This window comes from Phenylobacterium sp. (assembly GCF_046463815.1).
Taxonomy (GTDB): Bacteria; Pseudomonadota; Alphaproteobacteria; order Caulobacterales; family Caulobacteraceae; genus Phenylobacterium.
Genome location: NZ_JBKBRO010000016.1, coordinates 1 through 54,645 on the forward strand (window position 1 = coordinate 1; position 54,645 = coordinate 54,645).

A 54,645-nucleotide genomic window follows, 5' to 3' on the forward strand; every position below is an offset into this window, starting at 1 on the left:
GCTTCAGCCGCGAGAACTGCTCGTCGCTCAGCCAGAATTCCGTCATTCCCGCTCTCCTCTGAGAGCTTGAAGCACTGTTCGGCCAAGTCCGGAATCCCGCTTATGGGTCCAGACCCTAGCCTATTCTGCGGCGGCGCTGAGCAGGGCGACGGGCTCCGTCGCCTGAGCCTCGGGCAGGGTCAGGCTGCGGCCTTCGAAGTGGGCGCCGGCCTCGATGGCCAGTTCGGCGTGGCTGATGTCGCCGTCCACCCGGGCCGTGGCGCTGAGGCGAACCTGGCGCGCCGTCACGGCGCCGGACACTTGGCCGCGGATCTCCACGCTATCCGCCCGGATGGCGCCGACGACCGATCCGGTGGGGCCGATGGTCAGGCGCTCGACGTCGACGTCGCCGTTGACCGCGCCGTCGAGATGGAGGTCGCCCGCCGCCTTGATGTCGCCGCGGATCGTCACGCCGGGGGCGATGAGCGATGCGACCGTGGGTTTGCGGGTTTGGCTGCCTTGCGCGTCAGCCGCCTTCGTCGCCTTGGAAAACATACTCGCCGGCCTTGAGGAAGCGGCCCGGGTTCTGGGCCCGACCGTTCACCCATACCTCATAGTGGAGGTGCGTCCCAGTGGAACGGCCGGTGGAGCCCATAGCGCCGATCCTTTGCCCAATCGCTATGCGCTGGCCGCGCTGGACGCCGATGGAGGCCAGGTGAGCGTAACGGGTCTTCAAGCCCCGCCCATGGTCGATCTCGATGGTGTTGCCGTAGCCGGACCGCACGCCGGTGAAGGAGACCACGCCAGGCCCGGTCGCGTGGATCGGCGTCGCGCGGCCTCCGGCGAAGTCGAGGCCGGAGTGGAAGGCCGGCCGGCGGGTGAAGGGGTCGAACCGCACGCCGAAGCCGCTGCTGCGGTTCGCACCGGTGGTGGGCTGGCCCAGCGGCAGGGACTCGGCGGCGTCGGCCAGGGCGCGGGCCTCCGAGAGGTCGCGCGCGGCGCGCTGGATGCGCACGGCGAAGTCCTCGTCGACGTCCAGAACGGCGGCCAGGGCCCGGGGGTCCTTGGATTCGATCAGCGGCCCTCCCAGCGCCCCGCTCTTCGGCACGAAGGCCGAGGGGGTGAGGCCGGCCATGCGGAACGCCAGCCGGAGCCGGTCGGCGCGGCTCTTGGCGAAGGAATCGGCGGCGTCCAGGAGCTGCTCCTGGCCGAGGCGGACCATCTCCACCCGCCGCACGGGATTTGCGGAGTCGCCGGCCAGCGCCTTGTTGATGGCCGGGGTCAGGGCCTCGGCGGCGCCGGGCGCGCCCTTGACGTCGGTGAGGAGGAGGGCGAGCGCCGCGTGGCGCTTCTCGATGTTGGCGGCGAGGTCGGCGTTGGCGCCCGACGTGGCGTTCAGGCGGGCGAGCGCGCTGTCCAGGCGGGCCTGGCGGTCGGCCACATAGCGTTCGGACTGGGCCTTGAGTTGGGCGATCTCGCGGTCCGTGGCCGAGGCGGAGAGCAGGTTCACCAGCATGGCCGCGGTGCAGACGCCCATCCAGAGTGCGCCGCCCGCCACCACGCCGGCCATGGCCATCTGTTTCGAAGGGGTGAGGACGAAGGCCTTCATGACCCCGCCGGAACGCAGGTAGAGATGGCGTTCCGGAAACAGTTCTTCCAGCGAACGACGAAGCCGCGCCAAGCGTGTCATGCGTATCGCCAAGCCCCCGCTCCCAAGCGACAGGAGGGGATATGCGAACACTTTTCCGGGGCAGGCAAGACGCTTTGATCGTATTTTAACCAAAAGCGTTGCGCCGCCGCAGGCTGCGCCTCGAATCGTCTTCCGTCCAGGCGTCCCCGAGCAAACGTTCCCAGGTGAGGCCGTCCGGACACAGTGGCTTAGAGGGCCTTTGCGGCCTCCAGCACCTGCTGGGCGTGGCCGGGAACCTTCACCTTGCGCCAGATCCTCGCGATCCGTCCGTCGCGGATCAGGAAGGTGGAGCGGTCGATGCCCATGTACTTGCGGCCGTAGAGGCTCTTCTCGACCCAGGAGCCGTAGCGCTCGATCACCTGGCCCTCGGGATCGGAGCCCAGCTTCACGGCGAGTTCGTACTTGGCGGCGAACTTCTCGTGCGACTTCACGCTGTCCTTGGAGACGCCGATCACGGTGACGCCGGCCTTGGCGAATTCGGGGGCGAGGGCGGTGAAGTCCTGGGCCTCCCGGGTGCAGCCGCTGGTGTCGTCCTTCGGATAGAAATAGAGCACCAGCGCCCTGCCGGCGAAGTCGGCCAGGCGGACAGGACCGGCGGCGGTTTCCAGTTCGAAGTCGGGCGCCGGGGCGCCTTCGGCGATCTGCGTCATGTTCCGTCTCCTCGTCAGACCGGCTTCACCAGCACGATCTTCTTCTTCCCGGCGGCCAGCTTCACCACGCCGTCCGCGAGGTCGGCGCTGGTGATCATGCGGGCCCCGTCGGTCTCCTGAGCGTCGTTGACCCTCAGGCCGCCTCCCCGGGCCAGGCGCCGGGCCTCCCCGCGCGAGGAGGCGAGGCCCGCGTCCGCGGCCAGGGCCGCGAGCGCAATCCCGGCCTCCAGCTCGGCCCTAGGGACCTCATGGGTCGGCAAGTCGCCCGAGAGGCGGCCTTCCTCGAAGGCGGCGCGCGCGGCGGCCTCGGCGGCCTTGGCGGCCTCGTCCCCGTGCAGCATCCGGGTGGCCTCGTTCGCCAGCACCTTCTTGGCCTCGTTGATCTCTGCGCCGGGCAGCTTCTCCAGGCGGGCGATCTCGTCGAGCGGGAGGTCGGTGAACAGCCGCAGGAACCTGCCGACGTCGGCGTCCTCGGTATTCCGCCAGAACTGCCAGTAGTCGTAGGGGCTGAGGAGGTCGGCGTTCAGCCACACCGCGCCCTGGGCCGTCTTGCCCATCTTGGCGCCCGAGGCGGTGGCGAGCAGCGGCGTGGTCAGGGCGAAGGCGGCCTTGTGGTCCATCCGCCGGACCAGTTCCACGCCATTGATGATGTTCCCCCACTGGTCCGAGCCGCCCATCTGGAGCTGCACGCCCAGGGTCCGGTTCAGGTGCAGGAAGTCCACGGCCTGCATCAGCATGTAGTTGAACTCGAGGAAGGTCAGCGGCTGCTCCCGCTCCAGGCGCAGGCGCACGGAGTCGAAGGTCAGCATGCGGTTGACCGTGAAGTGCGGTCCGTACTCGCGCAGGAACTCGACGTAGCCCAGCTTCGACAGCCAGTCGTCGTTGTTGACCATCACCGCGTCGGTGGGGCCATCGCCGAAGGTCAGGAACTTCTCGAACACCGTCCGGATGCCGGCGATGTTGGCCGCGATGTCGGCGTCGGTGAGCATCTTGCGGCTCTCGTCCTTGCCGCTGGGGTCCCCGACCTTGGTCGTGCCCCCGCCCATGAGCACGACCGGCTTGTGGCCGGCCTGCTGGAGCCGGCGCAGCATCATGATCTGGATCAGGCTGCCGACGTGCAGGGACGAGGCCGTCGCATCGAAGCCGATGTAGGCCTTCACCACGCCGCTGGCGGCGGCCTCGTCCAGTTCCTGCGGGTGGCTGATCTGGTGGATGTAGCCCCGCGCCTGGAGGGTCTTGAGGAACTCGGACTTGAACGGCGCTTCGGACATCGGGGGACTCTCAGGCTGCGGACGGGCGGGCTCTAGCACGGGCGCGCGGGGCGTTGCGAGGGACATGGGGGCGAGGGCTCCTTCGAGGTGAGGAGGCCGGCGCATCATCTGTCTTCTCGGAGAGGGCGCCGGCCGGGTGGGCAGGCGCGAGGGATCGGTCGCCTGCGTCTAGGGCAGGCGGTAATAGCGGCCGGTGCGGGTGGCGCGTTCGATCATGCGGCTAGCTAGCGGTCCCCGGACATGGCAGTCAAGCCGCATGCGCGTGCTGGGATTCATGACCGGAACCTCCCTCGACGCCGTCGACATGGCGGTGCTGGAGACCGACGGCGAGGCGATCTCGGCCTTCGGGCCGGCCGGCGAGCGCAAGCTGACCGAGGCCACGCGCGACCTCCTGCTGGAGGCCACGCGGCAGGCCCTGAAGTGGGCGAGGGGAACGCCCGAGCCGGCCATCTTCGCCGAGGCCGCGCGGGTCGTGGCCGAGGAGCACTTCGCCGCCGCCGAGGAATTCCTGGCGAAGGAGGGCCTCTCCTGGTCCGAGTTCGACCTCCTGGGGATGCATGGCCAGACTGTCCTGCACGAACGGCCAAAGGAGGGCGTGGTGGGGCGCACGCGCCAGCTCGGAGACGGCGCCCTGCTGGCCAGGCTCACCGGTCGGCCGGTGGCCTTCGACTTCCGCACCGCCGACGTGGCCGCCGGCGGGGAGGGCGCGCCGCTGGCGCCCATCTACCACCTGGCCCGCGCCCGGGCCTCGGGGCTGGAGCCTCCGGTGGCGATCCTGAACGTCGGCGGCGTGGCCAACGTCACCTTCTGGTCCGGGCCGGGCGACTTCGCGGCCTTCGACACCGGTCCCGGCAACGGCATGATCGACCTGCTCGTCCAGGAGCGCGGCGCTGGGCGCTATGACGCCGGCGGCCGCTACGCCAGCGTGGGCCGGGTGGACGAGGCCGTGGTCCGGGCGTTGCTGGCCCACCCCTATTTCGAGGCGCCGGCGCCCAAGTCGCTGGACCGCTACGACTTCTCGCTCGATCCGGTGGAGGAGTTGCAGCTCGAGGACGCCTGCGCGACCCTGGTGGCCTTCACCGCCGAGGCCGTGCGCCTGGGTTTCGAGCTCATGGGCCAGACGCCCAGCGAGGTGGTGGTCACCGGAGGCGGCCGGCACAATCCCGAGATCATGAAGGCGCTCGCCGCCCGCCTGCCGGCGCCGGTGAAGACCGCCGAGGACCACGGCTGGCGCGGCGATTCCATCGAGGCCGAGGCCTTCGCCTATCTGGCGGCCCGCTGCGCGCGCGGCCTGCCGATCTCGTTTCCGAAGACCACCGGCGTGGCGATCCCCATGACCGGCGGCCGCATCGTTCAACCGGAGTAGGGAGTTTGGGGATGAAGGGGCATTGGATCGCCGGCGCGGCGCTCGCGCTGGTCCTGGGGACGGCCGCGCCCGCCGCGGCGCAGACGGCTGAAGGAGCGTTCGACCAGGCGGTGTTCACCGCTGCGGCGAGGGTCCAGCCCAAGGTGGTCGCGTGGCGGCGCGACATCCACGAGCACCCCGAACTCGGCAACCGCGAGGTCCGCACCTCGAAGCTGGTGGCCGAGCACCTCAAGAAGCTGGGCATCGAGGTCCGGCCGCTGGCCAAGACCGGCCTCGTGGGCGTGCTAAAGGGCGGCAAGCCCGGCGGCGTGGTGGCCCTTCGCGCCGACATGGACGGTCTGCCCGTGGCCGAGCAGACGGGCGTGCCCTTCGCCTCAAAGGTGACCACGGAGTACAATGGCCAGAAGGTGGGCGTGATGCATGCCTGCGGCCATGACGCCCACGTGGCGATCCTGATGGGCGCGGCCGAGGTGCTGGCCTCGATGCGCGATCAGATCCCGGGAACGGTCGTCTTCCTGTTCCAGCCTGCCGAGGAAGGCCCGCCGATCGGCGAGGAGGGCGGGGCGCCGCTGATGGTCAAGGAAGGCGCGCTCGACAATCCCAAGGTGGACGCCGTCTTCGGCCTGCATGTGGTGCCGGGAGAGCCGGGCTCGCTCTTCTGGCGGCCGGGCCCGATGATGGCCGCGTCCGACCGCTACGAGATCAAGCTGAAGGGCAAGCAGACCCACGGCGCCAATCCCTGGAACGGCATCGACATCGCCTCGATGCAGGCCGAGATCGTGCTGGCCTTCAACCAGATCGCCGCGCGCCAGATCAACGTCACCCGGACCCCGACCATCTTGACGGTGGCCACGGTGCACGGCGGGGTTCGCTACAACATCATCCCGGACGACTTCGCGCTGGCGGGAACGCTCAGGACCTTCGACCCCGAGCTGCGCAAGGACATCATGGCTCGCGCCGAGAAGGCGGTGGAGAGCATCTCGGCCCGCTACGGCGGCAGCGGCAAGATCGAATGGGGCACGCCCAACCCCGTGACCACCAACGATCCGGCGCTCACGGCCCAGATGAAGCCGACGCTCGCCCGCGCCGCCAAGGGCAAGGTCAAGGACGACATAGACTTCATCACCGGCGCCGAGGACTTCTCATACTACCAGCAGAAGGTCCCCGGACTGTTCTACGACCTGGGCATCGGCTTCCCGCCCGGCGTGAACCACTCGCCGATGTTCAACGTCGTGGACGAGGGTGCGATGGAGGTCGGCGTCCGCGCCCAGGCGCTCACCGCCCTCGACTACCTGGCGAACGCGAAGAAATAGGGTGTCTTCGGGGCTTCTCCCGCATCGGGAGGGCCCCTTCCCTCCACGTCACGCTTGCCGTTCAAACGATCGTTCGTCACCCTGAACGTCGATAACGGACGGGAGGACGGCATGGCGGGCGACGCGGCGACGGTTCAGGACCTGGGCTTCGATCCCGATGCGCTGGCCCGGAAGTACCAGGAGGAGCGCGACCGGCGCCTCCGGGGCGACGGCAACGAGCAGTACGTCGAGATCAAGGGGGCCTTCGCCCACTACCTGGACGATCCCTACGTCGCGCCCGGTTTCTCCCGCGCACCCCTGACCGACGAGGTCGAGGTGATCGTGATCGGCGGCGGCTTCGGCGGCCTGCTGGCCGGCGCCCGGCTGCGCGAGGCGGGGATCGACGACATCCGCATCATCGAGAAGGGCGGCGACTTCGGCGGCACCTGGTACTGGAACCGCTATCCGGGCGCGGCCTGCGACATCGAGAGCTACATCTACCTGCCGCTGCTCGAAGAGGTCGGCTACATGCCGTCCGCGAAGTACGCCCAGGCGCCCGAGATCCTGGAGCATTCCCGCGCCATCGGCCGCAAGTTCCGGCTCTACGACAACGCCTGCTTCCAGACCGAGGTGACGGACCTGTCCTGGGACGAGGACGCCGCCCGCTGGATCGTGAAGACCAACCGGGGTGACGCCATGAGGGCCCGGTTCGTGGTCATGGCCAACGGGCCGTTGCACAGGCCAAAGCTGCCCGGCATCCCGGGCATCGAGGGCTTCAAGGGCCATTCCTTCCACACCAGCCGCTGGGACTACGAGTACACCGGCGGGGACGCCTCGGGCGGCCTCGTGGGCCTGAAGGACAAGCGGGTGGGCATCATCGGCACGGGGGCGACCGCCGTGCAGTGCGTGCCGCACCTGGGCCAGTGGGCCAAGGAACTCTACGTCTTCCAGCGCACCCCCTCGTCCATCGACGTGCGCAACGACCGGCCGACCGATCCGGACTGGGCGAGGAGCCTCCAGCCCGGCTGGCAGCAGGCCCGGATGGACAACTTCAACATCCTGGTTTCGGGCGGCTTCGCCGACGAGGACCTGGTGAACGACGGCTGGACCGACATCATCGGCAACATCCTGCTGCTGGCCCGCAAGAAGGCCATGGCCGGCGAGCCGGTCGAGAACCCCGCCGAACTGATGCAACTCGCCGACTTCAAGAAGATGGAACAGGTCCGGGCCCGCGTGGACGCCGTCGTGAAGGACAAGGCCACGGCCGAGGCGCTGAAGCCCTGGTACAACCAGTTCTGCAAGCGGCCGTGCTTCCACGACGAATACCTGGCCACGTTCAACCGGCCGAACGTCACCCTGGTGGACACGAAGGGACGCGGCGTCGAGCGGATCACCGAGCGCGCCATCGTGGCCAATGGCCGGGAGTACGAGATCGACTGCCTGGTCTATGCGACCGGCTTCGAGGTCGGCACCGACTATGCCCGTCGCGCGGGTTACGAGCTGCGCGGCCGGGGCGGTCTCACGCTCACTGAGAAGTGGCGCGACGGCGCCTCGACCTTGCACGGCGTCCTGAGCCGGGGCTTCCCCAACTGCTTCATAGTCTCGAACGTGCAGTCGGGCTTCAGCGCCAACTTCCCCCACATGATCAACGAGCAGGTGAAGCACATCGCCTACATCGTCCGCGGGGCGAAGGACCGCCAGGCCCGCATCGTGGAGCCGGCCCAGGAGGCCGAGGACGCCTGGGTCGAAACCATCGTGAAGCTGTCGACGATGCGCGAGCAGTTCCTCAGGGAATGCACGCCCGGCTACTACAACAACGAAGGCAAGGTCGAGCTGATGAGCAAGAAGAACAGCTCGTACGGCGCGGGCCCCGTCGCCTTCACCAAGGTGCTGGAGGCCTGGCGCGGCGAGGGCGATCTGAAGGGCCTGGAGCTGACGGCCTGAAAATTGCGGCCCTGAGCGCCGGATCGATCTGAGTAGGAGTTGAGATGACCGAGAAGACCCTTCGCCCAGAAACCCTGGCCGTGCATGCCGGATGGCGGGCGGATCCCACCACCGGCTCGGTCGCCGTGCCGATCCACCAGACGACCTCCTACCAGTTCCGCGACGCCGAGCACGCCGCGTCGCTGTTCGCCCTCCAGGAGATGGGCAACATCTACACGCGGATCATGAACCCCACGACCGACGTGCTGGAGCAGCGGGTGGCGGCCCTGGAGGGCGGGGTGGGGGCCCTAGCGGTGGCCTCGGGCCAGGCGGCCTCGGCGTTCTCGCTGCAGAACCTGGCGCGGGCCGGCGACAACGTGGTCAGCTCGACGGCGCTCTACGGCGGCACCTGGAACCTGTTCGCCAACACCCTGAAGGACCAGGGGATCGAGGTGCGGTTCGTCGATCCCGCCGATCCGGAGAACTTCCGCCGCGCCACCGACGCGCGCACCCGGGCCTACTACGGCGAGACCCTGCCGAACCCGAAGCTGGAGGTCTTCCCGATCGCCGAGGTGGCGGCCATCGGCCGCGAGTTCGGCGTGCCCCTGATCATGGACAACACGGCCGCGCCGCTGCTCTGCCGGCCGCTGGAGCACGGCGCCGCCATCGTCGTCTATTCGGCGACCAAGTACCTGGGCGGCCACGGCACCTCGATCGGCGGCCTGATCGTGGACGGCGGCAATTTCGACTGGGAAGCGAATCCCGAGCGCCAGCCGCTGCTGAACACGCCCGACCCGTCCTACCACGGCGCGGTCTGGACCCAGGCGGTGAAGCCGCTGGGGCCCATCGCCTATATCCTGCGGGCCCGGGTGATCCTGCTGCGCGACCTGGGCGCGGCGCTGTCGCCCTTCAATGCGTTCCAGCTCATCCAGGGCGTGGAGACGGTGGCCCTGCGGATCGAGCGCCATTGCGCCAACGCCCAGGCGGTGGCCGACCATCTTGCCAGGCGCAAGGGCGTGACCCGCGTCATCCACCCCTCGCAGCAGTCGGGCGAGGCCCGGGCGCGGGCCGACAGGTATCTCAAGGGCGGATACGGCGGCCTCCTGGGCTTCGAGCTGGAGGGCGGCGTGGAAGCGGGCCGGAAATTCATCGACGCGTTAAAGCTATTTTACCACGTGGCCAACATCGGCGACGCCCGCAGCCTGGCGATCCATCCGGCGTCCACGACCCACTCGCAGCTCAGCCCCGAGGAACAGGCCGCCACCGGCGTCTCGCCCGGCTATGTTCGGCTCTCCATCGGCATCGAGCACATCGACGACATCCTGGCCGATCTCGATCAGGCCCTGGACGCGGCGCTGGCTTAAGGGCGCCTGCACGCGACCTGCATGGGATGCGCGTGGCCTCTGCACCGCGCATCCCTTCCCGGCGCGCCGCCCGGCCCGTCATGGTGGGCGACAGGGTGGCGGCCGTGTTGCTGCTCTCGCGCTCGCCCCGGGCGCTGTTCCGGGCGCTTTACGAGGGTCGGGGCAAGCTGCGGATCGCCGGCGGCGGGATACCGGAGACGCCGGCGAGGTCTGGTCCTGGCGGCTGACCACGCCGCAAGGCGCAATCCTGGGCGGGCTTGCCCCAGATCCCATGACCGCCAGGAGGTCAGCCGTCCTCGCGGCCTTCGCCGCCACGGCCCTGGAGCGGACGTATCCGCGGCGGTTCTAGTCCGTCAGCGTGACGTAGAGCTCGCTCTCGATCACCCACTGGCCGGTGACCTTGCGCCAGGCGGCGAGATAGGTCCCGCCCATGTCGCCGGTTTTCCAGCGGGCGGTCCAGCGACCGTGCTCGGCGGCGCGGGCGCCGGCCGCGTCCAATTTCACCGTGTCGGCTTCGCGGACGTAGGTGATGAAATCGGCGTCGGCGAACTGGCCGGCGAAGGCCTGGATGACCGCCTCGACGCCCAGGATCAGCCCGCCGTCACCGACGATCAGCTTCACGTCGGGGGCGAAGAACGGCCGCAGGCGCGCCGCGTCATGGGCGGCGATCATCTTGTTGGTCAGGCGCCGCCGCGCGCGGATGGCGTCCTGCGGCGTCGTCACGCCGGGTTGGCGGCCAGCCGCTTGTCGAGATAGGCGCCGACGTGGCTTTCCACGTCGGGCAGGTTCTCCATCCAGAAATGGCTTGCGCCGTCGATCACCTCGTAGTCGATGACGATGCCCTTTTGAGTGCGCAGCTTGGACACCACGCGCTCGACCTCGACCGGGGGCACCACGGTGTCCGCGCCGCCATGCAGGATCAGGCCCGAAGCCGGGCAGGGGGCCAGGAACGAGAAGTCGTACGCGTTGGTGGGCGGCGAGACCGAGATGAAGCCGTCCGTCTCGGGGCGCCGCATCAGGAGCTGCATGCCGACCCAGGCGCCGAAGGAATAACCCGCCACCCAGCACTGGGAGGCGGCCGGGTTGGTCGCCTGGAGCCAGTCGAGGGCGGTCGCCGCGTCGGCCAGCTCGCCGATGCCGCCGTCGAACTCGCCCTGGCTGCGGCCCACGCCGCGGAAGTTGAAGCGCAGCACCGAGAAGCCGCGCTTCATGAAGATGTGGAAGAGCTGCACCGCCACGGGGTTGTTCATCTGGCCGCCCGCCTTGGGGTGCGGGTGCAGGATGAGGGCGACCGGGGCGGTCTCGCTCTTGCCCTGCGTGTAACGGCCTTCGATCCGCCCGGCCGCGCCGGTCAGAACCACCTCTGGCATCTAGACCCCTCTTATCGGTCCTGAATACTTGACTGCTGCACTAGGTCTTCCTAAGTCGCGACCATCCGGATGCGGTTGGTCCGCCGAGGGCCCGCGCGAAGCGCCGGCTTGTAGCACAGGCCGCTCCGGATGCGCGCGAAAACTGCATTGAGCCCAAAGCCATGCGTCTCTCCACGAAAGGCCGCTACGCCGTCATGGCCATGGCCGACCTCGCCCGGCGCGAGGGCGAGGCCGCCCGCGCCGTGGCGCTGGCCGACATCGCCGCCCGCCAGGAGATATCGCTGTCCTACCTGGAACAGCTCTTCGCGCGCCTGCGCCGCAAGGGCCTGGTGAAGAGCGCCAGGGGTCCCGGCGGCGGCTATCGCCTCGCCCGCACCGCGGGTGAGACCAGCATCGCCGAGATCGTCCACGCGGTGGACGAGCCCCTGCGGGCCACCCGCTGCTCGGCGGCGGGGAAGGGCTGCATGACCAGGGGCGAGCGGTGCCTCACCCATGACCTGTGGGCCGACCTGGGCCAGCAGATCGAAACCTATCTTTCCTCCGTCACCCTGGCGGACGTGATCGGCGGGCGCCTGCGCGCCGCGCGGCAGGCGGCATGAGCAAGAGCATCTATCTCGACTGGAACGCCACCGCGGTGGTTCGCCCCGAGGCGGCCCAGGCGGTCATGCGGGCCCTGGAACTGGGCGGCAATCCGTCATCCGTGCACGCGGCCGGCCGCGCCGCGCGCGCGGTAATGGAGGACGCCCGCGAGGCGGTGGCAGCCCTGATCGGGGCTGCGGCGGCCAATGTGGTCTTCACCAGCGGCGGCGCCGAGGCCAACAACCTCGCCATCGACAGCGCCGTGGCGACCGGCTCGCGGCGCCTGATCGTCTCGGCCATCGAGCACCCCACCATCCTCGAGGCGGCCAGGGCTTCGTCGGCCGAGGTGGAATACCTGCCGGTGGACCGGCGCGGCGTCGCCGACCTGGACTGGCTGCGCGAGCGGCTGGCCCGCTGGGACGCCGCCGACGGTCGGCCCTTCGTGGCCCTGATGCTGGCCAACAACGAGACCGGCGTGGTGCAGCCGGTGCGCGAGGCCGCCGACATCGTCCACGCCGCGGGCGGCTGGCTGCACGTCGACGCCATCCAGGCGGTGGGCAAGATTCCGGTGGGGATGGACGCCCAGGGCGCCGACACCCTGACCCTTTCCGGCCACAAGCTGGGCGCGCCCCAGGGCGTGGGCGTCCTGGCCTTCGGACCGGGCGCGACGCTGGTGCGCCGCCAGCACGGCGGGGGCCACGAGCGCGGCCGCCGAGCGGGCACCGAGAACGTCCCGGGCATCGCGGGCCTGGGCGCCGCCGCGCGCCTGGCCGCCGAACACCTGGCCGACGCCGGGGCCCAGGCGGCCTGGCGGGACGCCGCCGCCGAGCGGCTGAAGGCGGCGGGCGCCGTGGTCATGGGCGACGGCGCGCCGCGCCTGCCCAACACCCTGCAGGTGGCCGCGCCGGGCTTCCCGGGCGACCTGCAGGTCGTGGCCCTGGACCTGGCCGGCGTCATGGTCAGCGCGGGCTCGGCCTGTTCGTCGGGCAAGATGAAGGCCAGCCACGTGCTCACCGCCATGGACCAGGGCGAGCTCGCCGGCTGCGCGATCCGGGTCAGCGGGGGCTGGGGCACCACCGAGGCCGATTGGAACAGGTTCGCCGACGCCTGGCTGGAGGCCCATCAGCGGCATGCGGCGCGGCGCGCGCCGGCGGCCGCGGGAGCGGAAGCGTAATGGCCGCCGTCAAGCAGACCGTCGAGCAAGTCCAGAGCCTCGAGAAGTACAAGCACGGCTTCGTCACGGACATCGACCAGGAGTTCGCGCCGAAGGGCCTGAACGAGGACGTCATCCGCTTCATCTCGGCCAAGAAGGGCGAGCCCGAGTGGATGCTGGAGTGGCGGCTGGAGGCCTACCGCCGCTGGCTGGTGCTGGAGGAGCCGACCTGGGCCAAGGTCAGCTTCCCCCGCATCGACTACCAGGACGCCCACTACTACGCCGCGCCGAAGAAGAAGGCGGGGCCCAAGAGCCTCGACGAAGTCGATCCCGAACTCCTGGAGACCTACAAGAAGCTGGGCATCCCGCTGAAGGAGCAGGAGGTCCTGGCCGGCGTCGAGGGCGCGCCGCGCTACGCCGTGGACGCTGTGTTCGACAGCGTGAGCGTGGTCACAACCTTCAAGAAGGAGCTGGCCGCCGCGGGGGTCATCTTCTGCTCGATGAGCGAGGCCATCCGCGAGCATCCCGACCTGGTGAGGAAGTACCTGGGCTCGGTGGTGCCAGTCAGCGACAACTACTTCGCCTGCCTCAATTCGGCGGTCTTCTCGGACGGCAGCTTCGTCTATGTGCCGCCGGGGGTGCGCTGCCCCATGGAGCTGTCGACCTACTTCCGCATCAATGCGGCGGAGTCCGGCCAGTTCGAGCGCACCCTGATCATCGCGGACGCGGGCGCCTACGTCTCGTACCTGGAGGGCTGCACGGCCCCCATGCGCGACGAGAACCAGCTCCACGCCGCCGTGGTCGAGCTGGTCGCCATGGACGACGCCGAGATCAAGTACTCCACCGTCCAGAACTGGTACCCGGGCGATCCCGAGACCGGGAAGGGCGGCATCTACAACTTCGTGACCAAGCGGGCCGACTGCCGCGGCGACCGCGCCAAGGTGAGCTGGACCCAGGTCGAGACCGGCTCGTCCATCACCTGGAAGTACCCGTCCTGCGTCCTGCGCGGGGAGGGCAGCGTGGGCGAGTTCTACTCCATCGCCATCACCAACGGCCGCCAGCAGGCCGACACCGGCACCAAGATGATCCACCTGGGCCCCAACACCCGCTCGCGGATCATCTCCAAGGGCATCAGCGCCGGGAAGAGTTCCAACACCTACCGGGGCCTGGTCTCGGCGCACCCGAAGGCCAAGGGCGCGCGCAACTTCACCCAGTGCGACTCCTTGCTCATCGGCAAGTCCTGCGCGGCCCACACCGTGCCCTACATCGAGGCCCGCAACGGCCAGGCGGTGTTCGAGCACGAGGCCACCACCACGCGGCTCTCCGAGGACCAGCTCTTCTACGCCATGCAGCGCGGCCTGTCCCAGGAGGAGGCGGTCCAGCTCCTGGTGAACGGCTTCGTGAAGGACGTGCTGCAGGAGCTCCCGATGGAGTTCGCCGTGGAGGCCCAGAAGCTGGTGGCGATTAGCCTGGAAGGAAGTGTCGGCTGATGTTGTCCGTGAAGAACCTGCACGCCGCCGTCGACGGCAAGGAGATTCTCAAAGGGCTCTCCCTGGATGTCCCGGCCGGCGAGGTGCACGCCATCATGGGGCCGAACGGGGCGGGCAAGTCGACGCTGTCCTACGTGCTGACCGGCCGCGAGGGCTATGAGGTCACGGAAGGGGCGGCCACCCTGGACGGCGAGGACCTGCTGGCGCTGGCGCCCGACGAGCGCGCCGCCAAGGGCGTCTTCCTGTCGTTCCAGTACCCGCTGGAGATCCCTGGCGTTCCGGCGCTGACCTTCATCCGCACGGCCCTGAACGCCCAACGCAAGGCGCGCGGCGAGCCCGAGGTCGCCGCGCCTGAGTTCCTGAAGCTCGCCAAGGCCAAGGCGGCGGAGTTGAAGATCGACTTCGACATGTTGAAGCGGGCGCTCAACGTCGGCTTCTCCGGTGGTGAGAAGAAGCGGATGGAAATCCTTCAAATGGCGATGCTTTCGCCTCGCTTCCTCATCTTGGACGAAACGGATTCCGGCCTCGACATCGACGCCCTGCGCATCGTGGCCGACGGCGTGAACGCCCTGCGTTCGCCGGACCGGGCCATGCTGGTGATCACGCACTACCAGCGCCTGCTGGACTACATCAAACCCGACCGCGTCCATGTGCTGTCGGCCGGCCGGATCGTCGCCTCGGGCGGCCCCGAGCTGGCGCTGGAGCTGGAGCGCGAAGGCTACGACAAGTACGCGAGGGCCGCTTGAGCGTCGCCGCCGCCATCCGCGCCCGCGACCCCGCGGAGCTGCCCGGCAAGCGCGACGAGGACTGGCGCTGGACCGACCTGCGCGGCCTGGTCCGCGAGGTCCCGCCGCCGTCGGAACCGCTCGATCCCGCTGCAACGGCATCCGGGCCGTTCGACGCTCTGGCGGACGAGGTGGTGGCCGTGGCCAATGGCGGCGATACCCGGATCGGCGTGAACGCCGGCGGGAGCCGCACGGTGGCGCTGCGGATCGTGTCGCGCGGCGCCGGTTCGCACGCCGCGCGCGTGGCCGTGGCCGTGGGTCTCGGCGGGCGGCTCACGCTGCTGGAAAGCTATGAAGGCGAGGGGGCCTACCTCGCCCACGCGGAGCTCACGTTCGAGATCGCCGAAGGCGCGGTCGTCGAGCGGATCGTGCTGGCCGGCGATGACGCCGAGGGCGTGTCGGTCAGCCAGGCCGAGGTTCGGCTGGAGCCCGGCGCCGACTTCGCCCAGACTGTGCTGACCGGCGGCGCGCGCCGCCAGCGCCTGGAAACCATCGTCCACCATCCCGGCGGCCACGCCGAACTGCGGCTCGACGGCGCCTACCTGCTGGACGGCAAGCGCCACGCCGATCTGACGACGGTCGTCACCCACGAGGCCGTGGACGGCATCACCCGGCAGCTGACCAAGGGCGTCGTCCGCGACCAGGCCCGCGGCGTCTTCCAGGGGCGGATCGTGGTGGCGCAGGGCGCCGACCGCACCGACGCCCGGATGGGCCACCACGCCCTGATCCTGTCGGACCGGGCCGAGGTCGACGCCAAGCCGGAGCTGCTGATCCACGCCGACGACGTCTCGTGCGCCCATGGCAATACGATCGGCGCCCTGGACGAGGACGCCCTGTTCTACGCCCGCCAGCGCGGCATTCCTGAGCCCGAGGCCCGGGCCATGCTGACCGAGGCCTTCGTGGGCGAGGTCGTCGAGCGCATCGGCCACGAGGCGGCGCGCGAGCAGGCGGCCGCCTGGGTCTCAGAACGGCTGAGGGGCGCGTGATGGCTTTCGATGTCGAGGCGATCCGCGCCGAGTTCCCGATCCTCCAGCGCCAGGTGCACGGCAAGCCGCTGGTCTACCTGGACAGCGCCGCCTCGGCTCAGAAGCCGCGGGCGGTCATCGAGGCCATGACGCGGGCGATGGAGCACTCCTACGCCAACGTCCACCGGGGCCTGCACACCCTGGCCAACGAGACCACCGACGCCTACGAGGCCGCGCGCCGGAAGGTGGCGGCGTTCATCGGGGCGGACGAGGGCGAGATCGTCTTCACCAAGGGCGGCACTGAGGCGGTAAACCTGGTGGCCGCCGGCCTGGGCGCCGGCCTGGAGCCCGGCGACGAGGTGGTGATCTCCGAGATGGAGCATCACGCCAACATCGTCCCCTGGCACTTCCTGCGCGAGCGACAGGGGGTGGTCCTGAAGTGGGTGCGGGTCACCGACGACGGCGCGCTGGACCTCGACCACTTCCAGAGCCTGCTGGGGCCGCGCACCAAGGTCGTGGCCCTGTCGCACATGTCGAACGTGCTGGGCACCATCAACCCGGCCAAGGATCTGGCCCGCATGGCCCATGAGGCCGGCGCCCGGGTGCTGTTCGACGGCTGCCAGGCCATCGTCCACAAGCCGGTGGACGTGAAGGACGTCGACGCCGACTTCTACGTCTTCTCGGGCCACAAGCTCTACGGCCCCACCGGCATCGGCATCCTGTACGGCAAGGCCGAGCTCCTGCGCGCGTTGCCGCCGTACCAGGGCGGGGGTGAGATGATCGCCACCGTCTCGATGGACGAGATCACCTACGCCGACCCGCCGCACCGCTTCGAGGCGGGCACGCCGCCGATCCTGGAGGCCATCGGCCTGGGCGCGGCCATCGACTGGCTGTCGGGCATGGACCGCCTGGCGGCCGCCGAGCACGAGCACCGGCTCTACCGTCGGGTCCGCGATGGGCTCTCGGGCGCCAACTGGCTGAAGGTGATCGGCGAGGCGGAAGGGAAGGGGGCGATCCTCTCCTTCACCGTCGACGGGGCCCACGCCCACGACGTGGCCCAGATCCTGGACCGCTACAGCGTGGCGGTCCGCGCCGGAACGCACTGCGCCGAGCCGCTCATGCGGCGTTTCGGCGTGACGTCGAGCGCCCGGGCCTCGTTCGCCCTATATAACACCGAGCACGAGGCGGACGCCTTCGTGGACGCCCTGACCAAGACCCAGGCCTTCTTCGCGTAGAGACCCATGGACGACGGATCCACCATCGAGACCCCACCCGTGGCGCCGCTCTCCCAGGCGGAGCTCGACCAGCTCACCGATCAGCTGATCGAGAAGCTGAAGACGGTCTACGACCCGGAAATCCCGGTGGACATCTATGAGCTGGGCCTCATCTACAAGGTCGACATCTCGGACGAAAAGGACGTGGCGGTCGAAATGACCCTGACCGCGCCGGGTTGCCCCGTCGCCGGCGAGATGCCGGGCTGGGTCCAGGACGCGATCATGGAGATTCCCGGCATCCGTTCGGCCACGGTCGAGCTGGTGTTCGATCCGCCGTGGGACCCCTCGCGCATGAGCGACGAGGCCAAGCTCCAGCTCAACATGTTCTGATGGCGAACCTGGAAGTCACCCCCCAGCCGCGCCAGCGGCGTCCGCGTCCCAAGGTGGTCACGCTCACCGACCGCGCCGCCGAGCGCGTGCGCGAGATCCTGGCCAAAGGCGAGAAGCCCTACGTGGGCCTGCGGGTGGGCGTGAAGAACGGCGGCTGCGCCGGTCAGGAGTACGTCCTGGAGTATGCCGAGGCCGCCGATCCCCTCGACGAGGTGGTGGAGGACAAGGGCGTCACCATCCTCGTGGAGCCCAAGGCGGTGCTGTTCCTGATCGGCTCCGAGATCGACTACGAAGTGAACAGGCTCTCGGCGAAGTTCGTGTTCCACAATCCGAACGAGACCGACGCCTGCGGCTGCGGCGAGAGCGTCACGATCCAGCCGGCCAAGCTGGATTAGGTCCGCCGACCCGCGTTATGCTCCCCCGAGACACGGGGTGCACGACATGACCGACGATGTCGAACTGCGCCGGCTGGCCACCCGCCGCGCCGACATGAAGCTTGGCTTCCGCAGCCACCTGCTGGCCTACGCGATCGTCAACGCAGGCCTCTTCCTGATCAACTTCCTGACCTCGCCCGGCCACTGGTGGTTCTACTGGCCGATGATGGGCTGGGGCATAGGCCTCGCCGCCCACGCCGCCGTGGTCTACCTCGACGGGGAGGGGGCCCGGGACCGGTTGATCGAAGCCGAGCTGGAGAAGCTGCGCCAGAAGCGCTGACTCAGCGCCCCGTGAACTTGGCCGGGCGCTTCTGGATGAAGGCCATGACGCCTTCGCGCGCATCCTCGGTGCGGCCGGCGTCGCCCTGCGAATAGGCCTCCGCTTCGAGCTGCAGGTGCCAGGGCGCATCCAGGGCGTCCCACACCAGGTTGCGGGTCATGCCCAGCGAGGCCGGCCCCTCGGCCAGGGCCTTCGCATAGGCCATGGCGGCCGGCAGCACCTCGGCGTCGGGCACGCACTTGTTGATCAGGCCCCATTCCGCCGCCGTCTTGGCCGGCAGCTTCTCGCCCAGCAGCATCAGCTCCATGGCGCGCGCCTTGCCCACAAGACGCGGCAGCAGCCAGGTTGCGCCGCCGTCCGGCACCAGGCCGATGCGGCGGAAGGCCAGCAGGAAGTAGGCGCTCTCGGCGGCCACGGCGAGGTCGCAGGCCAGCGCCAGCGAGACGCCGACGCCGGCCGCCACGCCGTTCACGGCGGCGACCAGCGGCTTCTTCGAGCGGCGGAGCTGGGTGACGAAGGGGTTGTAGACCTTGAGGAGGGCCTGGTTCGGGCCCTTTCCGGAATCCGACGTGCGGCCACCCGAAAGGTTGGCGCCGGAGCAGAAGCCGCGGCCTTCGCCGGTGAGCACGATGGCGCGGACGGTGTCGTCGTCCTCCAGAGCCTGGAAGGCCGCCACGAGGTCGGCCATCAGCTCCATGCCGGCGGCGTTCAGGGTCGAGGGGTCCGAAAGCGTGAGGACGCCCACGCCGTTCTCGATCGACGTCTTCACCTTGCTGGCGGCTTGAGCCCCGTCCATCGCATCCTCCCGCGAACCGTTTCGGCCGATTGAACGGAGGATACCCCGGCGTCAGCCAAGGGAAAATGTCAGCCCGAAAGCCTTACGCCGCCGCCGCGATCGGGTCGGCGCAGGAGGTGCGATTGCGGCCGCCGCGCTTGGAGGCGTATAGCGCGCTGTCGGCTCGCTCGATCAGGCTGGCCGGGGCCTCGCCCGGCTTCCGTTCGGCGATCCCCGCCGAGATGGTGATGGCGCCCAGGTCTTCGTTGGTCGAGCGGCGCTTGAGGATGCGGGACGAAACCTCCTCGCGGACGGCCTCCAGCACAGCCAGGGCGCTGCGCGCGCTTTCGCCGGGGAAGATGATCGCGAATTCCTCGCCGCCGTAGCGGGCGGAGAAGCGGGGATTGCCGCTGGCGCGGCCGATCACGCTCGCCACGTAGCGGATCACCTGATCGCCCGTCTGGTGGCCCCAGGTGTCGTTGAAGCTCTTGAAATGGTCGATGTCGATCACCGCCAGGGTGACGGTCTCGCCGGCCTGCTCGGCCTGGGCGCTGGCGCGCTCCAGGGCCTCGTCGAAGGCCTTGCGGTTGGCCAGGCCCGAAAGGGCGTCGGTCATGGCGTCGCGGCGGACCTGCTCCAGGTGTTCGCGCAGGCGCCCGAGCTCGGCGGTGGTGTCGTGGAGCTGGGTTTCCAGCGCGTGGTTCTCCTCGCGCACCTTGCGGGTGGCGACCGTGAGCGTCTCGACCATGGTCTTGATGGCGGCCGCGTCGTCGCCGTCCAGGGACTCGCTGGCGCTGGCCAGTTGCTGGCCATAGGCCTCGCTGGTCTCGCGGGCGGATTCGATGGCGCGCGACACGCTGTCCAGTTCCTTGGAAAGGGTCTGGCCGGCTTCGAGGATCTCGCCGTTCAGCTTGGCCTTGGGCAGGAACTGGGCCGCCAGATGCTCGCCGACCTCATCGGTGAACGGCTCGCCGGACTCGATGATCGTGTCGATCTCGGCGGCCAGGGCCGAGCCCTTGGCGGCGACGTAGTGGACCCAGAGCTCGAAGTTCAGGGCCGTCGGCCAGACCTGGTGGGCCTCCATGGCCTGGATCGCCTTCCGGGCCAGTTCGTAGGCCTTCGGGCCCCTCAGCGAAGTTTCGACATCCGCAGACATGGTCGCGCCTTCAACTCCCGGCCGGCGGCGCGCTCACGCGCGGCAAGCCATGGCGGAGCTTAGGGGCGACCCCCAAACGCCCGGTTAAGACGGGCCGGCGGGCGCCGACCCATTCAGCCGTCGGTTGAGCGCGGGGGCGGACGTTGCAGGAAGGCGGGGACATCCGAGCCGAAGCCCACCACCCGGTCGCCGTCTTCGCGCTCGCGCCGGCGTCCGCCGCGCTCTGCGCGCTCGGAACGTTCGCTGCGTTCCGGCCGATCGGTGCGTTCCGGACGTTCCGCGCGCTCGGGCCGCTCGGCGCGGACGGGTTCGGGAGCGCGTTCGCGGCGGGGCCGGGCAGGCGCTTCGGCGGCCTCCGGGGTTTCCGTCGCGGCCTCGTCACGCGGCGCGCGCTCCCCGCGCGGCCGCCGGTCGCGCTCGCGTCCGCCCCGTTCGCGTCCGCCGCGCTCACGGCCGCGGCCGGGGCGGGGTTCGTCCTTGATGTTGGCCCAGTCGAGGTCGAGGGTGACCTCCTCGGGCGTCTTGCCGATCAGCTTCAGGACCTTGTCGAGGTTCTTGGAGTCGGCGGGCGTGACGATCATGAACGCCTCGCCGGTCCGTCCCGCGCGGCCGGTCCGGCCGATGCGGTGGACGTAGTCGTCGGCGTGGTGCGGGACGTCGAAGTTGAAGACGTGGCTGACGGCCGGGATGTCGAGGCCGCGCGCGGCCACGTCCGAGGCGACCAGCAGCTTGAGCGCGCCGTTGCGGAAGCTTTCCAGGGTCCGCATGCGCGTGGCCTGGTCGAGGTCCCCATGGATCGCGGCGGCGTCGAAGCCGTGCTTCTTCAGCGACTTGGCGACGACATCCACCTCGGACTTCCGATTGCAGAAGACGATTCCGTTGTTCACCTCGGCGCGGCCGATCAACTCGCGCAGCGCCGTGCGCTTGGCCTTGGGATCGGTCGTCGGGATACGGACGAGGTGCTGGGTGATGGTCTCGGCGGTGGTGGCCGGACGCGAGACCTCGATGCGCAGGGGATCGTTCAGGAACTGCTTGGTGAGCCGGGTGATCTCGGGCGGCATGGTCGCCGAGAAGAACAGCGTCTGCTTCTTGGCCGGGGTCAGCTTGAAGATGCGTTCGAGGTCGGGGATGAAGCCCATGTCCAGCATGCGGTCGGCTTCGTCGACGACCATGATCTGCACGCCAGTCATCAGCAGCTTGCCGCGTTCGAAATGGTCGAGCAGGCGGCCAGGCGTGGCGATCAGCACGTCCACGCCGCGGTCCAGCTTCTGTTCCTGGTCCTTGAACGACACGCCGCCGATCAGCAGGGCCCATGAGAGCTTCTGGTCCTTGGCGTACTTCTCGAACGAGGCGGCGACCTGGTCGGCCAGCTCCCGGGTCGGCGCGATGACGAGCGCGCGCGGCATCCGCGCCTTGGCCCGGCCGGCGGCCAGCCGGTCGACCATGGGCAGGGTGAAGGCGGCGGTCTTGCCGGTGCCGGTCTGGGCGATGCCCAGCACGTCGCGACCCTGCAGGGCCACGGGAATGGCCTGCGCCTGGATGGGGGTCGCGGTGGTGTAGCCGGTGTCGGCGACGGCCTTCAGGGTCGCGGGCGAGAGGCCAAGATCGGAGAATTCGGTCATCAGTTACCGGTGGGGCGGCGGCCGCCCGGAGACTAGGCTGGCGCAACGCGGCGGCGCGTGCGGACATCGCCGCGCGCGCGGAACATACGGCGGGCCTCGCTCAAGTCAACGCGCGCGGGGCAATGCGCTTCCTCACCGAGCCCGCTGCGCGGTCGACGATCAGACGTCGAGGTCGGCGGCGGCGAACTCGGCGTTCTCCTGGATGAAGCGGAAGCGCAGTTCCGGCTTGCGGCCCATCAGCGCTTCCACCAGGTCCTCCACGGTCTCCTCCGCCCGGGGCAGGATGACGCGGGCCAGGGTCCGCGTCTTGGGGTCCATGGTGGTTTCCTTGAGCTGGGACGGCATCATCTCGCCCAGGCCCTTGAAACGGCTGATCTCGGGCTTCTTGCCCTTGAAGACGGTGGCCAGCAGCTCATCGCGATGGACGTCATCCTTGGCGTAGACCGCCTTGCCGCCATGGCTGAGGCGATAGAGCGGCGGCAGCGCCAGGTAGAGGCGGCCCGAGCGGATCAGGTCCGGCATGGTCCGGAAGAAGAACGTGATCAGCAGGCTCGCGATGTGGGCGCCGTCCACGTCGGCGTCCGTCATGATGATGATCCGCTCGTAGCGGAGGTCTTCCTCCCTGAACTTCGAGCCCGGCTGGACGCCCAGGGCGAGCAGCAGGTCCGACAGCTCCTTGTTGCCGCCGAACTTGTCGGTCGAGGCCGAGGCGACGTTCAGGATCTTGCCGCGCAGCGGCAGGATCGCCTGGTTCTTGCGGTCGCGGGCCTGTTTCGCCGAGCCGCCGGCCGAGTCCCCCTCGACCAGGAACAGCTCGGCCCCGTCGATGGCGTTGCCGGCGCAGTCGGCGAGCTTGCCGGGCAGGCGCAGCTTCCGCGTGGCGGAGGCGCGGGCGACCTCCTTGTCCTTCCGCCGCTTCAGGCGCTCCTCGGCGCGCTCGACGACGAACTGGAGCAGGGCGCCTGCCGCCTTGGGCTGGGCGGTCAGCCAGTGGTCGAACGGGTCAGCCAGGGCCTTCTCCACCAGCCGCTGGGCCTCGGTGGAGGAGAGCTTCTCCTTGGTCTGCCCCTGGAACTCGGGGTCGCGGATGAACACGCTGACCAGGGCGCCGGCCTGGGCCAGCACGTCGTCGGCGGTGATGATCCCGCCGCGCTTCTCGCCCACCAGCTCGGCGTACTGCTTAAGGCCGCGGGTCAGCGCCGCGCGCAGGCCGCTCTCGTGCGTGCCGCCCTCCGGCGTGGGCACGGTGTTGCAGTAGGACTGCATGAAGCTGTCGGCCTCGCCGAAGCCCGCGGGCGTCCAGGCGATGGCCCATTCCACCTTGCCGGCCTCGCCCGGTCGCTCGTAGCGGCCGGTGAAGGGCTCGGGCGTGACCGTCTCCAGGCCCTTGATCCGCTCGGCCAGGAAATCGGCCAGGCCGTTGGGGAAACGGAACACCGCCTCGGCCGGGGTCTGGTCCTGGATGCGCGCCGGATCGCATTTCCAGCGGATCTCGACGCCGCCGAACAGATAGGCCTTGGAGCGCGCCATCCGGTAGAGCCGGGCCGGCTTGAACGCCGCGCCGTCGCCGAAGATCACCGGGTCGGGCAGGAAACTGATGGCCGTGCCCTTCTTTCGGGTGGGCCCGATCTTCTCGATGCCGCCCAGGGGCTTGCCGCGCGTGAAGGCCTGACGCCACTCGAAGCCGTCCTTGAAGACGGTGACCTCGACGCGCTCGGAGAGGGCGTTGACGACCGAGACGCCGACGCCGTGCAGGCCGCCCGAGGTCTCGTAGGCCTTGCCGGAGAACTTCCCGCCCGAATGCAGGACGGTCATGATGACCTCCAGCGCGGACTTGCCCGGATGTTTCGGGTGCGGGTCGACGGGGATGCCGCGGCCATCGTCGCGGACCGTCAGGACGCCCTCGGCGTCGAGGCTGACCTCGATCAGCTTGGCGTGGCCGGCCACCGCCTCGTCCATGGCGTTGTCGAGGACTTCGGCGAACAGGTGGTGCAGCGCCCGCTCGTCGGTGCCGCCGATGTACATGCCCGGCCGCTTGCGGACCGGCTCCAGCCCCTCCAGGACCTCGATGTCGGCCGCCGAATAGCCCGTGGTCTTCGCGCCCACGACGGCGGGATCGGGACGCGGCTCGTGGCTCTCGGCCAGCGGCGCGGCTGGCGCGGGGTTCAGCGCGTCGTCGAAAAGGGAAGCCTGGGCGGTGGAGTTGGAGGACATGGGCCCCAGTTTGCGGCGATTCTGGATCGGCTTCGTATGCCGGGGAGGGTCGCCGGATCAACGCGGCGGCCCTGCGGCGTGGAGACGCCTCCCGCTAGCTCACTTCTTCGGCGCGAAGATGGCCGACAGCCGGTCCGGCGTCCCCTCGATCCGTTCCAGGCGCGGGTAGCGCAGGCCGCCCCGGTAGTCGATCGCCACCGTGCGGAAGTGATCGCCGTCCTTGACGATCAGGCTGAGCGGCGCGCCGGACTTGGCGGCGGTGATCGCCTCCTTCAGGCGGCCCGTCTCATAGGCGACGCCGTTCACCGCCAGGATCTGGTCGCCCACGGTGAGGCCGGCTTTGAAGGCGGGGCCGTCCCACAGCACCGAGGTGATCTTCGCCTCGCGGTTCAGGGTGAGGCCCAGGGAGTAGGTCAGGTCCACCATCTTCCGGGACGCCTCGACATCCTTGAAGTAGTCCGTGGGCGTATCCGTGTAGACGAGGCGGTAGCCGCCGCGGGCCAGGCCATCCAGCGGGAAGGCAGGCGAGACCTGCCTGAGCTTGGAGTCCAGGAACGTCGCCCAGTCGTGGGGCTGCACCTTGTTCAGCGTCTCCACCACCTCCTCGAAGGTGTAGGTCAGGGGCTGCTTCCACTCGCCGTCGTTCACGCCGAAGAACGCCCGGGCGAAATCGTCGAGCGACTTCTTTCCGCCGGACTTCTCCCGGATGAGGGTGTCGACGTCGAGCCAGACGAGCTGGCCTTCCGAATAGTAGTCCTCGCTGCGCTGCCAGCTCGTCCAGGGGATCGGACGGCGGCCCGCGATGATGGGGTCGTTGGTGGTGTCCTCGACCGAGCGCCACTGGCGGCCGGGCCGCCCTTCGGAATAGGTGGCGGCCGTCATGGCCAGCGCGTCGAGCGTCTGCTGCTTGGTGACCAGGCCCGACCGCGCCCCCAGCACATAACCCCAGTACTGGTCCTGGCCCTCGTAGACCCAGAGCAGGCTGTCGCGCATGGGCTCGTTCAGGGTCGGCCGCCACAGGTCGGCGGGGCGGCGGTACTTGCCATCCCACGAGTGGCTGTATTCGTGGGGCAGGAGGTTGCGGGCCGGTGCGTTCTTGGACCACTCGGTGAAGTATTCCGGGTCGGTGCCGTTCTCGCTGGAGCGATGATGCTCCAGGCCGATGCCTCCCATCCGCTCGGTCAGGGCCAGCAGGAAGTCGTAGTGGTCGTAGTGCCGCGCGCCGTAGAGCTTGTCGGCCTGGCGGACCAGTTCGCGGTGCTTCTCGATCTGCTCGTCGGTGGCGGCCAGCAGCTCGGGACGGTCGGCCACGATGTTGAGGCGCACGGGCGACTTGCCGCTGGTGTCGAGATCGTAGCGCTTGAAGTGCTTGCCGGCGAACAGGGGCGAATCGACGAAGGTGTCGAAGTCGACGCGCTTGAAGCGCACCAGGCCATCCTGTTCCGAGGCGGCTTCGAGGGCCGTGCCATAGCCCCAGCCCGCCGGCAGGCGGACCGAGGCGTCCACGGGGATGCGGCGCATGTAGTAGCCGGCCGGGTACATGGCCAGCGAGATGAACTGGGCGTTCAGCATCTCGGGCGTGATCAGGACGCGGCCCTGGTCGGGGGCGGTGGGCGAGACGTGCTGGAACTCGATCTCCAGCGTCTTGGCGCCAGCCGGCGGGGTGACGCGGAAGGCGAAGACCTCGACGGGATCGCGCTTCCAGGCCACCGGCTGCCCGTCGGCCCGGATGGTCAGGCCCGCGATGTTGTAGAGCGGGTTGCGCGGCGAGTGCCCGCCCGGCACCCATTGCGGGAAGAGCACGACCATCTCGCCCGGCTTGGTCACCGGGATGGTCTGGCGCACCCGGAAGATGCGGCGGTCGAGGTCGGTGGCGTCGATGTCCACCGTGAGCACGCCGGGATAGGCGATGTCCTGGGGCGCCTCCACCGGCGTCGGCAGCGGCAGGGGCTGCGGACCGGGGGAAGGCTGAGCGAAGGCGGGGAGAGCGGCGGCGCCGGCGAGGAGGGCGGCCGCGAGGCTGAGGGTCGAGAAGCGCATGGCCTGTTGTAGAGCCGCTCGTCGGCAGACCGCAAACCCCATGCGGCGTAACGCGGTCGAAGAACAACGCTATTCAAGTGGCGTCGCCTGGACTATGGAGGACAACTCAAACGAGAAACTGGGGGTTATTCCATGATGAAGCGATTGACTCTGGGCCTCGTGGCGGCCGGCGCGCTCGCGCTCGCCGCCTGCCAACAGAACGAAGCGAAGACCGAGGCGCCGCCTGAAGCCGCCACGCCGGCGGCCACTCCGGCGGGGGCCGCGACGGGCGAGGCCTGCGAGGGCTTGCCTGGCGCCCAGTGCGCCTCGCCGGGCGACTTCTGCAAGAAGCCCGCTGGCCAGTGCGAGGTGGCCGACGCCCAGGGGACCTGCACCAAGGTCCCGGAGGTCTGCCCCAAGATCTACCAGCCCGTCTGCGGCTGCGACGGCAAGACCTATGGCAACGCCTGCGAGGCCGAGGCGGCCCGGGTGAGCATCGCCTCCGAAGGCGCGTGCAAGACCGGGTGAGGTTTAGCGGATCGCTCAGGCGATCCTGGGAGCCGCGCCTCGGCCGGCGAGGGATGCGGCACGATGGAAAAAGGGCCGCGGATCGCTCCGCGGCCCTTCCGTGATCTCTCAGGAAATTCCGACTAGCACTTGTAGTACATGTCGAATTCCACCGGGTGCGGGTGGAGCTGGAGGCGCATGACCTCCTCCATCTTCAGTTCGATGTAGGCGTCGATGAAGTCGTCGTCCATGACGCCGCCCTTCTTGAGGAAAGCCCGGTCCTTGTCGAGATTCTCGAGGGCCTCGCGCAGGCTGCCGCAGACTTCCGGAACCTTCTTCTGCTCGCGGGGCGGCAGGTCGTAGAGGTTCTTGTCCATCGCCGGACCCGGATCGATCTTGTTCTCGATCCCGTCGAGGCCGGCCATCAGCAGGGCCACGAAGGTCAGGTAGGGGTTGCCCATCGGATCGGGGAAGCGCGCCTCGATGCGCTTGGCCTTGGGGCTGTCCACGTGCGGGATGCGGATCGACGCCGAGCGGTTGCGGGCCGAATAGGCCAGCTTCACCGGGGCTTCGTAGCCGGGCACCAGGCGCTTGTACGAGTTCGTCGTGGAGTTCGAGAACGCGTTGATCGCCTTGGCGTGCTTGATGATGCCGCCGATGTACCACAGGCACATGTCCGACAGGCCGGCGTACTTGTCGCCCGCGAACAGCGGCTTGCCGCCCTTCCAGATCGACTGGTGGACATGCATGCCCGAGCCGTTGTCGCCGAACATCGGCTTGGCCATGAAGGTGGCCGTCTTGCCGTAGGCATGGGCGACGTTGTGGATGACGTACTTATAGAGCTGCATCCGGTCGGCCATGGTGATCAGCTCGGCGAACTTCAGGCCCAGCTCGTGCTGCGCCGGCGCCACCTCGTGGTGGTGCTTCTCGGGCTGCATGCCCAGCTCGCCCATGACCGCCAGCATCTCGCCGCGCAGGTCCTGGCCGCTGTCCACCGGGTTCACCGGGAAATAGCCCCCCTTCGGGCCGGGCCGGTGGCCCATGTTGCCTTCGGGATAGACCTTGCCCGTGTTCACCGGCAGTTCGGTGGAGTCGTACGAGTAGCCGGTGTCGTGCGCGGCGGTGTTCCAGCGCACGTCGTCGAAGATGAAGAACTCGGCCTCGGGGCCGAAGAACACCGTGTCGCCGATGCCCGCCGACTTCGTGTAGGCCAGCGCGGCCTTGGCGATCGAGCGCGGGTCGCGGTTGTAGGGCGTGTTGGTGTCGGGGTTCACGACGTCGCAGAACAGCGCGAGCGTGGTCTGCTGGTAGAACGGGTCGATGATCGCCGAGTCCAGGTCCGGGCGCAGCTTCATGTCGGACTCGTTGATCGCCTTCCAGCCGGCGATCGAGGAGCCGTCGAACATCGTGCCGTCGTTCAGGAAGTCGTCGTCGACGAGGTCGACGTCGAAGGTGACGTGCTGCATCTTGCCCCGGATGTCGGTGAAGCGCACGTCGACGTATTTGACGTCCTTTTCCTTGATCAGGTTCAGGATGTCCTTCGCGGAAGCCATGGTCTTATCCCCTTGCTGGTCTCGATCGCCTTGAAGGAAGGCGGCTTGAAGGTTGGTCAGATGGCGACGGTCCCGGTTTCGCCGGTGCGGATGCGCACGACGTCCAGGATTTCGGAGACGAAGATCTTGCCGTCGCCGATCCGGCCCGTGCGGGCGGCGGCGGAGATCGCTTCGAGAGCGCGGGACAGGTGGTCGTCGGCGACGACCACCTCGATCTTGATCTTCGGCAGGAAGTCCACGACGTACTCGGCTCCGCGATAGAGTTCCGTCTGGCCCTTCTGCCGGCCGTAGCCCTTGGCCTCGATCACCGTCATGCCCTGGACGCCCAGCTCCTGCAGGGCCTCCTTCACTTCGTCGAGCTTGAACGGTTTGATGATGGCTTCGATCTTCTTCATGTCTCGACTTCGGCTGGCGGGCGACGCCGCCCCGCGATTGAGGCGGACGGAGCACGGCGGACGGGGCGGCCACAAGCGCGCTTCGGTTGCTTGACGCGACGGCCGCCTGGGAAAATGGATCGGCGCCCAAGAAATGGGCGCCATTGGATCAAAAAACGGTCAGCCCGGAAAACGCCCCAAGCCGGCGCCTTCCGAGGCTAGGATCGCAGGCAAACGACGTCGGGAGGCGGGCGAAGCATGGGTGATCGCACCCCTGTTCTCATCGGAGCGGGTCAATTCACGTATCGGGGCGATCCGGGCGTATCGCCGTCGCCGACGGCGCTGCTGAAGATTGCGGCGGAACGCGCCGCCGAGGACGCCGGGATCGGGGCCAAAGGGCTCGCCGGGATCGACGGCCTGGCCGTCGTCGGCTTCACCATCGACGCTCCGGGCTCGAAGCGCGGGATGATCCCGCACTCGACGAACCCGCCCGCCAATCTGGCCGCAAGGATCGGCGCCGCGCCGCGGTGGAGCGTCTATTCCGAAATGGGCGGCAACACGCCCCAGTACCTGATCAACACGCTGGCCGAACGGATCGCCAGGGGCGAGACCGACCTGGCGCTCGCGGTGGGCTGCGAGTTCCTGGGTTCGGCCATGAAGCGGGCCACCCGCGGCCTGTCCTTCGACGACTGGAAGGCCGGCGAGCCCGAGGACCTGCCGCCGCCCCAGCGGATCGGCGATCCCCGCCCGGGCAACACGGCCTATGAGGCGCGGCACGGCCTGGACCGGCCGATCAACATCTATCCGCTGTTCGAGAACGCGCTCCGGGCCCGCGACGGCCGCTCGATCCCCGACCACCAGCGCCGGATGGGCGAGCTCTTCTCGCGCTTCAGCAAGGTCGCGGCGGGCAATCCCGAGGCCTGGTTCCCGGTCGAGCGCTCGGCCGAGGAACTGGTCACGGTCACCGAGAAGAATCGGATGATCGGCTTCCCGTACCCGAAGCTCCTCAACGCCATCATGGAGGTGGACCAGTCCGCCGCCGTGCTGGTCGCCAGCGAGGCGAAGGCCCGCGAACTGGGCGTGCCCGAGAGCCACTGGGTCTATCTGCACGGCTGCGCCGACGCCTCCGACCTCTGGCACCCGCTGGACCGGCAGAACTTCCATTCCAGCCCGGCCATGGAGCTGACCGGCCAGCGGGCGTTCGAGATGGCCGGCATCGGGCTCTCCGATATCGATCTGATCGACCTCTATTCCTGTTTCCCGGTCGCTGTTGAGATCGGGGCCGAGGCCCTGGGCCTGTCGCTGGACGATCCGCGCGGCCTGACGGTCACGGGCGGCTTGCCCTATGCCGGCGGTCCGGGGAACAACTACGTCATGCACTCGGTCGCCGTGATGCTCCAGAAGCTGCGCCAGAAGCCGGGCGCCTATGGCCTGATCACCGGCAACGGCTGGTACCTGACCAAGCAGTCCACGGGCATCTATTCCACGAAGCGCCCGGACAGGCCGTTCGAGCGTCAGGACCCCGCCGTCCTGCAACGCCAGATCGACGCCCTGCCGCATCCGGAGATCGTCGAACGTCCGAGCGGGGCGGCCGTGATCGAGACCTACACCGTGGTCCACAAGCGCGAGGGGCCCTTCATGGCCATTGTCGTCGGCCGCGACGGGGCGGGGCGCCGGTTCGTCGCCAACACGCCGCAGGACCCGGCGCTGCTTGCCTCCATGGAAACCTCGGAGCAAGTGGGGCGGAAAGGAACCGTCAGCCAGTCGGAGGACGGCCTCAACCTTTTCATCCCCGGCTAGGAGCTCCATGGCGCGCCTCTATCTGATCCGTCACGGCCGGCCGGCGTCCACCTGGGGCGGCGCTGACGACGACCCCGGCCTGGACCCGGCGGGGCGCGCCCAGGCAGAGGCGGCGCGGGACTGGCTGCTGGCCCTGCCCGAGGGCCAGCGTCCGAAGCGCGTGGCGAGTTCGCCCCTGCGTCGCTGCCGCGAGACGGCCGAGCCCACCGCCCAGGCGCTGGGCGTGGACGTCGAGATCGATCCGGTGGTGGGCGAAATCCCCACGCCGGGGAACCTCGCGCCCGAGGCGCGTCCCGCGTGGCTGCGCAAGGCGTTCGAGGGCGCCTGGACCGAGATCGAGGGCGACCTCGACTACGCGGCGTGGCGCGAGGCCATCGTGGAGAAGCTGCGGACTTGCGGGGACGTGGCGGTCTTCTCGCACTACGTGGCCATCAACGCGGCGGTCTCGCGGCTGATGGACGATCCCAGGGTGCTGGTGTTCCGGCCGGACCACGCCTCGATCACGGTGCTGGAGACCGACGGCGAGCGGCTGTCTCTCGTGGCCCGCGGCGCCGAAGCCGTCACCGGAGTGCTCTGAGCGTGCGCCCGATCCTCACCGTGGCCGAGACGCAGGCGGCGGACCGGGCGGCCATCGAAGCGGGCACGCCGGGCATCGATCTGATGGAGCGGGCCGGAACGGCGGTGGCCGACGCGATCTGCGCGCGCTTCCGGCCGCAGGCGACCGTCGTGCTCTGCGGGCCGGGCAACAACGGCGGCGACGGATATGTGGTCGCCCGCGTCCTGAAGTCCCGAGGCTGGCCGGTGGAGGTGAGGGCGCTTTCCGAGCCTTCGACCCCAGACGCCAGGGCCGCCGCCGCCCGCTGGGACGGACCGACCCGGCCGCTGGACGGCGTCCCGGAGTCGGCCCTGATCGTCGACGCCCTTTTCGGCGCCGGCCTGACCCGGCCGCTGGATGGCGTGGCGGCGCTTGCGGCTCAGCGCCTGGCCAACCGCGCTGACAAGGTGGTGGCCATAGACGTGCCCAGCGGCGTGCCGGGCGACACGGGCCAGCCGAAGGGCGCGGCGTTCTGCGCCAGCCTCACCGTCACTTTTCACGCCCGCAAGCCCGCCCACGTGCTGGAGCCGGGCAAGGACCTCTGCGGCGAGGTGGTGGTGGCCGACATCGGCCTTGGCGACACGCCGTCCAGGCTGGAGGAGAACGGCCCCGATCTGTGGCTGCCGCGCTTCCCCTGGCCAACCTCGTCCTCGCACAAGCACGCCCGCGGCCGGATGATCGTGGTGAGCGGCGAGGCCTGGAACACAGGCGCCGCGCGTCTCGCCGCTCGGGCGGGCCTGCGCATCGGCGCGGGGCTCGTCACGGTCCTGTCGCCGCCGGAGGCCCTGGCTCCGAACGCCGCCCACCTGGAGGCGGTGATGCTGCGGCCGTTCGAGACAGACGCCGAACTGGAGCAGGCGGCGGCCCAGGTGGACGCCGCCGTGATCGGCCCCGCCGCGGGGGTGAACGAGGCCACGCTGCTGAACGTCCTGGCGTTGGCCCGGACCGGCGCGGCCCTTGTGCTGGACGCCGACGCCATCACCGTCTTCCGCGACGATCCGGAGGAACTGTTCTCGGTGCTGGATCGGGACGATGTGCTGACCCCGCACCCAGGCGAGTTCGAACGCCTGTTCCCCGGCTTGCTGGCGGGTTCGCCCGAGCGGATCACGGCGGCCCGCCGCGCGGCGGAGATGGCCGGGGCGGTGGTGCTGCTGAAGGGCGCTGACACGGTCGTGGCCGCGCCCGATGGTCGGGCGGCGGTGAACGTCAACGGCTCGCCGTGGCTGGCGACCGCCGGCTCCGGGGACGTGCTGGCGGGCTTCATCGGCGGCCTGATGGCCCAGGGCATGGACAGCTTCGAGGCCGCCTGCGCCGGGGCCTGGATTCATTCCGAAGCCGCCGAACTTCACGGACCCGGCCTCATCTCGGAGGACCTGCCGGGCCTCACGCCCGCGGTGCTCCGGCGGCTCTACGAAGAGCGCTGAGCTACGACCTCGGCGGCCGCAGCGCGAAGAACTCGGGTTCGCCGGTGAAGTGGTAGGCGGCGGTGTCAAGCGCCTTCCGGACGGCGTCCAGGATCAGGTAGTCCGGGCCGAAGGGGCGGCGCCGCGCCTGCATCTCGATGAGGTTCTGGCGGAAGGGCTTGAGCGCTTCGAAGGCCTGCCTGGCCTCGACGACGCCGGGATATCGGATGCGCGTCACGTTCGTACTCCTGCGGTTTTCAAACAAAAGCAGAACATCTGGGGTGTCGCGAGCGCCTGCCGGCTGCATTGCGCGCGGTCCGCAACCGCACGTGACCGGGAACGAACAAAAACCCCGGCCTTCGTGACGGCGAAGGCCGGGGCCGGGCGGCGCTTCAGTCGGGGGTGCGTGCCGCCGCCCGTCGTCCGTGCCTGGAGGTGCGCGGACCTCACAACTACGGCGCTAAGGTCAAGCCGGACGCATTGATCCCGATCAGAGAACGTTGTTCACGCGGTCCGGCGCTGGCGGACCGCGTCCCCCATCAGCGCCAAGGCGGCGACCAGCAGGGGCAGGAGGAAAAAGGCGATCCGGTAGCCCAGGAAGGCGGCGGCGAGGGGAGCGGCCGGAACGCCGGCCAGCAACGTGGAGAGGGAGCCTTCGAACACGCCCACGCCGCCGGGCACATGCGAGATCAGCCCGATCACGACGGAAGGGGCATAGGCGCCCACGAAGCTGAAGTAGCTCATCGAGCCCTCCGGCAGCAGGCTCCAGATGATCCCGGCCGCGACGGCGTTGTCGACCGCCCCCAGCGCGATCTGGGCCAGCGCCACGCGCCACGAGGGGAGCTTCAGGCTATGGCCGAAGCCTTTCAGCGGGCGCTTCAGCGTCCCGCACAGGGCCACGTAGAAGGCCACCGCTCCCAGGAGCACGATGCCGACGCCGCTGGCGACCGGCGCGGCGATGCGCACCGCGTCGCTGCTTCCGCCGATCAGCAGGCTGACGCCGGCCAGGGTGGAGAGGCCCACGGCGAAGGAGACGCCGTGGAAGACGGTGGTCGCGGCCACCTCCTTCAGGGTGACGCCATAGCGGCTGTAGAAGCGAGCCCGCACCGCGCCCGAAACCAGCAGGTTGGCGCCGAGGGTGTGGCCGATGGCGTTGGCCAGGAACGAGCCGGCCAGGGCCGGCGGGATCGGCAGCCGCGCCCCCGCCCAGCGCAGGCCCAGCCATTCGACCAGGCCCATCAGGGTGAAGCTGGCGGCCGACAGGCCCAGCGCCGCCAGGGTGTCGCCGTAGCCCCAGGCGCGCATGGAGGCGGCCACGTCGGCGGGCTTCACCTCGTGGAACTCGCGCCACAGCACGAACACAGCGGCGCCCAGCAGCAGGAACGGGACGACGTGGAGCGCCCAGCGGCGGATCAGGGGATAGAAGCTGGAGCCCTGGGTCTGGGGGAGGGCTGCGGCCAGATCCTCTTCCAGGTCCTCCAGGCCATGGGACTGAAGCTCTGCGGGGTCGCGGGTCTGCACGAGGTCGAGGTGTCCCTTGAGTCGGTGGCGGGGTCACCGCCCCCTGAACGCTGGAACGGAAAACGGGAACCGCAAGCTGGAACCTGAGGCCAAGGCGCAGGGTCTCCCGACGACTTCGGCCAAATCACGACGGAGGCGACGATGAACCGGGATCACTGGCGCGAGGACGACGAACGCGAACGGCGCTGACGGCAAGCCCGCCGCGACCGCGACGACTTCGGCCAGGTCGACTACTCCAAGGACCATCTTTACGCCCCCCGGACGCGGTCCGGCTACCGGATCGAGGATGTCGCCGACATCGAGGGCGTCCGGAACGTGCAGAACAACCTGCGCGTCCGCGCGCGCGGCTGGACGTTCCCCTAGGATTCGGCCTCGGGCCTGGGGAACCGACGCCGGAACCGCTCCACCATGACCGGCGCGAAGGCGGCGGCCAGGCCGCCCAGGTCCGCCACCCAGTTGTCCACCAGGGAACCGAAGCGAGCGCCAGACAGCAGGTGCGTGGCCTCCAGCCCCGTCGCGAAGAGCAGGTAGCCCAGGGCGATGGGGCGCAGCCGGGTGCGGGGCATGGCGGCCAGGCCGCAGAGCGCGGCTACGTAGAAGGCGGCGAAATGCTGGAGGTAGGTGGATTCCACGAAGTCCGGCACCATCGAGGGCGGCAGGAAGACCGCGATCACAATGGCGGCGAGGGCCCCCATGAAGGCGAGCCTAGCGCCCACGGCCAGGGGGCCGGTGTCGGGATAACGCCCGTCGCCCAGGAGCGTGCGGTCATCGTTCATGGCGTGAGCCTAGGGGTTCGCCGGCCCCGTCGGAACCCCCACCATGGACTGAAGGCCTGAGCAAGCCGGTCACCGTTTCCATTCCCCCTGATCTCGGACGCGCCTCCGACGCCCGGTCGATGGCGTCGAGGCAGCGCTCCAAGGCGATCCTCTGCGCCGGCCCCGACCGCAAGAACCTTCGAGCGGCGCCGTAAGACCGGCGACGAGGCAACCCCGGATGCGCTCCGGGGGTTTAGGGCCTGAGCTTGAACTCCAGGAGATTTCGAGATGCCGCACAAGCAGACGGAAGACGAGGCCAAGCGCGCCTTCACCCACGGCTCCAGCGGCGCCACGGCCGACATGGCCACGGACCGACCCGGGTCGGCCGACGAACAGCGCCACATCGACGCCCCTCACGCCCGGCAGACGGCCCCCCTGAAGGACGGCGAGAAGCCCGACCAGATGGCCGACCGCGAGGCCGAGGACCGTCAGGAGGCCCTGCTGGACGAGGCCATTGAGGAGACGTTTCCCGGCTCCGACCCCATCAGCCCCAAGCACATCACCTGAGGGCCTCGTACGCCTCCTGGGCGTCCAGCCATTCCATTTCGGCGGCCTCGACCGCGGCGTGGGCCGCGTCGCGCTTCCGGCCCAGTTCGGCGGCTTTCGCGGGGTCCTTCGCGAAGACCTGAGGATCGGTCAGGGCCGCGTCGATGCGCGCGAGCTCTTCCGTCGCCCGCGTCAGGGCGGCTTCGGCGGCCTCGGCGCGGCGACGGGCGGATCCGGTCGGCGCCTTGGGTTTGGCCGCCGCCGGCGGGGCGACGGGCGACGGCGGGCTCTCGGCCTTCACCTGGGTCGGCGCGCGGGCGGCGACCCGGGCCCGGTCCAGCACGAACCGCGCATAGTCCTCCATGTCGCCGTCGAAAGGCTGGATGGTCCCGTCGGCGGCCAGCCACAGTCGGTCGGCGACCAGCTCCATGAGCGACCGGTCGTGGGTGATGAGGATGACCGCCCCCTCGTAGTCGTTCAGCGCTTCCAGCAGGGCCCGACGGCTGTCGATGTCGAGGTGGTTGGTCGGCTCGTCGAGGATCAGGAGGTGCGGCGCCTCCATGGCCACGAGGTTCAGCAGCAGGCGGGCCCGCTCGCCGCCCGACAGGCTGGCGACCTTGGTCTCCACCTTCTCGTAGGGGAAGCCGAACTGGGCCAGCCGCGAGCGGCGCTTGGCCTCCGTCTCTTCGGGCAGGGCGCGGCGGATGATCTCCAGCGGCGTGTCCGTGGGATCCATCGCCTCGATCTGGTGCTGGTGGAACCAGCCCACCTTCAGGCGCTGAGACCGGTGGAACTTGCCCGCCTCGACGGCGAGCGCGCCGGCCACCAGTTTGGCGAAGGTCGACTTGCCGGCTCCGTTCACGCCCAGGAGGCCGATCCGGTCGTCCAGGTCGAGCCGCAGGTTCAGTTTCTTCAGGATCGGCGGGCCGCCATAGCCCACGGCGGCGTCCTCCAGCCGGAGCAGGGGCGGTGGCAGGGGCCGCTCGGGCGAAGGCAGCAGGAAGGGCGCGACGTGCTCCTCGATCACGGCGGCCACCGGGGGCAGCTTGGCGATGGCCTTCAGTCGCGACTGGGCCTGCCTCGCCTTCGAGGCCTTGGCGCGGAAGCGATCCACGAAGGACTGCATGTGGGCCCGCTTGGCTTCGATCTTCACCCGCGCGGCTTCCTGCAGGCGCAGCTTCTCGGCGAGCTGGCGCTCGAAGCTGTCGTAGCCGCCCACGTAGAGGTCGAGCTTGCCGTCCTTCAGGTGGAGGATATGGTCGACAGAGCTGTTCAGCAGGTCCCGGTCGTGGCTGATGACGATGGCGGTGTGCGGGTATTTGCGCAGGCGCGCCTCCAGCCACAGCGCCCCCTCCAGGTCCAGGTAGTTGGTGGGCTCGTCCAGCAGCAGGAGGTCGGGTTCGGCGAACAGGCTGGCGGCGAGCGCCACCCGCATCCGCCAGCCGCCCGAGAACTCGGCCATCGGCCGGGTCAGGTCCTCGGTGGAGAAGCCTAGGCCCGCCAGAATCTCGGCGGCGCGGGATGGCGCGCGGTCGGCGTCGATCTCGATGAGCCGGGCGTAGATCTCGCCCATCTCCTCGGGCGCGGCGGTCTCCAGGCGGGCGAGCAGGGTGGCGCGTTCCACGTCGGCGGCCAGCACCGTGTCGAGCAGCGGGACCGGCGTGGCCGGGTGCTCCTGGTCCACCGAGCCGATCCGGGCGGCCTTGGGCAGGCTGATCTCGCCCGAGCCCAGGACGAGCTGGCCCAGGATCAGCTTGAAGAGGGTGGACTTGCCGACGCCGTTGCGGCCGACGAGGCCCACCTTGGCGTCCTTGGGCAGGGTGACGCTGGCCCGATCGAAGAAGCGGCGGCCCCAGGCGTCGAAGACGAGGTCGGTGATCTGAAGCATATGTGAGAACGGGGGCAGGACTGCGGACGCGGACCGGCGCTCGCCGGATCTCGCGATTGAGGGAAGGGTCAGGAGTCTTTGAGCCGCGCCGCCGCCTGACCGGGGCCGCCCATAGCAGACGCCGCCGTCGCCGTCATGCCCGGCCTTAGGGATTGTTGCACCGCAGCGCCTTGGCGAGCGGGGCTCTGGCCGCTATAGACGCGCCACCTCGCGGGCCTCAGCCCGCATTTGCTCCCCAGCCCAAGAACAAGAAACACCATGACCGAACGCACCTTCTCGATCATCAAGCCGGACGCCACGCGGCGGAACCTGACCGGCAAGGTCAACGCGGTGATCGAGGACGCCGGCCTGCGCATCGTCGCCCAGAAGCGCATCCGCATGAGCCGCGCCCAAGCCGAGAAATTCTACGAAGTCCACAAGGAGCGCCCGTTCTTCGGCGAGCTGGTCGAGTTCATGACCTCGGCGCCCGTGGTGGTGCAGGTCCTGGAAGGCGACAACGCCGTGGCCCGCTACCGCGAAGTGATGGGCGCCACCAACCCGGCCCAGGCCGCCGACGGCACCATCCGCAAGCTGTACGCCGAGAGCGTCGGCGAGAACTCGGTCCACGGCTCCGACAGCCTGGAGAACGCCAAGATCGAGATCGCCCAGTTCTTCACGGACGACGAGATCGTCGGCTGAGCCGAGGCAACGAGTTCGGCTCGGCGGCATTAACCCCGTCGAGCCGTCATTTCCCCTGAAGTCAGTTCAAAGTGAGCATGCGAGAAAGCAAGGTTATGCCTGGCTTCTCCGAGCGTCTCTCCGCGCAGGCGGAGGCTCGGAAGGCCCTTCTGGAGAAGTTCAAGCCGAAGCCGACCGTCCGTGCGCAAGGCGAGGTGTTCGAGACCCGCGAGCAGCGCAAGGCGCGTGAGCTCGAGGAGGTGCGCGCCAAGCGCGCCGCCGAGAAGGAAGCCGCCCGCCTGGCCAAGGAGAAGGCCGAGGAAGAGGCCCGTCTCGCCCGCGAGAACGACGAGGAGCTCCAGCTCCAGCTCAAGCGTGAAGACCGCAAGGCGCGCAAGGCGGCCGCCAAGGCCGAGGCCCGCGCCAAGCGCGAGATGAAGGCCCAGATGCGCCGGGGCTAATCCCCGGCGACGCCCGTCATCTTGCGGGACATGTTCCCATAGTAGCCCTGGATGAGGAGTTCGACGGCTTCGCCGCGTTCCTCAGCCTCGAACGCCAGGTCCTTGGCCATCTGGATCGCAGCCGATCTGGAAAGGCCGGCGGCCAGCGGCGCCCCGTCGCCGAAAACCGTCCAGTCACCGTCCTTCAGGGTCACCGCGTACTGGACCATGCCGTAATGCCCCTCGTGCCCGAGTCCCAGCGCCCCGGCGCACCCAGGTTCCGGATGGGCGGCGGCGCACGCAATACGCGAAGCGGCATGCCGACGTGAACTTCGCTGGAATGCAAACCCTTATCTCAACAAGCTGAGCCTTTGCGCGATCGCCGGCGCGACGCAATTCCCGCATGGCGCGAGTCCGGCCGCGGGGCGATCGGCGCGTGACCCGGCGGCGGTTCGCTGCGACACTCCCAGCCGGAGGTCGCCATGGACGCGCCGCACCTGATCTATTTCGCCGACCCGATGTGCTCATGGTGCTACGGGTTCTCACCGGTGATCGAAGATATCCGTCGGGCGTTCGGCCGGGCCCTCCCGATCCGCGTCATCATGGGCGGCCTGCGCCCCGGGACGGAGACGCCCATGACCGAGGCGGCCAAGGCCGAGGTCGTCGGCCACTGGCGCCACGTCCAAGAGGCCACCGGCCTGCCGTTCGACGAAAACGCGCTCGCTCGCGAAGGCTTCGTCTACGACACCGATCCGGCGGCCCGGGCGGTGGTGGTCGTCCGCCGCGACGGCGAGGAGCTGGCGACCGACTATCTGGGGCGGGTCCAGAGGGCCTTCTACGCCGAGGGCCGGGACGTCACCTCGGGCGAGGTGCTGGCCGGCCTCGCGGTCGAACTGGGCGTGGACCGTGAACGGTTCCTCGAGCAATGGTCCAGCGAGGAGGCCAAGCAGGAGACCTGGCGCGACTACGCCATATCCCAGCGGGCCGGCGTCACGGGATTCCCGACCCTGGTCGGCGGCCCCAACGCCGACGGAGCCTATGGCGTCGTCACCCGTGGCTACGCGGCCCAGGAGCCGGTCGTCGCGGCGCTCCGCAACTGGCTTGAAGGCGCCGAGGGCTGACGGCTCCCTTGCGCCGCCGCATACGGCGGGCGATATCGGAAGGGACGCACGGGCGAGCCGCCCGCGCCCAAGATCTCTGAAGGACCGTCCTTTCCATGCGTGATCCCGTCACCACCGCCCTGGGCCTCGTGCCGATGGTCGTCGAGCAGACGAGCCGGGGCGAACGCGCCTACGACATCTTTTCCCGCCTGCTGAAGGACCGGATCGTGTTCCTGGCCGGTCCGGTCGAGGACGGAATGGCCAGCCTCATCTGCGCCCAACTGCTGCACCTGGAGGCGGAGAACCCCAAGAAAGAGATCCAGATGTACATCAACTCGCCGGGCGGCGTGGTGACGTCCGGCCTCGCGATCTACGACACCATGCAGTACATCAAGAGCCCGGTGATCACGCTGTGCCTGGGCATGGCGGCCTCGATGGGTTCGTTCCTGCTGATGGCCGGCGAGAAGGGGCAGCGGATCGCGTTGCCGAACTCGCGTATCATGGTCCACCAGCCGTCCGGCGGCTACTCGGGCAAGGCGACAGACATCCAGCGCCACGCCGAGGACATCATCAAGACCAAGCGCCGGCTGAACGAGATCTACGCCAAGCACACCGGCCGCACCGTGGAAGAGGTCGAGGAGACCCTGGACCGGGACTTCTTCATGACGGCCCAGGAGGCCAAGGACTGGGGTCTCGTCGACCACGTCTGGGAAAAGCGCGACAACGAGGCGTAGGCCGCGTCCGACCGGCTGGAATCCGAGGGGCGCTCGCCGGCGACGGCGGGCGCCTTTCGCTTTTGTGATCCGGCGCGTGGTCACATTAAGTTCAATGGTGAAGGTGTTTTCCCGTCGCGCCTCATGTCCTATCCGGAGGGGCATGAGGGACTTCCATGATATCGTCGAGCAGTGCCGTCGGGTTTCCACGGTTCTGGTCGTAAAGAAGGCGACGATGTCGCCAGATCCATTCGTCGAAATATTGGTCGAGTCCGGCGTTAATGTGCTTGGGCCCGTCGATACCGCTGCTAAGGCCTTGACGATCATCGCGCAGAGTCCGGCTGATCTTGCCGTCGTCGAGCCTGAGCTTGCAGGGCGCCGGCACGGACCCGAGCTAGCCCGGGCCCTTCAGGAGGTCTGGGGCGTTCCTGCGGTGGTGGTCGGCGCCTGAGCGCCGCCCAGGGACCGCCGGAGCCGTCATGGGGCGCCTGATCGTCATATCGAATCGTGTCGGCCAGCCCGACGACACCCGCGGCGCGTCGGTCGGCGGCCTGGCCATGGCGCTGGGCGCGGCGCTGCGGGAGTACAACGGCATCTGGTTCGGCTGGAGCGGCCGCACCGTCGAGACCTTCACCGGCCAGCTCTCGGTCCAGCGCGGGCAGGGCGCCACCATCGCCACCGTCGACCTCGAGGAGCAGGACCGGGACGAGTACTACAACGGCTACGCCAACCGGACGCTCTGGCCGCTGTTCCACTACCGGATCGACCTGTCAGCCTACGAGCGCTCGTTCAACGAGGGCTATGCGCGGGTGAACGCGCGCTTCGCCCAGACCGTCCTGCCGCTGCTGGAGCCGGACGACTTCATCTGGGTCCACGACTACCACCTGATCCCGCTGGCCAGGGAGCTGCGCAGACGGGGGGTGAAGAACCGCATCGGCTTCTTCCTTCACATCCCGTGGCCCGCGCGGCGGCTGTTCGCGACCCTGCCGCTTCACCGCGAGCTGGTGGAAGCGGTGTTCGACTACGACCTCGTGGGCTTCCAGAGCCACGATTCCCTCAGCGCCTTCGAGGACTACGTCCGGGGCGAGGCGGAGGGCGAGATCGACTCCGGCGGGATCGACTCCGGCGGGATCGCCCAGGCCTTCGGCCGGCGGGTCCGCCTGGGCGTCTTCCCCATCGGCCTGGACGCCGACGCCTTCATGGCGGCCGCCTGGGGCGAGGCGGCGGCGGCCTGGCGCGAGCGCATGCGGGTCAGCCTGGCGGGCCGGCGAATGATCATCGGCGTGGACCGCCTCGACTACTCCAAGGGTCTGGAGGAGCGCTTCCTGGCCTACGAGGAGTACCTGGCCAACACGCCCGAGGCCCTGGAGCAGGTCTTCCTCCTGCAGATCGCCACGCCCAGCCGCGACGAGGTGGAGGCCTATCAGGAGATCCGCGCCCGCCTCGACGCCGTCACGGGCCGGATCAACGGCGCCTTCGCCACGCCCGACTGGGTGCCGATCCGCTATGTGAACCGCACCTACCGGCGCGACGAACTGGCCGGCATCTACAGCATGGCCGCCATCGGCCTGGTCACGCCGCTGCGCGACGGCATGAACCTGGTCGCCAAGGAGTATGTCGCCGCTCAGCCGCCCGAGGACCCCGGGGTGCTGATCCTGTCAAGGTTCGCCGGCGCGGCCGAGCAGATGGAGGAGGCGCTGATCGTCAACCCGTTCAGCCGCGAGGAGGTCTCGGACGCCATCGAGGCAGGCCTGGCCATGCCGCGGGACGAGCGGGTGCGCCGCTGGGAATCGCTGATCGAGGGCGTGCGCCGCCACGACGTGGCCGCCTGGCGCGACGCCTTCGTGGAGGCCCTCCTGGCGGCGCCCTGCTCGCCAGCGGACCGGCTCGCTACGGCCGAGCCTTGAACACGCGGTAGTAGGGCTCATCGGCGATGGCCAGCATCTCGGTGTCCCCACCCGTGTCGCCGTACGCCGCCCTCAGCCGCACGTCGGGCCCGAAGAGCTCCTTCAGGCGCACGACCTTCTCAGGCCCCCGGCAGTTGGGGCCGGAAAAGGTCCCGATCACGCGGTTCTGAGGATCGAAGGCCAGTTGCGTGCCCACCACCATGTCGGCCCCAAGGCCCCGGGCGAAGGGCGCGACGACGATGTCGGGCGAGGCGGTGACGACGATCAGGCGCACGGCCTGTTCGCGCCATCGCTTCCAGGCGGCCACGGCGTCGGGGCGCAGGAGGCTCCGCGAATACTGCTCGGCGAAGCGCCGAGCGTCGGCCTCCAGGCGCTCCCGCGGGACGCCCTTCAGGAATTCGCGGACGGCCGCCGCCTTGATCCGGCCCCGGTCGCGGTCGAACAGGTACACGAGCCCCGCCGGGATCAGCCTCACGCAGCCGATCCACCAGCGAAGCCCGCCGGCCCGCCATTTCAGGAACGTGGAAAAGCTGTCCCTGACGGTGACCGTGCCGTCGAAATCGAAGGCCACGATGGGCAAGGCGCCGTCCCCGGGCCGCTCTTGTGTCATTTCGGGCCGATTCCCATTTAGAGCCATGAAGCGCCTATCCACAGGGCGTCGCGCCGCGAATTGTCGCTCCGACGAGCGAAGGCTTGTGATCCTTAGCCGGATCGGGGAATGTCAAGACTTGGACAACCCCCGGCGCGTATTCTGCATGGATTGGGCGGACATGCCCCCCGCCAACGCCAAGGGGTGCGAGGCAGGCCAGGTTACCGGCCGGCGTCGTCGAGAGAGTGAGACGAGACCATGACCAAGGCCGCGAGCGGAGATTCGAAGAGCACGCTCTACTGCTCTTTCTGCGGCAAGAGCCAGCACGAGGTCCGCAAGCTGATCGCGGGCCCGACGGTGTTCATCTGCGATGAATGCGTCGAGCTGTGCATGGACATCATCCGCGAGGAGCACAAGATCTCCTTCGTCAAGTCGAAGGACGGCGTGCCCACGCCCAAGGAGATCCGCGAGGTCCTCGACGACTACGTGATCGGCCAGGACCACGCCAAGAAGGTCCTCTCGGTCGCGGTCCACAACCACTACAAGCGCCTGAACCACGCGACGAAGAACAACGATGTCGAGCTGGGCAAGGCCAACATCCTGCTGATCGGCCCGACCGGCACCGGCAAGACGCTGCTGGCCCAGACGCTGGCGCGGATCATCGACGTGCCGTTCACCGTGGCCGACGCCACGACCCTGACCGAGGCCGGCTACGTCGGCGAGGACGTCGAGAACATCATCCTGAAGCTGCTGCAGGCGGCCGACTACAACGTCGAGCGGGCCCAGCGCGGCATCGTCTACATCGACGAGGTCGACAAGATCAGCCGCAAGTCGGACAATCCCTCGATCACCCGCGACGTGTCGGGCGAGGGCGTCCAGCAGGCGCTGCTGAAGATCATGGAGGGCACCGTCGCCTCCGTGCCGCCGCAGGGCGGTCGCAAGCATCCGCAGCAGGAGTTCTTGCAGGTCGACACGACGAACATCCTGTTCATCTGCGGCGGCGCCTTCGCCGGCCTCGAGAAGATCATCTCGGCGCGCGGCCAGGGCACCTCGGTGGGCTTCGGCGCCAAGGTGGCCGACCCGGACGAGCGCCGCACGGGCGAGATCTTCCGCCAGGTGGAGCCGGACGACCTGCTGCGCTTCGGCCTGATCCCGGAGTTCATCGGCCGCCTGCCGGTCATCGCGACGCTGGACGACCTGGACGAGAAGGCCCTGGTGAAGATCCTCACCGAGCCGAAGAACGCCTTCGTGAAGCAGTACGTCCGCCTCTTCGAGATGGAGAACGTGGGCCTGACCTTCACCGAGGACGCGCTGATGGCCGTCGCCCGCAAGGCGATCCAGCGCAAGACCGGCGCGCGCGGCCTGCGCTCGATCCTGGAAGGCGTCCTGCTCGACACCATGTACGAGTTGCCGACCTACGATGGCGTGGAAGAGGTGGTGGTCAACGCCGAGGTCATCGAGGGCCGGGCGCAGCCGCTGATCATCTACGCCGAACGGCGCGACAAGGGCGGCGCGGCCTAACCGGCGCCCGACCCGGAGAATCGAGGCCCCGCGGGCGACCGCGGGGCCTTCGTCGTGAGCGCGCGGCCCTCCTCGCCGCCGTGCTCGCGGCCCTGACCGTTGACCGGGCTCAAGGCGGGGCCCCCGGACGGCGCTAGGCTGCGATCCTCGATGGTCCGGAGGTCCCCCATGATCCCAGTCGGTCCGCAAAGCTTGCCCGGGGCTTCCCGTCATCCCATCTGAGACGGGTGTCCGGGGTGCAACCTTGCGCGGCGCCGGCGTTTCCCACCACTCAAGCTGACCGATGGATGGCGATGAGGCGGTGTGTCGCGCACAGGTGTTGCGGCGCTTGAACAACCCGCGAAACCGTCCACATAAAACACCGAACAACCGCCGTGGTCCGGCGGACGGGTCGTCCGACTCAGGCGCATCGTCTGAGTGAACTGCGATCCGGCAGGTCAGGTCCGATCCGAACGGGCCGGCCAGGAGTTGAAGCATCATGTCCGAGATTAAGATCCTCCCCATCCTGCCGCTGCGCGACATCGTGGTCTTCCCGCACCAGCCGGTGCCGCTGTTCGTGGGCCGCGAGAAGTCCGTGCGCGCGCTCGAGGAGGCCATGCGTGCGGAGGGCAAGCAGATCCTGCTCGCCACCCAGAAGGACAAGGACGACGACGATCCGGCGCCCGAGGCCATCTATGACGTGGGCGTGGTCGCCACCATCCTGCAGCTCCTGAAGCTGCCCGACGGCACCGTGAAGGTGCTGGTCGAGGGCAAGGCGCGCGCGGGCGTCGTCCGGTTCACCGACCAGGCCGACTACTACGAGGCCGAGATCGCCTACGTGCAGGAGGACGGCGCGGGTTCGCCCGAGGCCGAGGCCCTGAGCCGCGCGGTGATCGAGCAGTTCGAGAACTACGTCAAACTCAACAAGAAGGTCCCGCCGGAAGCCCTGGCGGCCATTCCACAGATCGACAACCCGTCCGAGCTGGCGGACCGCATCGCCGGCCACCTGTCGGTGAAGATCGCCGAGAAGCAGCAGCTTCTGGAGGTCTTCAACGTCGTGAAGCGGCTGGAGAAGGTCTACGCCCTGATGGAGGGCGAGATTTCGGTCATGCAGACCGAGAAGAAGATCCGCAACCGCGTGAAGCGTCAGATGGAGAAGACGCAGCGCGAGTACTATCTGAACGAGCAGATGAAGGCGATCCAGCGCGAGCTGGGCGAGCAGGACGACCAACGCGACGAGCTCATGGAGCTCGAGAAGCGGATCAAGAAGACCAAGCTGTCGAAGGAAGCCCGCGCCAAGGCTGAGGCGGAGCTGAAGAAGCTGCGCAACATGAGCCCGATGTCGGCGGAGTCGACGGTCGTCCGGAACTACCTGGACTGGCTGCTGTCGATCCCCTGGGGCAAGGGCAAGCAGAAGCCCATCGACCTGCAGCGCGCCGAGGACATCCTCAACGAGGACCACTACGGCCTGGAGAAGGTCAAGGAGCGGATCCTGGAGTACCTGGCGGTGCAGAGCCGCGTGGGCACCCTGAAAGGCCCGATCCTGTGCCTCGTCGGCCCCCCCGGCGTCGGCAAGACCTCGCTGGGCAAGTCGATCGCCAAGGCCACCAGCCGTGAATTCGTGCGGGTGTCCCTGGGCGGGGTGCGTGACGAGGCCGAGATCCGCGGCCACCGGCGGACCTACATCGGCTCCATGCCCGGCAAGATCATCCAGTCGATGAAGAAGGCGAAGACCACCAACGCGTTCTTCCTGCTGGACGAGATCGACAAGATGGGCGCGGACTGGCGCGGCGACCCGTCGTCGGCCCTGCTCGAGGTGCTCGACCCGGCGCAGAACTCGACCTTCGCCGACCACTACCTGGAGGTCGACTACGACCTGTCGCCGGTGATGTTCGTCACCACGGCGAACTCGCTCAACATGCCCCAGCCCCTTCTGGACCGCATGGAGATCATCCGCATCCCCGGCTACACCGAGGACGAGAAGGTCGAGATCGCCAAGCGGCACATCCTGCCGAAGCTCGCCAAGGACCACGGCCTGAAGCCGGAGGAGTTCGTGGTGCCCGAGGAGACCATCCGCGACCTGATCCGCTACTACACGCGGGAAGCCGGCGTCCGGAGCCTCGAGCGCGAGTTGGGCAACCTGGCGCGCAAGACCGTGCGCGACCTGGGCCGCGAAAAGGTCCTGTCGATCACCGTCGACCAGGAGCGGCTGGCCAAGTACGCGGGCGTCAAGAAGTACCGCTACGGCGAGACCGACAAGGAAGATCAGGTCGGCATCATCACCGGCCTGGCCTACACCGAGTTCGGCGGCGACATCCTGACCATCGAGGCGGTCAAGATGCCCGGCAAGGGCCGCATGTCCATCACGGGCAACCTGAAGGACGTGATGAAGGAGTCGATCCAGGCCGCGAACAGCTACGTCCGCAGCCGCGCCACGAAATTCGGCATCGAGCCGCCGATCTTCGAGCGGACCGACGTCCACATCCATGTGCCGGACGGTGCGACGCCCAAGGACGGCCCCTCGGCGGGCGCCGCCATGGCCACCGCCATCGTCTCCGTCCTGACCGGCATCCCGATCCGGGCTGACATCGCCATGACCGGCGAGGTCACGCTGCGGGGCCGGGTGACGGCCATCGGCGGCCTGAAGGAGAAGCTGCTCGCGGCGCTCCGTTCGGGCGTGAAGACGGTGCTGATCCCGGAAGAGAACGAGAAGGACCTCGCCGACATCCCGGAGAACGTGAAGGCGGCGCTGGAGATCATCCCGGTCTCGACCATGGACGAGGTGCTGGCCAAAGCGCTCATCCGCCAGCCGACGCCGATCGAATGGGAAGAGCCCGCCGTGGTCGACGTCACGCCGGACGAGTCCGACGCCGAGGCGATGATCACCCACTGACCATCCGCCGCATCGGCGATCACAATCTGAGGAAACGGGGCGGCGCGGGAGGAATCCCGCGCCGCTCTCGTTTGACGGCCAAGCCAGGACGCGCGTTAATGCCCGCGGGGTTGGGGATACGCCTCAAAGAGGGCTCCCCCGGGACAAGAAGAACGATGGCTGGGAGAAGACGCATATGACCAAGGCCGAACTGGTCTCGGAGATCGCCGACAAGGCAGGCTTGAACAAGGCCCAGGCCAAGGACGCGCTGGACGCCTTCATCGCATCGGTCTCGACGTCCCTCAAGGCGGGTAGGGAAGTCCGCCTCGTCGGCTTCGGCAGCTTCGTGCCGGTCAAGCGCGCCGCGGGGATGGCGCGCAATCCGCGCACCGGCGAGAAGGTGAAGCGGCCCGCGTCGCACACCTGTCGCTTCCGGGTGGGCGAGGGCCTGAAGAGCACCCTCAACAGCTGACGCTCGGTCGAAGATCGGCAGGGCGGCCGCCGATCGGGGCCGCCTTTTTCATTTGGCGCATGGGTCCGTTTCGGGCTAGGAGCGCCGCCATCCACGGGGAGTAGCCGTCCGCGCGACAGCGGAGCCCGCGTCAACAGACTTGCCCCACCGGGCATGGCGCAGGCGGCGGACCGTTCAGGTCCGGATTGGCGAGACCGGCGATGCGGCTTCCGGCGCGGGCGCGGCGGGAGCCATCCGCATCGTCGTGTCTTAGCCGCGCCCCAAGAGAGTCCGACCTTGGAAGCCCTGCTCATTTCCGCCGGCGTCGTGGCGATCGCCGAGATCGGCGACAAGACCCAGCTCCTGGCGCTCATCCTGGCCGCCCGGTTCCGCAAGCCCGTCCCGATCATCCTCGGCATCCTGGCCGCCACGCTCCTGAACCACGCCTTCGCGGCGGGGCTGGGCTTCGTGGTCGCCCGCTATCTGAGCGGGCCCATGTTCCAGATCCTGGTCGGCGTAGGGTTCATCGGCATGGCGCTGTGGGCGCTCATTCCCGACAAGGAGGACGACGATGCGCTGGCCAAGACCCATGGCGGCATCTTCCTGACCACCCTCGTGGCCTTCTTCCTGGTCGAGATCGGCGACAAGACACAGATCGCCACGACCTTGCTCGCCGCGCGTTTCCAGGAGGTCCTGCTGGTCACCGCCGGCACCACGCTCGGCATGATGGTCGCCAATGTCCCAGCGGTCCTGATGGGGGAGGCGGCGGTCAAGGTCGTGCCGTTGAAGTACGTCCGCATCGGCGCGGCCGCCCTCTTCGCCATCATCGGTGCGTGGGTCCTGCTGGCGGTCCTGCTCGGCTCGCGCTAGGCCTAACGACTCCTGGGGGAGGAAAGCATGACCGCAACCGCCGTCCGCAAGGACGACAAGGCCTTCCTGGGCCATCCGAAGGCCCTCGGCTACCTGGCGTTCTCCGAGGCCTGGGAGCGCTTCTCGTACTACGGGATGCAGTCGCTCCTGGTGCTCTACATGGTGAAGCAACTGCTGCTCTCGCCGCACGTGGAAGCCATCGCCGGCTTCGAGGCTTTCCGGGCCGTGATCGGGAGCATCTACGGCCTGCCGGCCGACGCCTCCACCCAGGCTGTCGCCTCGACGATCTTCGGGCTCTACACCAGCCTCGTCTACCTCACGCCCATCGTCGGCGGCTTCATAGCCGACCGGATCCTGGGCCGGACGCGCACCATCGTCGTGGGGGCGATCCTGATGTCGGCCGGTCACTTCCTGATGGCCTTCGACGCCTCGTTCCTGCTGGCGCTGCTGTGCCTGGTGCTGGGCACAGGCTGTTTCAAGGGCAACATCGCGGGACAGGTCGGCGGCCTCTACGCCGAGGGCGACCTCCGCCGGGCCGACGCCTTCCAGATCTTCTACCTGGGCATCAACGCGGGGGTCATCGCCGCCCCGCTGATCGCCGGGACCCTGGGCGAGGGCGTCGGCTGGCACTACGGCTTCGGCGCGGCCGGCGTGGGCATGCTGATCGCGCTCGCCATCTATCTCGTCGGCCGTCGCCACCTGCCGCCCGACCCGCCGCTGCGGCGGACGGACAGGGCCGAGCGCCCGAAGCTCTCGGCCCACGACTGGCGGACCGTGATCGTCCTGGTCGCCCTCATCCCGGTGCTGGCCTCGTCGGTTCTGGTGAACCAGCAGATCTTCAACGCCTATCTGGTCTGGGCCGACCGCAGCGTCGACATGACCTTCTTCGGGACCAAGCTGCCGACCACGTGGCTCATCACCCTCGACAGCATCGTCTCGGTTTCGTTCCTGGCCGGGATGGTGGTCTTCTGGCGCGTCTGGGCGAAGCGCTTCAAGGAGCCCGACGAGATCGGCAAGCTGACGGTCGGGGCCTTCATCTCGGTGCTGGGCGCACTGTCTTTGGCCGCCGGCGCGGCGGTCGCGGCCGCCACCGGGACCCAGGTGAGCCTGTGGTGGCTGATCGCCTTCGAGATCTTCAACAGCGCGGCCTTCGCCAACATGCTGCCGGTGTCGCTGGCGCTCTACGCGCGGGCCTCGCCGCCGGCCGTCGTCGGCACCATGATCGGCGTCTATTACCTGCACCTGGTGATCGGCAACCAGACCGTGGGCGTCCTGGGAACGCTGCTGGAGAAGATGTCGGCCACCCACTTCTGGCTGATGCACGCCGGGATCGCGGCGGGTGCGGCGGTGGTCTTCCTGGTGGTCGGCCGCTTCTTCGCCCGGCTGCTGAGCCACGAGGCGGTTGGACGCGGCGGCCCGGCGCACTAGAAGCAGGCGAAGGGGCGGCTAGCTCAGCTGGTTAGAGCATCTCGTTTACACCGAGAGGGTCGGGGGTTCGAATCCCTCGCCGCCCACCAGCCTTCGCGCCGTCCCCGGCGCTTCGGCTCGGCAAGCCAGCGGAGACGCATGCTTTATCGCCCCCTCGGCCGCACCGGACTGATCGTCTCCGAGCTGGGCTTCGGCTGCGCGAGCTGGTGGGGCAAGCCCGCGTTCGACGAGCGGCAGGCGATGGGGCTGGTTCATGCCGCGCTCGACATGGGCTTCACGTTCTTCGACACGGGCGCCAGCTATTCGGCGGGCGAGGCCGAGCCCCGGCTGGGCCGGGCGCTGAAGGGGCGGGACGTCTCGGGCCTGGTGATCGCCACCAAGGCCGGCACCTATCACGCGGGCGGTGGGCGGATCGCGCGCGACTTCTCGCCGGCCGCGGTCACGGCCAGCGCCGAGCGCAGCCTGGCGAACCTGGGTCTGGATCGGATCGACCTCCTGCAGCTCCACGGACCGGCTGTGGCCGAGCTGACCGACGAGCTTCGCCAAGCGCTCGCGGACCTGAAGCGGCGGGGCTTGGTGAGGGCGCTGGGCGTCAACAGCTTCGATCCGGCGGTGATCGACCATGTCGTGGGCCTGCCCGACTTCGACGTGGTCATGGTCGACTACAACGTCCTGCGGCCCGAGCGGGAGCCGCTGATCGCCCGGGCCGCCGCGGCCGGGAAGGGCGTCCTGGCCGGCATGGCCCTGGCCATGGGGCACACCCGGCCGCTGCTGTCGCGCCTTCGGGGACCCCAGGACCTCTGGTACGCCGCCCGCGCCGTCGTCCGGCACCGAGACGAACTCAGGCGGGGCGCGCGGTTCCGGTTCCTGCACGCGCAGGAGGACGTCACCGGCGCCCAGGCCGCGCTCGCCCACGTCCTCGCCAACCCCGACGTCTCGTGCGCCGTCTTCGGCGCCACGCGGCTGAAGCACCTGGCGGAGAACGCCCACGCCTCGGGCCTGGCCCTGCGGCCAGAACTGGCGGCGAGGATTCTCGCGGCCCAGGGTCGCGCCTGACGTGAGGAAAGGACTTCCGCTGCCCGGCGGCGGGAGTCATCCTGCCTCCAGAACAACGATAAGTCTGGGTAGGAAACCATGGCCGACGCGCGCGCGGACCTCGACGAAATCCTCAAGGACGCCCACCTGCCGGCGCTGATGGCGGCCCTGGTCCACATGACGGGCGACACCGGCTGGATCCGGGCCGAATGGGCGCCGACCTACAACCCCTTCGAGCGCACCGACATCGGCCTCTCCGAGGAGGTCCAGGCCCGGATCAAGCAGGAGGCCAAGGCGGCCATCCAGGCGCACCTCGACGGCAGGCCGGTGCAGCTCCGCGAGCCGGACGCCGGGACGCTCCGGCGGATGATCGACTTCGTGGCCGGCGCGCCGATCCCCGAAGGCTACGCCGACTTCCTGACCGACGAACTGGCCCTGGCGGGCAAGTCCAGCAAGGACCCCCAGTTCGACCAGCCGCGCCTGAAGGAGGCCGCCCGCAAGCTGAACGTCCTCGTCATCGGGGCGGGCATGTCGGGGCTGCTCACCGGCATCCGCCTGTCGCAGGCCGGCGTGCCGTTCGAGATCGTCGACAAGAACCCCGACGTCGGCGGCACCTGGTTCGAGAACACCTATCCCGGCTGCCGGGTGGACAACTCGAACCACATGTACAGCTACTCCTTCGAGCCCAACCACTTCTGGCCGCAGCACTTCTCCACCCAGCCGGTGCTGCTGAGCTATTTCCAGGGCATCGCCGACAAGTACGGCCTTCGGAAGCACATCCGCTTCGAGACCACCGTCGAGAGTCTGGCCTGGGACGAGGGCAGGGCGGTCTGGCGGATCGAGCTGCGCGGCAAGGACGGCAGGCGGGAGACCGTCGAGGCCAGGGCGGTCGTCACCGCGGTTGGCCAGCTCAACCGGCCCAAGATGCCCGAGATCGAGGGCATGGAAACCTTCTCGGGTCCCGCCTTCCACTCCGCCGAGTGGCGCCACGACGTGGACCTGAGGGGCAAGCGGGTCGCCGTCATCGGCACCGGCGCCTCGGCCTATCAGTTCGTGCCCGAGATCGCGCCGCAGGTTGGGGCGCTGAAGGTGTTCCAGCGCACGCCGCCGTGGGGCCTGCCGGCCTCGCACTACCACGAGGACGTGCCCGAGGGCATGAAGTGGCTGCTGGAGCACGTGCCGTTCTACGACAAGTGGTACCGGTTCTGGCTGTTCTGGATGGTCACCGACGGCTTCCTGCCGATGGTGAAGGCGGACCCCGCCTGGACCGGCCCGCCGCAGGCGGTGGGCCCCGACAACGCCATGCTGCGCGAACTGTGCGTGCAGTCGATCACGGCCCAGGTTGGCGACCGCCCCGACCTGTTGGCCAAGGTGATCCCGGACTACCCGATCGGCGGCAAGCGGGCGGTGCTGGACAACGGCGTCTGGCTGGCCGCCCTGAAGCGCCCGAACGTCGAGCTCGTCACCGACCAGATCGCCCGCATCACCCCGAAGGGCGTCGTCACCGCCGACGGGACCGAGCACGAGGTCGACGTCATCATCTACGGCACGGGCTTCCAGGCCTCGAACTTCCTGTCGACGCTGAAGGTGAAGGGCCGGGGCGGGCGCGACCTCCACGAGGCCTGGGGCGGCGACGCCCGCGCCTATCTCGGGATCACGGTCCCGGGCTTCCCGAACTTCTTCATCCTCTATGGGCCCAACACCAACATCGTGGTCAATGGCTCGATCATCTTCTTCTCCGAGTGCGCGGTGCGCTACGTGGTGGGATGCCTGCGGCTGCTGGCCGAGACCGGGGCCCGGGCGCTGGAGCCCAGGCGGGAGGTGCACGACGCCTTCAACGCCAAGGTAGACGAGGCCAACAAGGGCTGGGCCTGGGGCTCGCCGCACGTGTCGAGCTGGTACAAGAACGCTCTCGGCCGGGTCAGTCAGAACTGGCCCTTCGGCCTCATCGACTACTGGCGCGCCACGCTGGCTCCCAACCCGGATGACTACGTGCTGGAGCGGGCGCCGGAAACGGTGGCCTGAGCCTGAGCGTTGGGAGGGTCATGCGCCCGCTCCTGATCCTTTCCGCCCTCGCGGTGACCGCCTGCCAGCCGAAGGAAGAGGGCGCGCCAGCCTTGCCGCCGAAGGTCCCGGCGGCGCCCCGCGAAACGAGAGTCGTCGGCTACGCCTGCGAGGATGGGAAGCCTGTCCAGGCCAGGTACGTGGGCCAGGATTCGGCGACGCTGGTCTTTGACGGCAAGACCTACAGCCTGCGGCGCGCGATCAGCGCCAGCGGCGCCCGCTACACCGGCGACGGCCTCCAGTGGTGGTCGAAGGGCGACGACGGGCTTCGCGCGCCGCTAGCGCCCGGCGAGGAGATCGCCAGCGCCAAGCCTGTGACATGCTGGTCGGGCGAACCGCCGCCGGTGGAGCCGCCCGCGCCCGGAACGCCCGGCGGCCTGCCCGACGACCGCACGCCCGTCTCCGAAGGGCCGTTCACGCCGGAGAGCGCCCAGGGCGCGGCCAATGTGGTGCAGACCTTCTACGCCCACCTCTCGACGGGAAGGACGGCCGAGGCGGCCAGGCTCATGCACAACGCCACGCCGCCCGACGTGACCCGCTTTTCCAGCTACAATGCTCAGGTCGGCGCGCCCGGCCGGATCGAGGGCGCGGCCGGATCGCTGTTCGTCGAGGTTCCGGTGGTGGTTTACGGCCGGCTCAAGTCGGGCCAGGAGGTTCACCAGTCGGGCAAGGCCGTGCTGCGCCGGGTGAACGATGTGCCGGGGTCCACACCCGAACAGCGGCAATGGCGCATCGAGCGGATCGAGCTGGCGTCCTGAGGTGCTGTTGGCCGGGAGCGGCCGGTAGGATTAAGGTTGCAGCATGGAATCCGAAACGCCGAAGCTCCAACCGAAGCCCGTGACCTGGATCGGCCCGAAGGCGGTGCATCCCGCCCGCATGGCCCTTTCGGCCGAGGAGGTCGAGGCCCGGCGCTCGCCGAATCCCGGCCCGCTGGAGGCCATGTTTTACGAGGGCGCGGGCCGAGGCGTCACCAAGTGGACCCACTATCTGCCGATCTACGACCGCGTGTTCGCGCCCTGGCGCGGGCGGCCGGTGCGCATGCTGGAGATCGGCGTCTTCCAGGGCGGGTCGCTCGACCTTTGGCGGCGCTACTTCGGGCCGGACGCGGTCCTGTTCGGCGTCGACATCGAACCTGCCTGCGCGGGGCGGGTCACCCCGCCCAACCAGGTCCGCATCGGCTCCCAGGACGACGCGGCCTTCCTCCATTCCGTCGTGGACGAGATGGGCGGCCTGGACATCGTTCTGGACGACGGTTCGCACATCGGCCGCCACCAGTGGGCGTCCTTCCGGGCGCTATGGCCGCGCCTGGAGGCCGGCGGCATGTACCTGATCGAGGACCTCCATTCCTCGTACTGGCCGGGACTGGAGGGCGGCATTGGCCGGCCGGACACCGGGATCGGTCTCGCCAAGGCCCTGATCGACGACATGCACGGCTGGTATCACGGCCACGAGGAGGTGGTCGCCGCCCGTGAGGAGATCGGCGGCATCGAGATCGCCGATTCGATCCTCATCGCGCATAAGGTTGCGCCCAAGCCCTTCCCCGGACGGGCGCTCGCCGGAACCTGGCCTAAGGCCGCCGCGGGTTCTGGTTAGGGGGAGGGGAGACGCCGCCACGTCCAGAAGGACTGAAGTGGCGCGAGTGACGGGGCTCGAACCCGCGACCTCCGGCGTGACAGGCCGGCGCTCTAACCAACTGAGCTACACCCGCAAAGCCCTTCGGCGTCGCGAAGGCGGCCCTCATAGGGGGGCGCCGGAATCGTGTCAACGGGAGAGTGCCGGCGCGAGGAATTTGATCTGTTGATGGGCGTCTCTTTGCGAGCGTTTCGCAAGTGCGATGGGCCGTTTGAAACGCCGGGACGGGTGGTCTAGAAGGGCGCCCGACTCCTCCCGAGGACTCCATGAACGCGTTCCTTCTCGAGTACCTGCCCATCGTGATCTTCCTGGGGATCGCGGCGGCGCTAGGTATCGCCTTCATCCTGGCCGCGGCCATCTTCGCCCCGAAGGCGCCGGATCCGGAAAAGCTGTCCTCGTACGAGTGCGGCTTCAACGCCTTCGACGACGCCCGGATGAAGTTCGACGTCCGGTTCTACCTGGTG

General features: G+C 69.1%; 53 protein-coding genes, 2 tRNA genes and 1 riboswitch (1 of these 56 only partly in view). Of the genes, 35 read left to right on the plus strand and 20 right to left on the minus strand.

The window, feature by feature from the left end; genetic code table 11:
• Positions 1 to 120: 120 nt before the first annotated feature.
• From ACK4TT_RS11805 to tyrS, 4 genes are all read right to left on the minus strand, one after another.
• Positions 121 to 534, minus strand: a complete 414-nt coding sequence (locus ACK4TT_RS11805) for a polymer-forming cytoskeletal protein (protein ID WP_410213034.1) — start codon at positions 532 to 534, stop codon at positions 121 to 123.
• The gene (locus ACK4TT_RS11810; RefSeq protein WP_409637345.1) at positions 506 to 1,675 is read right to left on the minus strand and encodes a peptidoglycan DD-metalloendopeptidase family protein; all 1,170 of its coding nucleotides are present in this window, start codon (positions 1,673 to 1,675) and stop codon (positions 506 to 508) included. The genes ACK4TT_RS11805 and ACK4TT_RS11810 overlap by 29 nt, the downstream gene beginning before the upstream one ends.
• A gap of 182 nt (positions 1,676 to 1,857) precedes the next feature.
• Positions 1,858 to 2,319 (minus strand): peroxiredoxin, encoded by a 462-nt coding sequence (locus ACK4TT_RS11815; protein ID WP_409637057.1) that lies wholly within the window; start codon positions 2,317 to 2,319, stop codon positions 1,858 to 1,860.
• 14 nt (positions 2,320 to 2,333) lie between these two features.
• A complete protein-coding gene (tyrS, locus tag ACK4TT_RS11820; RefSeq protein ID WP_410213035.1) occupies positions 2,334 to 3,656 on the minus strand; it encodes a tyrosine--tRNA ligase in 1,323 nt (440 codons plus the stop codon).
• A gap of 190 nt (positions 3,657 to 3,846) precedes the next feature.
• Between tyrS and ACK4TT_RS11825 the strand changes: the two genes are divergently transcribed.
• The 4 genes from ACK4TT_RS11825 to ACK4TT_RS11840 all read left to right on the plus strand — a co-directional run bounded on the left by ACK4TT_RS11825 (position 3,847) and on the right by ACK4TT_RS11840 (position 9,535).
• The gene (locus tag ACK4TT_RS11825) at positions 3,847 to 4,956 is read left to right on the plus strand and encodes an anhydro-N-acetylmuramic acid kinase (RefSeq protein ID WP_409637063.1); all 1,110 of its coding nucleotides are present in this window, start codon (positions 3,847 to 3,849) and stop codon (positions 4,954 to 4,956) included.
• An 11-nt stretch (positions 4,957 to 4,967) separates the two neighbouring features.
• Positions 4,968 to 6,269 (plus strand): amidohydrolase, encoded by a 1,302-nt coding sequence (locus ACK4TT_RS11830; RefSeq protein ID WP_410213036.1) that lies wholly within the window; start codon positions 4,968 to 4,970, stop codon positions 6,267 to 6,269.
• 111 nt (positions 6,270 to 6,380) lie between these two features.
• A complete protein-coding gene (locus tag ACK4TT_RS11835) occupies positions 6,381 to 8,192 on the plus strand; it encodes a flavin-containing monooxygenase (protein ID WP_409637068.1) in 1,812 nt (603 codons plus the stop codon).
• 44 nt (positions 8,193 to 8,236) lie between these two features.
• Positions 8,237 to 9,535, plus strand: a complete 1,299-nt coding sequence (locus ACK4TT_RS11840; RefSeq protein WP_410213037.1) for an O-acetylhomoserine aminocarboxypropyltransferase/cysteine synthase family protein — start codon at positions 8,237 to 8,239, stop codon at positions 9,533 to 9,535.
• Positions 9,536 to 9,880: 345 nt separating this feature from the next.
• On the opposite strand, the gene ACK4TT_RS11845 is transcribed toward ACK4TT_RS11840, so the two are convergent.
• Together ACK4TT_RS11845 and ACK4TT_RS11850 are read right to left on the minus strand one after the other, a co-directional pair.
• Entirely contained in the window at positions 9,881 to 10,258 is a 378-nt protein-coding gene (locus ACK4TT_RS11845) for a YybH family protein (RefSeq protein ID WP_410213038.1), read from the minus strand.
• On the minus strand, positions 10,255 to 10,905 hold the full coding sequence (locus tag ACK4TT_RS11850; protein ID WP_409637080.1) for an alpha/beta hydrolase: 651 nt from the start codon (positions 10,903 to 10,905) through the stop codon (positions 10,255 to 10,257). The genes ACK4TT_RS11845 and ACK4TT_RS11850 overlap by 4 nt, the downstream gene beginning before the upstream one ends.
• 161 nt (positions 10,906 to 11,066) lie before the next feature.
• On the opposite strand from ACK4TT_RS11850, the gene ACK4TT_RS11855 reads away from it, so the two are divergent.
• Genes ACK4TT_RS11855 through ACK4TT_RS11895 form a run of 9 tightly spaced genes read left to right on the plus strand, consistent with a single transcriptional unit; the run spans position 11,067 to position 18,195 of the window.
• Positions 11,067 to 11,504 carry an Rrf2 family transcriptional regulator gene (locus ACK4TT_RS11855; protein WP_409637083.1) on the plus strand — a complete coding sequence of 146 codons (438 nt, stop codon included), beginning with the start codon at positions 11,067 to 11,069 and terminating at the stop codon, positions 11,502 to 11,504.
• Positions 11,501 to 12,658 carry a cysteine desulfurase family protein gene (locus tag ACK4TT_RS11860; RefSeq protein ID WP_409637086.1) on the plus strand — a complete coding sequence of 386 codons (1,158 nt, stop codon included), beginning with the start codon at positions 11,501 to 11,503 and terminating at the stop codon, positions 12,656 to 12,658. Before ACK4TT_RS11855 ends, ACK4TT_RS11860 begins: the two co-directional genes overlap by 4 nt.
• On the plus strand, positions 12,658 to 14,127 hold the full coding sequence (gene sufB, locus ACK4TT_RS11865) for a Fe-S cluster assembly protein SufB (protein ID WP_409637089.1): 1,470 nt from the start codon (positions 12,658 to 12,660) through the stop codon (positions 14,125 to 14,127). Before ACK4TT_RS11860 ends, sufB begins: the two co-directional genes overlap by 1 nt.
• Positions 14,127 to 14,873: a Fe-S cluster assembly ATPase SufC gene (gene sufC / locus ACK4TT_RS11870; RefSeq protein WP_409637092.1), complete on the plus strand. Its 747-nt coding sequence runs from the start codon at positions 14,127 to 14,129 to the stop codon at positions 14,871 to 14,873. Before sufB ends, sufC begins: the two co-directional genes overlap by 1 nt.
• Positions 14,870 to 15,898 (plus strand): Fe-S cluster assembly protein SufD, encoded by a 1,029-nt coding sequence (sufD, locus tag ACK4TT_RS11875; protein WP_409637094.1) that lies wholly within the window; start codon positions 14,870 to 14,872, stop codon positions 15,896 to 15,898. Before sufC ends, sufD begins: the two co-directional genes overlap by 4 nt.
• On the plus strand, positions 15,898 to 17,112 hold the full coding sequence (locus ACK4TT_RS11880) for an aminotransferase class V-fold PLP-dependent enzyme (protein WP_410213039.1): 1,215 nt from the start codon (positions 15,898 to 15,900) through the stop codon (positions 17,110 to 17,112). Before sufD ends, ACK4TT_RS11880 begins: the two co-directional genes overlap by 1 nt.
• Before the next feature lie 6 nt (positions 17,113 to 17,118).
• Positions 17,119 to 17,481 (plus strand): SUF system Fe-S cluster assembly protein, encoded by a 363-nt coding sequence (locus tag ACK4TT_RS11885; RefSeq protein WP_409637100.1) that lies wholly within the window; start codon positions 17,119 to 17,121, stop codon positions 17,479 to 17,481.
• Positions 17,481 to 17,876 (plus strand): HesB/IscA family protein, encoded by a 396-nt coding sequence (locus tag ACK4TT_RS11890; RefSeq protein WP_409637103.1) that lies wholly within the window; start codon positions 17,481 to 17,483, stop codon positions 17,874 to 17,876. Before ACK4TT_RS11885 ends, ACK4TT_RS11890 begins: the two co-directional genes overlap by 1 nt.
• Before the next feature lie 46 nt (positions 17,877 to 17,922).
• Positions 17,923 to 18,195: a 2TM domain-containing protein gene (locus ACK4TT_RS11895; protein WP_410213040.1), complete on the plus strand. Its 273-nt coding sequence runs from the start codon at positions 17,923 to 17,925 to the stop codon at positions 18,193 to 18,195.
• Between the two features lies 1 nt (position 18,196).
• Here the strand turns inward: ACK4TT_RS11895 and ACK4TT_RS11900 are convergent, their stop codons facing one another.
• The 5 genes from ACK4TT_RS11900 to ACK4TT_RS11920 form a co-directional block, all read right to left on the minus strand.
• Positions 18,197 to 18,991 (minus strand): enoyl-CoA hydratase/isomerase, encoded by a 795-nt coding sequence (locus ACK4TT_RS11900; RefSeq protein WP_409637109.1) that lies wholly within the window; start codon positions 18,989 to 18,991, stop codon positions 18,197 to 18,199.
• 82 nt (positions 18,992 to 19,073) lie between these two features.
• Entirely contained in the window at positions 19,074 to 20,126 is a 1,053-nt protein-coding gene (locus ACK4TT_RS11905; RefSeq protein WP_409637112.1) for a GGDEF domain-containing protein, read from the minus strand.
• 113 nt (positions 20,127 to 20,239) lie between these two features.
• Positions 20,240 to 21,748: a DEAD/DEAH box helicase gene (locus ACK4TT_RS11910; RefSeq protein ID WP_410213041.1), complete on the minus strand. Its 1,509-nt coding sequence runs from the start codon at positions 21,746 to 21,748 to the stop codon at positions 20,240 to 20,242.
• A 159-nt stretch (positions 21,749 to 21,907) separates the two neighbouring features.
• Complete coding sequence (parE, locus tag ACK4TT_RS11915) at positions 21,908 to 23,962, minus strand: DNA topoisomerase IV subunit B (protein WP_409637118.1); 2,055 nt, start codon at positions 23,960 to 23,962, stop codon at positions 21,908 to 21,910.
• A 99-nt stretch (positions 23,963 to 24,061) separates the two neighbouring features.
• Entirely contained in the window at positions 24,062 to 26,002 is a 1,941-nt protein-coding gene (locus ACK4TT_RS11920; RefSeq protein ID WP_410213042.1) for a M61 family metallopeptidase, read from the minus strand.
• 135 nt (positions 26,003 to 26,137) lie between these two features.
• On the opposite strand from ACK4TT_RS11920, the gene ACK4TT_RS11925 reads away from it, so the two are divergent.
• Positions 26,138 to 26,509, plus strand: coding sequence for a Kazal-type serine protease inhibitor family protein (locus ACK4TT_RS11925; protein WP_409637124.1), 372 nt, complete (start codon positions 26,138 to 26,140; stop codon positions 26,507 to 26,509).
• Positions 26,510 to 26,631: 122 nt separating this feature from the next.
• On the opposite strand, the gene glnA is transcribed toward ACK4TT_RS11925, so the two are convergent.
• Both glnA and ACK4TT_RS11935 read right to left on the minus strand, forming a co-directional pair.
• Complete coding sequence (glnA, locus tag ACK4TT_RS11930; protein WP_409637127.1) at positions 26,632 to 28,041, minus strand: type I glutamate--ammonia ligase; 1,410 nt, start codon at positions 28,039 to 28,041, stop codon at positions 26,632 to 26,634.
• A gap of 56 nt (positions 28,042 to 28,097) precedes the next feature.
• A complete protein-coding gene (locus tag ACK4TT_RS11935) occupies positions 28,098 to 28,436 on the minus strand; it encodes a P-II family nitrogen regulator (protein ID WP_409637130.1) in 339 nt (112 codons plus the stop codon).
• Positions 28,437 to 28,673: 237 nt separating this feature from the next.
• Here ACK4TT_RS11935 and ACK4TT_RS11940 point away from each other — a divergent pair, with 237 nt between their 5' ends.
• The 3 genes from ACK4TT_RS11940 to ACK4TT_RS11950 are packed head-to-tail and all read left to right on the plus strand — an operon-like array spanning position 28,674 to position 32,234.
• The gene (locus ACK4TT_RS11940; protein WP_410213043.1) at positions 28,674 to 30,215 is read left to right on the plus strand and encodes an acetyl-CoA acetyltransferase; all 1,542 of its coding nucleotides are present in this window, start codon (positions 28,674 to 28,676) and stop codon (positions 30,213 to 30,215) included.
• 7 nt (positions 30,216 to 30,222) lie between these two features.
• On the plus strand, positions 30,223 to 30,792 hold the full coding sequence (locus tag ACK4TT_RS11945) for a histidine phosphatase family protein (RefSeq protein WP_409637135.1): 570 nt from the start codon (positions 30,223 to 30,225) through the stop codon (positions 30,790 to 30,792).
• Positions 30,789 to 32,234, plus strand: a complete 1,446-nt coding sequence (locus ACK4TT_RS11950; RefSeq protein ID WP_409637348.1) for an NAD(P)H-hydrate dehydratase — start codon at positions 30,789 to 30,791, stop codon at positions 32,232 to 32,234. The genes ACK4TT_RS11945 and ACK4TT_RS11950 overlap by 4 nt, the downstream gene beginning before the upstream one ends.
• 1 nt (position 32,235) lies before the next feature.
• Here ACK4TT_RS11950 and ACK4TT_RS11955 read toward each other — a convergent pair whose 3' ends face one another.
• The 3 genes from ACK4TT_RS11955 to ACK4TT_RS11965 form a co-directional block, all read right to left on the minus strand.
• Entirely contained in the window at positions 32,236 to 32,451 is a 216-nt protein-coding gene (locus tag ACK4TT_RS11955; RefSeq protein ID WP_409637138.1) for a hypothetical protein, read from the minus strand.
• Between the two features lie 266 nt (positions 32,452 to 32,717).
• Positions 32,718 to 33,734 carry a lysylphosphatidylglycerol synthase domain-containing protein gene (locus tag ACK4TT_RS11960; RefSeq protein WP_409637141.1) on the minus strand — a complete coding sequence of 339 codons (1,017 nt, stop codon included), beginning with the start codon at positions 33,732 to 33,734 and terminating at the stop codon, positions 32,718 to 32,720.
• Positions 33,735 to 34,093: 359 nt separating this feature from the next.
• Entirely contained in the window at positions 34,094 to 34,510 is a 417-nt protein-coding gene (locus tag ACK4TT_RS11965) for a hypothetical protein (RefSeq protein ID WP_409637144.1), read from the minus strand.
• A gap of 267 nt (positions 34,511 to 34,777) precedes the next feature.
• Between ACK4TT_RS11965 and ACK4TT_RS11970 the strand changes: the two genes are divergently transcribed.
• On the plus strand, positions 34,778 to 35,056 hold the full coding sequence (locus ACK4TT_RS11970) for a hypothetical protein (protein ID WP_409637147.1): 279 nt from the start codon (positions 34,778 to 34,780) through the stop codon (positions 35,054 to 35,056).
• Here ACK4TT_RS11970 and ACK4TT_RS11975 read toward each other — a convergent pair.
• Entirely contained in the window at positions 35,049 to 36,923 is a 1,875-nt protein-coding gene (locus ACK4TT_RS11975; RefSeq protein WP_409637151.1) for an ABC-F family ATP-binding cassette domain-containing protein, read from the minus strand. The two genes, ACK4TT_RS11970 and ACK4TT_RS11975, sit on opposite strands and share 8 nt — an antisense overlap.
• A 258-nt stretch (positions 36,924 to 37,181) precedes the next feature.
• Between ACK4TT_RS11975 and ndk the strand changes: the two genes are divergently transcribed.
• Both ndk and ACK4TT_RS11985 read left to right on the plus strand, forming a co-directional pair.
• Positions 37,182 to 37,601, plus strand: a complete 420-nt coding sequence (gene ndk, locus ACK4TT_RS11980) for a nucleoside-diphosphate kinase (RefSeq protein WP_409637154.1) — start codon at positions 37,182 to 37,184, stop codon at positions 37,599 to 37,601.
• Positions 37,602 to 37,678: 77 nt separating this feature from the next.
• Positions 37,679 to 38,041 carry a DUF6481 family protein gene (locus tag ACK4TT_RS11985; RefSeq protein WP_409637157.1) on the plus strand — a complete coding sequence of 121 codons (363 nt, stop codon included), beginning with the start codon at positions 37,679 to 37,681 and terminating at the stop codon, positions 38,039 to 38,041.
• Here ACK4TT_RS11985 and ACK4TT_RS11990 read toward each other — a convergent pair.
• Positions 38,038 to 38,250 (minus strand): hypothetical protein, encoded by a 213-nt coding sequence (locus tag ACK4TT_RS11990; protein ID WP_409637160.1) that lies wholly within the window; start codon positions 38,248 to 38,250, stop codon positions 38,038 to 38,040. The two genes, ACK4TT_RS11985 and ACK4TT_RS11990, sit on opposite strands and share 4 nt — an antisense overlap.
• Positions 38,251 to 38,502: 252 nt before the next feature.
• Here ACK4TT_RS11990 and ACK4TT_RS11995 point away from each other — a divergent pair, with 252 nt between their 5' ends.
• From ACK4TT_RS11995 to ACK4TT_RS12010, 4 genes are all read left to right on the plus strand, one after another.
• Positions 38,503 to 39,141: a DsbA family protein gene (locus ACK4TT_RS11995; protein ID WP_410213044.1), complete on the plus strand. Its 639-nt coding sequence runs from the start codon at positions 38,503 to 38,505 to the stop codon at positions 39,139 to 39,141.
• A gap of 95 nt (positions 39,142 to 39,236) precedes the next feature.
• Complete coding sequence (locus ACK4TT_RS12000) at positions 39,237 to 39,854, plus strand: ATP-dependent Clp protease proteolytic subunit (RefSeq protein ID WP_409637166.1); 618 nt, start codon at positions 39,237 to 39,239, stop codon at positions 39,852 to 39,854.
• 142 nt (positions 39,855 to 39,996) lie between these two features.
• A complete protein-coding gene (locus tag ACK4TT_RS12005; protein ID WP_409637168.1) occupies positions 39,997 to 40,284 on the plus strand; it encodes a hypothetical protein in 288 nt (95 codons plus the stop codon).
• 28 nt (positions 40,285 to 40,312) lie between these two features.
• Positions 40,313 to 41,740, plus strand: a complete 1,428-nt coding sequence (locus ACK4TT_RS12010) for a trehalose-6-phosphate synthase (protein WP_410213045.1) — start codon at positions 40,313 to 40,315, stop codon at positions 41,738 to 41,740.
• Here ACK4TT_RS12010 and ACK4TT_RS12015 read toward each other — a convergent pair.
• Positions 41,724 to 42,350, minus strand: coding sequence for an HAD-IB family hydrolase (locus tag ACK4TT_RS12015; RefSeq protein WP_409637174.1), 627 nt, complete (start codon positions 42,348 to 42,350; stop codon positions 41,724 to 41,726). The two genes, ACK4TT_RS12010 and ACK4TT_RS12015, sit on opposite strands and share 17 nt — an antisense overlap.
• A gap of 237 nt (positions 42,351 to 42,587) precedes the next feature.
• Between ACK4TT_RS12015 and clpX the strand changes: the two genes are divergently transcribed.
• The 10 genes from clpX to ACK4TT_RS12065 all read left to right on the plus strand — a co-directional run bounded on the left by clpX (position 42,588) and on the right by ACK4TT_RS12065 (position 54,142).
• Entirely contained in the window at positions 42,588 to 43,850 is a 1,263-nt protein-coding gene (gene clpX / locus ACK4TT_RS12020) for an ATP-dependent Clp protease ATP-binding subunit ClpX (RefSeq protein WP_409637177.1), read from the plus strand.
• A gap of 478 nt (positions 43,851 to 44,328) precedes the next feature.
• Complete coding sequence (gene lon / locus ACK4TT_RS12025) at positions 44,329 to 46,722, plus strand: endopeptidase La (protein WP_409637180.1); 2,394 nt, start codon at positions 44,329 to 44,331, stop codon at positions 46,720 to 46,722.
• A gap of 175 nt (positions 46,723 to 46,897) precedes the next feature.
• Positions 46,898 to 47,173 carry an HU family DNA-binding protein gene (locus tag ACK4TT_RS12030; protein ID WP_409637183.1) on the plus strand — a complete coding sequence of 92 codons (276 nt, stop codon included), beginning with the start codon at positions 46,898 to 46,900 and terminating at the stop codon, positions 47,171 to 47,173.
• An 83-nt stretch (positions 47,174 to 47,256) separates the two neighbouring features.
• Positions 47,257 to 47,348, plus strand: a riboswitch (yybP-ykoY riboswitch).
• 101 nt (positions 47,349 to 47,449) lie between these two features.
• On the plus strand, positions 47,450 to 48,022 hold the full coding sequence (locus tag ACK4TT_RS12035) for a TMEM165/GDT1 family protein (RefSeq protein WP_409637186.1): 573 nt from the start codon (positions 47,450 to 47,452) through the stop codon (positions 48,020 to 48,022).
• A gap of 27 nt (positions 48,023 to 48,049) precedes the next feature.
• Complete coding sequence (locus ACK4TT_RS12040) at positions 48,050 to 49,450, plus strand: peptide MFS transporter (RefSeq protein WP_409637189.1); 1,401 nt, start codon at positions 48,050 to 48,052, stop codon at positions 49,448 to 49,450.
• Positions 49,451 to 49,462: 12 nt separating this feature from the next.
• A tRNA-Val gene (locus tag ACK4TT_RS12045) sits at positions 49,463 to 49,539 on the plus strand.
• Between the two features lie 49 nt (positions 49,540 to 49,588).
• Positions 49,589 to 50,506, plus strand: coding sequence for an aldo/keto reductase (locus ACK4TT_RS12050; RefSeq protein WP_409637192.1), 918 nt, complete (start codon positions 49,589 to 49,591; stop codon positions 50,504 to 50,506).
• A 78-nt stretch (positions 50,507 to 50,584) separates the two neighbouring features.
• Complete coding sequence (locus tag ACK4TT_RS12055; protein WP_409637195.1) at positions 50,585 to 52,510, plus strand: NAD(P)-binding domain-containing protein; 1,926 nt, start codon at positions 50,585 to 50,587, stop codon at positions 52,508 to 52,510.
• 20 nt (positions 52,511 to 52,530) lie between these two features.
• A complete protein-coding gene (locus tag ACK4TT_RS12060; protein ID WP_409637197.1) occupies positions 52,531 to 53,307 on the plus strand; it encodes an MliC family protein in 777 nt (258 codons plus the stop codon).
• Between the two features lie 43 nt (positions 53,308 to 53,350).
• A complete protein-coding gene (locus tag ACK4TT_RS12065; protein WP_409637200.1) occupies positions 53,351 to 54,142 on the plus strand; it encodes a class I SAM-dependent methyltransferase in 792 nt (263 codons plus the stop codon).
• A gap of 38 nt (positions 54,143 to 54,180) precedes the next feature.
• Here the strand turns inward: ACK4TT_RS12065 and ACK4TT_RS12070 are convergent.
• Positions 54,181 to 54,257: transfer RNA gene (locus ACK4TT_RS12070), tRNA-Asp, on the minus strand.
• Between the two features lie 190 nt (positions 54,258 to 54,447).
• Between ACK4TT_RS12070 and ACK4TT_RS12075 the strand changes: the two genes are divergently transcribed.
• Positions 54,448 to 54,645, plus strand: partial view of an NADH-quinone oxidoreductase subunit A gene (locus ACK4TT_RS12075; RefSeq protein ID WP_409637202.1) — the 5' portion only. The gene runs 180 nt beyond the window's last position; only the first 198 of its 378 coding nucleotides appear in the window; it begins with the start codon at positions 54,448 to 54,450; its stop codon lies off the right edge, out of view.

Coding starts and splice junctions, on each gene's coding strand:
- ACK4TT_RS11805 (WP_410213034.1), bottom strand. CDS start 534: ATGTTTTCCAAGGCGACGAAGGCGGCTGACGCGCAAGGCAGCCAAACC.
- ACK4TT_RS11815 (WP_409637057.1), bottom strand. CDS start 2,319: ATGACGCAGATCGCCGAAGGCGCCCCGGCGCCCGACTTCGAACTGGAA.
- tyrS (WP_410213035.1), bottom strand. CDS start 3,656: ATGTCCCTCGCAACGCCCCGCGCGCCCGTGCTAGAGCCCGCCCGTCCG.
- ACK4TT_RS11825 (WP_409637063.1), top strand. CDS start 3,847: ATGCGCGTGCTGGGATTCATGACCGGAACCTCCCTCGACGCCGTCGAC.
- ACK4TT_RS11830 (WP_410213036.1), top strand. CDS start 4,968: ATGAAGGGGCATTGGATCGCCGGCGCGGCGCTCGCGCTGGTCCTGGGG.
- ACK4TT_RS11835 (WP_409637068.1), top strand. CDS start 6,381: ATGGCGGGCGACGCGGCGACGGTTCAGGACCTGGGCTTCGATCCCGAT.
- ACK4TT_RS11840 (WP_410213037.1), top strand. CDS start 8,237: ATGACCGAGAAGACCCTTCGCCCAGAAACCCTGGCCGTGCATGCCGGA.
- ACK4TT_RS11850 (WP_409637080.1), bottom strand. CDS start 10,905: ATGCCAGAGGTGGTTCTGACCGGCGCGGCCGGGCGGATCGAAGGCCGT.
- ACK4TT_RS11855 (WP_409637083.1), top strand. CDS start 11,067: ATGCGTCTCTCCACGAAAGGCCGCTACGCCGTCATGGCCATGGCCGAC.
- ACK4TT_RS11860 (WP_409637086.1), top strand. CDS start 11,501: ATGAGCAAGAGCATCTATCTCGACTGGAACGCCACCGCGGTGGTTCGC.
- sufB (WP_409637089.1), top strand. CDS start 12,658: ATGGCCGCCGTCAAGCAGACCGTCGAGCAAGTCCAGAGCCTCGAGAAG.
- sufC (WP_409637092.1), top strand. CDS start 14,127: ATGTTGTCCGTGAAGAACCTGCACGCCGCCGTCGACGGCAAGGAGATT.
- ACK4TT_RS11880 (WP_410213039.1), top strand. CDS start 15,898: ATGGCTTTCGATGTCGAGGCGATCCGCGCCGAGTTCCCGATCCTCCAG.
- ACK4TT_RS11885 (WP_409637100.1), top strand. CDS start 17,119: ATGGACGACGGATCCACCATCGAGACCCCACCCGTGGCGCCGCTCTCC.
- ACK4TT_RS11890 (WP_409637103.1), top strand. CDS start 17,481: ATGGCGAACCTGGAAGTCACCCCCCAGCCGCGCCAGCGGCGTCCGCGT.
- ACK4TT_RS11895 (WP_410213040.1), top strand. CDS start 17,923: ATGACCGACGATGTCGAACTGCGCCGGCTGGCCACCCGCCGCGCCGAC.
- ACK4TT_RS11900 (WP_409637109.1), bottom strand. CDS start 18,991: ATGGACGGGGCTCAAGCCGCCAGCAAGGTGAAGACGTCGATCGAGAAC.
- ACK4TT_RS11905 (WP_409637112.1), bottom strand. CDS start 20,126: ATGTCTGCGGATGTCGAAACTTCGCTGAGGGGCCCGAAGGCCTACGAA.
- ACK4TT_RS11910 (WP_410213041.1), bottom strand. CDS start 21,748: ATGACCGAATTCTCCGATCTTGGCCTCTCGCCCGCGACCCTGAAGGCC.
- parE (WP_409637118.1), bottom strand. CDS start 23,962: ATGTCCTCCAACTCCACCGCCCAGGCTTCCCTTTTCGACGACGCGCTG.
- ACK4TT_RS11920 (WP_410213042.1), bottom strand. CDS start 26,002: ATGCGCTTCTCGACCCTCAGCCTCGCGGCCGCCCTCCTCGCCGGCGCC.
- ACK4TT_RS11925 (WP_409637124.1), top strand. CDS start 26,138: ATGAAGCGATTGACTCTGGGCCTCGTGGCGGCCGGCGCGCTCGCGCTC.
- glnA (WP_409637127.1), bottom strand. CDS start 28,041: ATGGCTTCCGCGAAGGACATCCTGAACCTGATCAAGGAAAAGGACGTC.
- ACK4TT_RS11935 (WP_409637130.1), bottom strand. CDS start 28,436: ATGAAGAAGATCGAAGCCATCATCAAACCGTTCAAGCTCGACGAAGTG.
- ACK4TT_RS11940 (WP_410213043.1), top strand. CDS start 28,674: ATGGGTGATCGCACCCCTGTTCTCATCGGAGCGGGTCAATTCACGTAT.
- ACK4TT_RS11945 (WP_409637135.1), top strand. CDS start 30,223: ATGGCGCGCCTCTATCTGATCCGTCACGGCCGGCCGGCGTCCACCTGG.
- ACK4TT_RS11965 (WP_409637144.1), bottom strand. CDS start 34,510: ATGAACGATGACCGCACGCTCCTGGGCGACGGGCGTTATCCCGACACC.
- ACK4TT_RS11970 (WP_409637147.1), top strand. CDS start 34,778: ATGCCGCACAAGCAGACGGAAGACGAGGCCAAGCGCGCCTTCACCCAC.
- ACK4TT_RS11975 (WP_409637151.1), bottom strand. CDS start 36,923: ATGCTTCAGATCACCGACCTCGTCTTCGACGCCTGGGGCCGCCGCTTC.
- ndk (WP_409637154.1), top strand. CDS start 37,182: ATGACCGAACGCACCTTCTCGATCATCAAGCCGGACGCCACGCGGCGG.
- ACK4TT_RS11985 (WP_409637157.1), top strand. CDS start 37,679: ATGCGAGAAAGCAAGGTTATGCCTGGCTTCTCCGAGCGTCTCTCCGCG.
- ACK4TT_RS11990 (WP_409637160.1), bottom strand. CDS start 38,250: ATGGTCCAGTACGCGGTGACCCTGAAGGACGGTGACTGGACGGTTTTC.
- ACK4TT_RS11995 (WP_410213044.1), top strand. CDS start 38,503: ATGGACGCGCCGCACCTGATCTATTTCGCCGACCCGATGTGCTCATGG.
- ACK4TT_RS12000 (WP_409637166.1), top strand. CDS start 39,237: ATGCGTGATCCCGTCACCACCGCCCTGGGCCTCGTGCCGATGGTCGTC.
- ACK4TT_RS12005 (WP_409637168.1), top strand. CDS start 39,997: ATGAGGGACTTCCATGATATCGTCGAGCAGTGCCGTCGGGTTTCCACG.
- ACK4TT_RS12010 (WP_410213045.1), top strand. CDS start 40,313: ATGGGGCGCCTGATCGTCATATCGAATCGTGTCGGCCAGCCCGACGAC.
- ACK4TT_RS12015 (WP_409637174.1), bottom strand. CDS start 42,350: ATGACACAAGAGCGGCCCGGGGACGGCGCCTTGCCCATCGTGGCCTTC.
- clpX (WP_409637177.1), top strand. CDS start 42,588: ATGACCAAGGCCGCGAGCGGAGATTCGAAGAGCACGCTCTACTGCTCT.
- lon (WP_409637180.1), top strand. CDS start 44,329: ATGTCCGAGATTAAGATCCTCCCCATCCTGCCGCTGCGCGACATCGTG.
- ACK4TT_RS12030 (WP_409637183.1), top strand. CDS start 46,898: ATGACCAAGGCCGAACTGGTCTCGGAGATCGCCGACAAGGCAGGCTTG.
- ACK4TT_RS12040 (WP_409637189.1), top strand. CDS start 48,050: ATGACCGCAACCGCCGTCCGCAAGGACGACAAGGCCTTCCTGGGCCAT.
- ACK4TT_RS12050 (WP_409637192.1), top strand. CDS start 49,589: ATGCTTTATCGCCCCCTCGGCCGCACCGGACTGATCGTCTCCGAGCTG.
- ACK4TT_RS12055 (WP_409637195.1), top strand. CDS start 50,585: ATGGCCGACGCGCGCGCGGACCTCGACGAAATCCTCAAGGACGCCCAC.
- ACK4TT_RS12060 (WP_409637197.1), top strand. CDS start 52,531: ATGCGCCCGCTCCTGATCCTTTCCGCCCTCGCGGTGACCGCCTGCCAG.
- ACK4TT_RS12065 (WP_409637200.1), top strand. CDS start 53,351: ATGGAATCCGAAACGCCGAAGCTCCAACCGAAGCCCGTGACCTGGATC.